Source organism: Janthinobacterium psychrotolerans, from assembly GCF_001677885.1.
GTDB classification, from domain to species: domain Bacteria; phylum Pseudomonadota; class Gammaproteobacteria; order Burkholderiales; family Burkholderiaceae_D; genus Janthinobacterium; species Janthinobacterium psychrotolerans.
Map to the genome: position 1 here is coordinate 285555 of NZ_LOCQ01000062.1, position 57155 is coordinate 342709.

Sequence of the window (57155 nt, forward strand, 5' to 3'; positions counted from 1 at the left end):
GTCTGCAGGACGACCCGCTGTTCAAGCTGGCGATGGAACTGGAAAAGATTGCACTGAACGACGAATACTTCGTGTCGCGCAAACTGTACCCGAACGTCGACTTCTACTCGGGCATCGTGCAGTCCGCACTGGGCATCCCGGTATCGCTGTTTACCGGTATCTTCGCCATGGCCCGTACGATCGGCTGGATCGCCCAATGGAACGAAATGATCGCCGATCCGGAACAGAAAATCGGCCGTCCGCGTCAATTGTTCGTCGGTTCGACCACCCGTGATGTGCCGCCGCTCGACAAGCGCGCATAAATTTGTCAGCATCACCGCCGGGCGCTCGAAGGCCCGGCAGAAAAGCGAGCTTGCTGCTCGCTTTTTTTTCGCCTGCCGCGCAACACGGCCAGGCTGCCAGCGGCGCAAAGCTTACATTTGCTTGCCAAATAAAATCCAAGCAATGGTTGTTGCGTTACAATACCGCGTGCTATTCTAAATGACGGTATGAAGAATGCTGGTGCAATAAACAAGCCCTTCCCCACAACTTGATGTGCAATCCGCTAACCGGTCAGGCCGTGTCGCGGAAGGTTAGACTAACCCGCTAATTCCTCGCGAAACGCGAAGAGAGGTGAGCAATATATGCAGCAATTAACGACCAACTCCTACCTGTTCGGTGGGAATGCTCCGTACGTGGAAGACCTGTACGAAGCGTATCTGAACAATCCCGGCTCGGTACCTGACAACTGGCGTGCCTACTTCGACGCGATGCAGCACGTGCCTGCCGTCGACGGCACCAACAAGCCCGACGTCGCCCACGCCTCCGTGGTCGCCTCGTTCGCCGAGCGCGCCAAGGCCGGTCCGATCCGCACTGTCACCGCTTCGTTCGACGCCGAAATGGGCCGCAAGCGCGTCGCCGCCACCCAGCTGATCGCCGCCTACCGCTACCTCGGTTCGCACTGGGCCAACCTGGACCCGCTGCAGCGCCAGGAACGTCCGATGATCCCGGAACTGGAACCGAGCTTCTACGGTTTCAACGATGCCGACATGGACACCGTGTTCAACATCAGCAATACCTATTTCGGCCCCGAGACCGCCACCCTGCGCGATCTGCTGAACTATCTGCGCGACACCTACACGCGCTCGATCGGCGCCGAATTCATGTACATCTCCGACCCGGCCGAAAAGCGCTGGCTGCAGGAGAAACTCGAATCGATCCGCTCCACCCCGAATTTCAGCGCAGAGAAAAAAGTCCACATCCTGGACCGCCTGACCGCGGCCGAAGGCCTGGAACGCTATCTGCACACCCGCTACGTCGGCCAGAAGCGCTTCTCGCTCGAAGGCGGCGAAACCTTTATCGCCTCGATGGATGAAACCATCCAGCGCGCCGGCGAAAAAGGCGTGCAGGAAATCGTCATCGGCATGGCCCACCGCGGCCGCCTGAACGTGCTGGTCAACACCCTGGGCAAGGCGCCGCAGGAACTGTTCGAAGAGTTCGAAGGCAAGCACGGCGACGACCTGCCGGCCGGCGACGTGAAATACCACCAGGGCTTCTCGTCCGACATCTCCACCGCAGGCGGCCCGGTCCACCTGTCGCTGGCGTTCAACCCGTCGCACCTTGAAATCGTCAACCCGGTGGTCGAAGGTTCGGTCAAGGCCCGCATGGACCGCCGCGGCGACGCGCAAGGCGCGCAAGTGCTGCCGATCCTGGTGCACGGCGACGCCGCTTTCGCCGGCCAGGGCGTGGTCATGGAAACGTTGAACCTGGCGCAAACGCGTGGCTACCACACCGGTGGCACCGTGCACATCGTCATCAACAACCAGATCGGTTTCACCACCTCCGATCCGCGCGACGCACGCTCGACCCTGTACTGCTCGGACGTCGTGAAAATGATCGAAGCGCCGGTACTGCACATCAATGCCGACGATCCTGAAGCCGTGGTGCTGGCGACGCAAATCGCGCTCGACTACCGCATGGAATTCAAGAAGGACATCGTCCTCGACATCATCTGCTACCGCAAGCTGGGCCACAACGAACAGGATACGCCTGCGCTGACCCAGCCGCTGATGTACAAGAAGATCGGCCAGCATCCGGGCACCCGCAAGCTGTACGCGGACAAGCTGGTGGCGCAGGGCGTGATTCCCGCCGATGGCGGCGACAAGATGGTGGCCGCTTTCCGCGACGCCATGGACGCCGGCAAGCACACGGTCGATCCGGTCATCTCGAACTTCAAGAACAAGTACGCGGTCGACTGGCTGCCGTTCCTGAACAAGAAATGGACCGACTCGGCCGACACCGCCGTGCCGATGACCGAACTGAAACGCCTGGCCGCGCGCATCACCACCGTGCCGGAAGACTTCAAGGTCCACTCGCTGGTTGAAAAAGTGCTGGGCGACCGCGGCACCATGGGCCGTGGCGAAATGAACCTGGACTGGGGCATGGGCGAACACCTGGCCTACGCTTCGCTGGTCTCGTCCGGCTACGCGATCCGCCTGACCGGCCAGGATGCCGGCCGCGGCACCTTCGTGCACCGCCACGCCGTGCTGCACGACCAGAACCGCGAGCGCTGGGATGCGGGTACCTACATTCCGCTGCAAAACGTGTCCGACAGCCAGGCGCCGTTCACCGTCATCGATTCGGTCCTGTCCGAAGAAGCCGTACTGGCCTTCGAATACGGCTACTCGACGGCCGAGCCGAACACGCTGACGATCTGGGAAGCCCAGTTCGGCGACTTCGCCAACGGCGCGCAAGTGGTGATCGACCAGTTCATCAGCTCCGGCGAAGTGAAATGGGGCCGCGCTTCGGGCCTGGTCATGATGCTGCCGCACGGTTACGAAGGCCAGGGTCCGGAGCACTCGTCGGCCCGTCCCGAGCGTTTCCTGCAGCTGTGCGCGGACAACAACATGCAAGTGGTGCAGCCGACCACCGCCGCCCAGATCTTCCACCTGTTGCGCCGCCAGATGGTGCGCCAGTTCCGCAAGCCTTTGGTCATCATGACGCCGAAGTCGCTGCTGCGCAACAAGGACGCCGGCTCGCCGCTGACCGACCTGGCCAAGGGCAGCTTCCAGACCGTGATCGGCGAAGTCGACGAGAAAATCGACGCCAAGAAGGTCAAGCGCGTGATCGCCTGCTCGGGCAAGGTCTACTACGACCTGGTCAACGCACGCAAGACGCGCGGCCAGCTTGATACGGCCATCGTGCGCCTGGAACAGCTGTATCCGTTCCCGCACAAGTCGTTCGCAGCCGAACTGAAAAAGTTCCCGAACCTGGTCGAAGTGGTATGGGCCCAGGACGAGCCGCAAAACCAGGGCGCCTGGTTCCAGATCCAGCACAACATCTTCGAAGGCCTGGAATCGGGTCAGCGCCTGGCGTACGCCGGCCGTCCCGCTTCGGCGTCGCCTGCTGTCGGTTACTATGACAAGCACTACGCCCAGCAAAAGGACCTGCTGGAAACGGCGTTCTCGAAGCTGAAGGGTTTTATCCTGACCAAGTAAGCGGTCGAGCATCGTCACGGAGCGCCGCCGCTGCCACGCAGCGGCGGCGCCGCAATAACAAAATAAACGGAGTTTTACATGGCACAAATCGAAGTCAAAGTACCCCAGTTGTCGGAATCGGTTGCGGAAGCGACCCTGTTGGCATGGCATAAAAAAGTCGGCGAGCCGGTCTCGCGCGACGAGAACATGATCGATATCGAAACCGATAAAGTGGTGCTGGAATTGCCGGCGCCAGCCGCTGGCGTGATCGTGCAAATCATCAAGGACAACGGCGCGACCGTGGTCGCCGGCGAAGTCATCGCCATCATCGATACCGATGGCACCGCCAAGGTGAGCCCGCTGGAAGTGTCGGCCATCCCTGCGCCAGCCCTGGCCGCCGCCGCACAGGAAACCGCGACCGCCTCCGCGCCTGCCGCCGCCACCAAGGGTGACGTGGCCATGCCGGCCGCCGCCAAGATCCTGTCCGAAAAAGGCCTGGCCGCTGGCGACGTCGCCGGTTCCGGCAAAGACGGCCGCGTGACCAAGGGCGACGCCCTGGCCGCTGCCGCCAAACCAGCCGCACCTGCTCCTGCCGCCGCCAAGCCGGCCCTGCAGCAAGTTGCCGCCCCTGCCGCCGCCAACCTGGGCGACCGTCCGGAAGAGCGCGTGCCGATGAGCCGCCTGCGCGCCCGTATCGCCGAGCGCCTGCTGCAATCGCAATCGACCAACGCCATCCTGACCACGTTCAATGAAGTGAACATGGCGCCAGTGATGGAACTGCGCAACAAGTACAAGGACAAGTTCGAGAAAGAGCACGGCGTCAAGCTGGGCTTCATGTCGTTCTTCGTCAAGGCCGCCGTCGCCGCCCTGAAAAAGTACCCGATCATCAACGCCTCGGTCGATGGCAATGACATCGTCTACCACGGCTACTTCGACATCGGTATCGCGGTCGGTTCGCCACGCGGCCTGGTGGTGCCTATCCTGCGCAATGCCGACCAGATGTCGATCGCCGACATCGAAAAGAAAATCGGCGAATTCGGCGCCAAGGCAAAAGAAGGCAAGCTGACCCTGGACGACCTGACCGGCGGCACCTTCTCGATCTCGAACGGCGGCACCTTCGGCTCGATGCTGTCGACCCCGATCATCAACCCGCCACAATCGGCCATCCTGGGCGTGCATGCGACCAAGGACCGTGCGGTCGTGGAAAACGGCCAGATCGTCGTGCGTCCAATGAACTATCTGGCCATGTCGTACGACCACCGCATCATCGACGGCCGCGAAGCCGTGCTGGGCCTGGTCGCCATGAAGGAAGCGCTGGAAGATCCGGCACGCCTGCTGCTGGACCTGTAATACCACGTTCGCCCCGGCGCAGCCGCCGGGGCAGTGCAGGCAGTACCGTTGTACCCGTGCCAGAAGACGCAGCTGGCTGATCTCAACTCAAAGAGGATTCCTTATGAACGTCTCTGAAGAAATCAAGCGTCTGCATGAGTTACACCTGGCGGGCGCATTAAGCGATGCTGAATTTGCGCAAGCCAAGGCCAAGCTATTGGGCGGCATCAAGATGGACCAGCCTGGCGCCAGCCATGGCGATGGTCCCGCGAATGACCTGGTACAAGAATTCAGCCGGCTGCGCCGCTCGCGCGGCGACCGCTGGCTGGGTGGCGTATGTGGCGGCCTGGGCCGCGCTTCCGGCATGGAAGCGTGGATCTGGCGCCTGGTCTTCGTGCTGTTTACACTGACCTTCGGCTTCGGCGTGGTGATTTACCTTCTATTGTGGATTTTCGTCCCGGACGAAGAGATTGGAATAACAAAACATGAGTACTAAACAATTTGACGTCGTCGTCATCGGCGCCGGTCCTGGCGGCTATATCGCCGCCATTCGCGCAGCGCAACTGGGCTTTAGCGTCGCCTGCGTCGACGAATGGTCGAACGCCAAGGGCGGCGCCGCGCCAGGCGGCACCTGCACCAACGTCGGCTGCATCCCGTCGAAAGCGCTGCTGCAATCGTCCGAGCATTTCGAACACGCGGGCCACAGCTTCGCCGAGCACGGCATCGATGTCGCCGGCCTGCAGCTGAATCTGGGCCAGATGTTGAAGCGCAAGGATAACGTCGTCAAGCAGAACAACGACGGCATCCTGTACCTGTTCAAGAAAAACAAGATCGCCTTCTTCCACGGCCGCGCATCGTTCGCCGGCGCCGCTGGCGCGGGCTATGACGTCAGCGTGGCTGGCGCCGCCAACGAAACCTTGAACGCCAAGCACGTCATCATCGCCACCGGTTCGAACGCACGCGAACTGCCGGGCGCGCCATTCGACGAGAAACTGATCCTGTCGAACACCGGCGCACTGGCGATCGACGCCGTACCGGCCAAGCTGGGCGTGATCGGCGCCGGCGTGATCGGCCTGGAAATGGGCAGCGTATGGCGCCGCCTGGGTTCCGACGTGACCATCCTCGAAGGCCTGCCTGTGTTGCTGGGCGCGGTTGACGAGCAGATCGCCAAGGAAGCGGGCAAGCTGTTTGCCAAGCAAGGTTTGAAGATCAGCCTGGGCTGCAAGATCGGCACCATCACGCCGGGCGCGGACAATGTCAGCGTCGACTATGTCGATGCCAAGGGTGTCGCTGTCACCGCCGTGTTCGACAAGCTGATCATCTCGATCGGCCGCACGCCAAACACCAACGGCCTGGCCGCCGACAAGGTCGGCCTGCAGCTGGACGAACGCGGCTTTATCGCCGTCGACGGCGACTGCAAGACCAATCTGCCGAATGTGTGGGCGGTGGGCGACGTGGTGCGCGGCCCGATGCTGGCGCACAAGGCCGAAGAAGAAGGCGTTGCCGTGGCCGAGCGTATCGCCGGCCAGCATGGCCACACCAACTTCAACACGATTCCATGGGTAATCTACACCTCGCCGGAAATCGCGTGGGTCGGCAAGACCGAACAGACCCTGAAGGCCGAAGGCATTGCCTACAAGGCCGGCAGCTTCCCGTTCCTGGCCAATGGCCGTGCGCGCGCGCTGGGCGATACGTCGGGCATGGTGAAATTCCTGGCCGATGCGACCACCGATGAAATCCTCGGCGTGCACATCGTCGGTCCGATGGCCTCCGAGCTCATTTCGGAAGCCGTGGTGGCGATGGAATTCAAGGCTTCGGCCGAAGACATCGCGCGCATCTGCCACGCCCACCCGTCCCTGTCGGAAGCGACCAAGGAAGCGGCGCTGGCCGTTGACAAGCGCACCTTGAACTTTTAATCGCAGTTAGCCATACAGGGGCGCTGGCGGCTGTTTTTGCCGCCAGCGCCCTTGCGCGTTGAATCGAGCCCCATGAACGTAGAAGAGTTTTACCAGAACGCGTTGCAGCAGCGCGATTTCAAGGCCGACGCGGCACAGCGCCGCGCCGTCGACCGCCTGCAACAGTGCTATGACGAATGGGTGGCCTACAAGGGCCAGCGTTCGAGCACGTTCAAGCGCCTGATCAACCGCCCATCCGTGCCGAAAGGCGTGTACATGTGGGGAGGGGTGGGGCGCGGCAAGTCCTTCCTGATGGACAGTTTTTATTCGGTGGTGCCGGTGGTGCGCAAAACGCGATTGCACTTCCATGAATTCATGCGCGGCGTGCACCAGCAGCTCGATGAATTGAAAGGCGTGGCCGACCCGCTCGACGAGGTCGCCAAACGGATCGCCAGGAAATACCGGCTGATCTGCTTCGACGAATTCCACGTCTCCGACATCGCCGACGCGATGATCCTGTACAACCTGCTGTCGGCCCTGTTCAATAACGGCGTGTCCTTCATCATGACGTCGAACTACGATCCCGACCTGCTGTATCCGGACGGCCTGCACCGCGACCGCATGCTGCCGACCATCGCGCTGCTGAAAGACAAACTCGACGTGATGAACGTCGACGCCGGCGTCGACTACCGCGGCCGCGCGCTGGAACAGGTCGACAGCTACTACACGCCGCTGGGCGCGGCCACCGACAAGGCCCTGCGCGACGCCTACACGCGCATCGCCGAGACGGCCGACGAAGACGCGCGCATCCGCATCGAAAGCCGCGAAATCCACTGCCTGCGCCGCGCCGGCGGCATTATCTGGTTCGATTTCGCCACCCTGTGCGGCGGACCACGCTCGCAAAATGATTACCTTGAAATCGCCAGCCGTTTTCATACAGTGATCTTGTCGGCGATACCGGCCATGTCGGCGGCGCAGTCGTCCGAGGCGCGCCGCTTCACCTGGCTGATCGACGTGTTCTACGACCAGAAGGTCAAGCTGATCATGTCGGCCGAAGTGCCGCCCGAGCAGCTCTACACGAATGGCATGCTGGCCAATGAGTTTCACCGCACCGTCTCGCGCATCGTCGAAATGCAATCGCGCGAATACATGGAAAAAGAACAGCGCGGCGCGGCCGACGCGATCGTTTGAGGCAAACACGATGAAGATGATGAACCAGATGATGGGTACGTGGAGCGCTGTGCTCGCTTGCGCGCTGCTGCTGTCGGCTTGCGCCGCGCCGAACAAGGCGGCCATGGACGAGGTCGGCATGCCGCAGGTGCCGCCGACCGTGACGGTGGCCGAGGCCGACGCCAAGCTCAAGCAGGTGGCCGCCGAAAGGGCCGCCGCCGAGAGCGCCTATGCGGCACGCGAACTGGTGTGCTATGAGCGCTTTTTTGTCACCAACTGCCTGGACAAGGCCAAGGAAACGCGTCGCCTGACCCTGGTGCGCCTGCGCGCCATCGAAGCCGAGGCCAGCCATTTCAAGCGTGCCGAATCGGTGCGCCTGCGCGACGCCGACCTGGCGCGCACGCAGCAGGATGCGAGCAAGGAACTGGCCGAACGCACCGAACGCGCGGCGGCCACGCCGAAGACCATGAAAGTGGTCACGCCCGAAGCGGCACCGGCCAAGCCGGCGGGCCCGACCCTGGCCGAGCGCCAGGCCCAGCATGACGCGGCCGTGAAACAGCAGGCGGCGCGCGACGCCGCCGAAGCGCCGCAGCGCGCCGCGCGTGAAGCCAGTTTTGCCCGAAAGCAGGCTGAAGCGGTAAAACGCCAGGAGCGCGTCGCCAGGCGCCTGGCCGAGCGCGAGAAGGCGGCTGCCGACAAGGCCGCGCGTGCCGCCGCTGACGCCGGCAAACCTCCGGCACCGATCGGCGAAAATTAAATTGGCTCTGGCCGGCCGCAAGGGCCGGCCCTGAAAGGGCGTGCCGTATCGCGCGCGGCAGGTTAAACTACGGCCTTGCCGGCGCTGCCGGCGCTCGTTTCCCCTACATTATCTGGAACGCAACACATGAGCGATGCACAGCATATACAGCGGCGCCTGATTGAACTGGACGTCGAACACCGCGACCTCGATGCCGTCATCGAGTTGCTGGTGCTCGATGGCCACCATGACGAGCTGCAGCTGCGGCGCCTGAAAAAGCGCAAACTGCAATTGAAAGACCATATCACCTTGCTGAAAATGCAGCTGGTGCCCGATGTGCCCGCCTGAGGGACGCCAGTAGCGTCCGGCCCAGTCCTTACTTAAGTTTATTTTGACCGATCACCAATTATTGCCTGTCAGCCAAGACGGCTTGCCGCCCGAGCCAGCCGAAATGGAAGCTGTCGAGCCGGGCAGGCACGACGCCGAGATCGAGCGCCTGTTTGGCGCCGGCGGCCCGCTGGGCCCGGCGGTGGGCAGCTACAAGCCGCGCCGCTCGCAAACCGAGATGGCCAAGGCCATCGCCAGCGCCATCGACAGCCAGACCACCCTGATCGCCGAAGCGGGCACGGGTACCGGCAAGACCTTTGCCTACCTGGTGCCGGCCCTGATGTGGGGCGGCAAGACGATCGTGTCCACTGGCACCAAGAACTTGCAGGATCAATTGTTCCTGCGCGATATTCCGACCGTGCGCGCCGCCTTGCAGGCGCCGGTTTCGGTGGCGCTGCTCAAGGGGCGCTCGAACTACGTCTGCCATTACCACCTGGAACGCACCTTGCAGAACGGCCGCATGACGTCGCGCGATGACGTCGGCCATTTGCGCGAAATCTCGCGCTTTATCAAAATGACCAGTTCCGGCGACAAGGCCGAGCTGGCCAAGGTGCCCGAGAACGCCATGATCTGGAACCTGGTCACCTCCACGCGCGACACCTGCATGGGCGCCGAATGCCAGTATTACCAGGATTGCTTCGTGATGAAGGCGCGCAAGGAGGCCCAGCAGGCCGACGTGGTGGTGGTCAACCATCACCTGTTCTTTGCCGACGTGGCGCTGAAAGACACGGGCGTGGCCGAATTGCTGCCGTCGGCAAACACGATTATTTTCGACGAGGCGCACCAGCTGCCCGATACCGCCACCCTGTTCTTCGGTAATACCGTGTCGACCTCGCAAATCCTCGAACTGTGCCGCGACGTGCTGGCCGAAGGCCTGGCCCATGCGCGCGGCATCGACTGGGCCAAGACCGTGACGGTGGTGGAAAAAGCCGCGCGCGACCTGCGGTTGACGTTCCCGCAAGATATCGTGCGCATGTCCTTGCCGCAAATTGCGCCGTCGAGCGACTTTTTCCCGGCGCTGGAAACACTCAAGGACGAACTTGACGGCATGGTTGCCGTGCTCGACACCCAGGCGGAGCGGGCCGAGACACTGGAGCAATGCCGCGTGCGCGGCGTGGAACTGGCGCAGCAGCTGAGCAGCTGGAAGTTCGATCCGAAAGCCAAGATTGCCGCCGGCGAAGAAGCCGTGTTCTGGGTCGAGGCGTTTTCCAGTTCCTTGCAGTTACATAAAACCCCGCTGTCGATCGCGCCGATTTTCAATAACCAGCGCGAAGGCACGCCGCGCAGCTGGATTTTTACCTCGGCCACCCTGGCCGTGAAAAATGACTTCAAGCATTTTTCCGAACAGATGGGGCTGACGGGCGAACCGTCGCACACCTGGCCGTCGCCGTTCGACTATGGCCAGCAGGGCTTGCTGTTCGTGCCGCAGAACCTGCCGCAACCGAACTCCCTCGGTTATACCGATGCGGTGATCGACTGCGCCTTGCCGATCATCGAGGCGGCCGGCGGCCGTACCTTCTTCCTGTGCACCACCTTGCGCGCGGTAAAACGGGCGGCCGAACGGCTGGCCGAGGAGTTCAAGCAGCGCGGCCTGAACTTCCCGCTGTTCGTGCAGGGCGAGCGCGGCCGCACCGAATTGCTGGACCAGTTTCGCGCGGCCGGCAACGGCGTGCTGATCGGCAGCCAGAGTTTCTGGGAAGGCGTCGACGTGCGCGGCGACGCCTTGTCGCTGGTGATCATCGACAAGCTGCCGTTCGCGCCGCCCGACGACCCGGTGCTGGCGGCGCGCATCGAGGTGATGGAAAAGCAGGGCAAGAACGGTTTCATGCACCATTCGCTGCCCGAGGCCATCATCAACCTGAAGCAGGGCGCCGGCCGGCTGATCCGCGACGAGGGCGACCGGGGCGTGCTGATGATCTGCGATCCGCGCCTCATTTCCAAGCCGTATGGCAAGCGGATCTGGCAAAGCCTGCCGCCGTTCAAGCGCACGCGCGATACGGCCGAAGTGATCGAGTTCTTCCGCAGCCTGCCGGCCAGCTCCTAGCCGCTTTCCTGGCCATATTCCTGGCCGGTGCGCCGCGCCGGTCAATTTCCCTTTCAATTCAATACCTTGGCGAATTGTCGCAAGGTTTGCCTGCGCGCCTGACATGCCAGAATCTGGCGCAAGCAAGCTTGTTTCTGGCATGAAAAGGAGGGCGCTGCCGCCGCGTCAAGGTTTGCGTGCGCGCAAATAGGGACGTGCTCAGCGGTTTACAGTGGGGTCATGCCTTCCGCGTTCGCCTTTGCGTCCAGCCGCGGTGAAGGCAATGCGATACCAGGGTAAGGGGAACAGGGGGGATGCCATGGATATCCGCTACGGCTGTTTCTTGAGCTATGCGCACGGAAATTTCGCTTTCATGAACAAGTTCAAGAATGATCTTGTGGAAGCCTTGTCGTGCTACCTGGAACCCCATCTCGACCGCGAAGACGCGCTGTTCATCGACAGCGAGCAGCTCGGTGGCGGCGATGACCTCGATCTGCGCGTGGCCCGCGCGATGTGCGAAAGCGTCTGCATGATCGTGCTGTACACGCCCAAATACGAAGCCCATGGCTACACGCGGCGCGAGTTCGCCGCCATGCAATTGATCGAGCAGGAGCGGCGCAGCTGGTATGAGCTGCCCAGCCACCTGATCATCCCCATCATCATGACGCAGCATACCGAGGGCTTGCCGGCGCAAATCGCCGGCCCCGGCTTCTATGTCGATTTTTCCGCCTACACGCTGGCCAGCGGCGACCTGAAATCGAATCCGCAGTTTCTGCCCGATATAAAAAAAATCGTGCAGCGCATCGCCCGGCATTATCAATTGCTCAAGCGCTCGACACCGCCGGGCCATGATTGCAGCCGCTTCGTCCTGCCGGAAATCCCGCCGCAGTGGCGGGCCGTGCCGCCCCCTCACTTCCCACGTTAAAGGTCCCCGCCATGGAATGCCCACGCCTGTCCCTGCCGCCTTTGAGCGCCCCTGGTGAAGTCGTCACCTTCTATTCCTACAAGGGCGGTACCGGCCGCACCATGGCCCTGTCGAATATCGCGGTGCTGCTGGCGCGCCGCGACAACGCCAGCGTGCCGGTGCTGATGCTGGACTGGGACATGGAAGCGCCCGGGCTGCACCATTATTTCGACCAGCACCAGGAGTGTCCGGGCGTGCTGGAGTTTTTCGAGGCCTGCCGCGAGCAGCTCGAACTGCTGGGCGCGACCGGCTTCGCCGCCGACGGCGAGCACGACTATGCGGCGCTGGCCGAACGGGTGCTCGACGCCATCGACTGGCAGCAATACGTGGTGCGGGTCGACCAGGGCAGTCCCCTGTACCTGATGCGCGCCGGGCGTTTCGACGCCAGCTACAGCGAACGGCTTGCGCAGATGCGCTGGGATCAGTTGTTCGACGCCTGCCCGGCGCTGTTTCGCTGCTTTGCCGATACGCTGGCGCGGCATTTCCGCTACGTGCTGGTCGATTCGCGCACCGGCCGCACCGACAGCGCCGGCATCTGCACTACCTTGCTACCGAGGAAACTGGTGGTGGTCTTCACGCCGAACCGGCAAAGCCTGGAGGGCGTCGATGCGCTGGTCACGCGCGCCATCGAATACCGGCGCAGCCATGAAGACGAGCAGCGCCCGCTGCTGGTGTATCCATTGCCGTCGCGCATAGAAATGGGCGACGGCGCGCAGCGCGCCGAATGGCGCCGCGGCGACAGCTACAAGGGCATCGCCGGCTACCAGCCGATGTTCGAACGGCTGCTGCGCACCTCGTACGGCTTGCCGCAGATCGCGCTCGACAGCTATTTCGATGAAGTGCAGTTGCAGCAGACCAAGACCTTTGCCTACGGCGAGCAGCTGGCCGTGCGCATCGACCAGGGCGGCGACCGCTTTTCGCTCACGCGTACCTTCGAAGCCTTCCTGCAGTGGCTGACGGGCGGCTATTTTCCGTGGCAATCGAGCCGCGAGATTGGCCTCCTGGCCGCCATCGACGAGGCACGCCGGGCGCTGCAGGTCGAACCTGGCCGCGCCGTGGCCTTGCCGCTGGCGCGCGACCTGGCCCGCCTCGGCGAGCTGTACCGCAAGGACGGCCGGCCGGAGCCGGCGCTCGACGCCTTCCGCCAGAGCGTCGAGATCCGCACCCGCATCCTCGGTGGCGAGCATATCGATACCCTCACCGGCAAGAGCGGCATGGCGCGGCTGCTGCGCCAGCTCGGCACGCTGGATGAAGCGCGCCAGCTCGAAGAAGACGTGGCCAGGGCGCGCGAGCGGCTGCAGGGCGCGGAACACGCCGACACCCTGGCCGCCAGGGCCTGCCTGGCGCAGACCATGGTGCGCCAGGGCGATTACGCGGCCGCGCTGGCGCTGCAGGATGCGGTACTGGCCAGCCAGCTGCGCCTGCTGGGCAGCGAACATCCGCGCACCCTGGGCGCGATGGCCTGCCGCGCCACCACCTTGCTGCACATGGGCAGCCTGGACGAGGCGCGCCAATTGCTGGACACCGTGGTGGCCGCGCGCACGCGCTTGTTTGGCGCCGAGCACGGCGACACCCTGCACAGCAAACTGGCGCTGGCCCAGGTGCTGGGGCGGCAGGGCGACCTGGAAGGCGCGCGCCAGCTGCTCGACGCCATACTGCAGGCGCAGGAGCGCAGCCTGGGCCTCGACCATCCGGTCACGCTGGCCACGCGCGACCGCCTGGCCGATATCGTGGCGGGCCTGGGCGACTGGGCCGGCGCGCGCCAGCTGCACGAGAACCAGGTGGCGGCGCGCGAGCGCACGCGCGGCCTCGATCATCCTGAAACGCTGATGAGCCAGCGTAAGCTGGCCGAAGCGCTGCTGCGCCGCGGCGAGCTCGAGGCGGCCCGCAACGTGCAGCAGCAGGTGCTTGAAGTGCATGCGCGCCTGCTGGGCGAGCATCATCTCGATACCTTGCACAGCCGCATGCAACTGGCCGGCACCATGCAGCAGCAGGCCAGCCTGGCCGACCATGGCGCGCCCGATACGGAGGAGCCGGAAACCCTGACCAGCATGATCGCCATGCTGCAGGGCATGATCGAGCGCGAGCAATACCGGCAGGCGGGCGAGCTGGCCGAGCACCTGAAGTCCTGTCTGTTGCGTCCCGGCGTGGCGGGCAATCTGCGCAAGCGCGGCATGGCCCAGCTCAAGCGCCTGTACAAGCAGCAGGGCGACCTCGATGCGCTGTTCGCGCTGCAGGAAGACGAGGTGCAGGCACTGGAAGGGGCCTTGTCGGAAGCGCGCATCGAGCAGCGCTGAGCTGCTGTTGCCTGGAATGCAAAGAAAATGCCGTATTGCATCGTCGCGCTTGCGCAGCGCAGGCCTTGCTTCGGGTAAAATTCCGGCATGAGAATTTTAATCAGTAATGACGATGGCTATCTTGCGCCGGGCCTGGCCGCCCTGGCCGATGCGCTGGCGCCAATTGCCGACATCGTGGTGGTGGCGCCCGACAGCAACCGTTCGGGTGCGTCCAACTCGCTGTCGCTGGACCGGCCGCTGTCGGTGAACAAGGCCGGCAATGGCTTTTATTATGTCAACGGCACGCCGACCGACTGCGTGCACGTGGCGCTGACCGGCATGATGTTCGAGCGCCCCGACCTGGTGGTGTCCGGCATTAACAACGGCCCCAACATGGGTGACGATACGCTCTATTCGGGCACCGTGGCGGCCGCCACCGAAGGCTATCTGTTCGGCATCCCGGCGATCGCGTTTTCACAGGCCGAGTATGGCTGGGTCAACCTCGATGCGGCCGCGCGCGTAGCCAGGGATATCGTCGAGCGGCGATTGGACGAACTGCAAAAACCGTATCTGCTCAATGTGAATATCCCCGCGCTTCCCTACGAACAGCTGCAAGGCATGGCGGCCACGCGCCTGGGCAAGCGCCATTCGGCCGAACCGGTGATCCGCGCGCTCGATCCGCGCGGACGCGAGATCTTCTGGATCGGCCCGGTGGGCGCCACCAGGGAAGCCGGTCCCGGCACCGATTTTCACGCCATCGCGCAGGGCCAGGTGTCGATCACGCCGCTGCAGATCGACCTGACCCATGTGGCGCAGCTCGACGCGCTGGCAAAAGGCCTGGCATGAGCGACAAGCCGCGCACCTTCCCTTTGTCGCTCGATGCGCTGGCCGGCAAACCGTCGCGCCAGGGCGGCGCCACCTCGCTGGCGCAGTCGCGCATCGTGCGCCCGCAAACGGCGACGCAGAATGCGGCGCAAAACGCCGGCCGCGGCGCGGCGCCCGTGTATGGCGCACCGGCCGGCCTCACGCCGTCGCGCGCCCAGGCAATTGCCAACGAACGTGCGCAGCCGGTCCCGGTGGCGGCGCCACGGCAGAACCCGCTGGTGTCGGACGCCGTGCGGCGCGCGATGGTGGCGCGGGTCGCCAGGCTGGGCGTCAAGGACCAGCTGGTGCTCGACGCCATGCAAGCCGTGCCGCGCCATCTGTTTGTCGATGAGGCTTTTGCCTCGCAGGCCTATATCGACGCGTCGCTGCCGATCGGCCACCAGCAGACCATTTCCCAGCCGTATATCGTGGCGCGCATGATCGAAGTGATGCGCAATGGCGGGGCGCTGCAGCGCGTGCTCGAGATCGGCACCGGCTGCGGCTATCAGGCCACCGTGCTGTCGCGCGTGGCGAAGGAAGTGTTTTCGATCGAACGCATCAAGCCGCTGCACGAACTGGCCAAGGCCAACTTGCGTCCGCTGCGCGTGGCGAACCTGCGCTTGCAGTACGGAGATGGTATGCTAGGCTTGCCGCAGGCGGCGCCCTTTGACGGGATCATCCTTGCCGCAGCCGGCCTGGAAGTGCCGCAAGCCCTGTTGGAGCAATTGACGATAGGCGGGCGCCTGGTGGCGCCGGTGGGCGACAAATTGCAGCATTTACAACTCATTACCCGGGTAGGAAAAATGGAATGGACCAGCGCAGCCCTGGAAGACTGCCATTTCGTGCCTCTGCGCCCGGGCACCATCTGATCCGAGGATCAGCCAGCAAGCAGGACAGACAACGACATGCGAATGATGAAACAAACCAAGGTACTCCTCAGCGGCATCACGCTGGCCATGCTGCTCAGCGCCTGCGGCACCACCGGCGTGCAGGCGCCCGTGGTCGAACGTCCGCAGGCCTCCGGCACTACGGCGGCCAGCGCGGCGCGCGACCGCGATCCCGCCATGTACACGGTCAGGCGCGGCGACACCCTGCTGCGTATCGCGCAGGAACACGGCCAGAACTTCCGCGATCTGGTGGTCTGGAATAACCTTGGCGACCCGAACGATATCAAGGTCGACCAGGTGCTGCGCGTGCTGCCGCCAACCGGCGACACGGGCGGCGCCCAGACTTCGGCCATCGTCATGCCGGCCGTCACCGAAGTGCGCCCTGCGGCGCCGGCGGTGCCGAAAAAGACCGGTCCGCGCGGCGAGAAGCGCCCGTATTCCGACGCCACCCTGGCCGAGCTGCGCAGCGATGCCGGCGTGGCCGAGGTCCCGCCAGCGGCCCCGCCAGCAGCGCCGCTGGCCGTGCCGGCCAAAGCCGCCGTGGCCACCAGCGGCACCGGTGCGCCGGCCGCCGCCGTGGTCGCCGCTGGCGAGGAAAAGCTCAGCTGGATGTGGCCTTCCGAAGGCAAGGTGATCGGCACCTTCGACGAAGGCAAGAACAAGGGCGTCGATATCGCCGGCAAGGCCGGCCAGCAGGTGGTGGCCGCCGGCGCAGGAAAAGTCATGTACGCTGGCAGCGGCATCCGTGGTTATGGTAATCTTGTTATCGTGAAGCACAGTAATAGTTTATTGTCGGCTTATGCGCATAACCGCAGCATCCTGGTCAAGGAAGGGCAGAGCGTCAACAAGGGCCAGGCCATCGCCGAAATGGGCGATTCCGATGCCGACCGCGTCAAGCTCCACTTTGAAATCCGCCAGCAGGGCAAGCCTGTCGATCCGTCCAAGTTCCTGCCTAACCGTTAGGTAAAGCAATGAAAAACGCGCCGCACGATCCGCATGATGATGAACCGGACCCGCACGACGAAGTGGTGGACGAGGTCATCACTGATGATGAAAGCGAGCTCGACAGCATCGATCCGGCCGAGGCCGGTGAAGCGGCGGTGGCCAGCGTGGCGGTCGACAGCGTCGACGAATTGAAAAAAGTGCTGGCGGCCGAGCTGTCGACCGATACCACCCAGCACTATCTGAACCAGATCGGCACGCGCCCGCTGCTGACGGCGGCCCAGGAAGTGCATTACGCCACCCTGGCCAAGCAGGGCAATTTCGAAGCGCGGCAAACCATGATCGAGCACAACTTGCGCCTGGTCGTGTCGATCGCCAAGCACTACATCAACCGCGGTGTGGTGCTGCTCGACATGATCGAGGAGGGCAATATCGGCCTGATGCGCGCCATCGACAAGTTCGAGCCCGAACGCGGTTTCCGTTTTTCCACCTACGCCACCTGGTGGATACGCCAGAGCATCGAGCGCGCCATCATGAACCAGGCGCGCACGGTGCGCCTGCCGGTGCACATGGTGCGCGAGCTGAACCAGATCCTGCGCGGCAAATACCACCTCGAAGCACAGCACCGCGACGGCAAGGATGCGTCGGCCGAAGACATCGCCCACCTGGTGGGGCGGCCGGTGGAAGAGGTGCAGGACATCCTGGCGCTGTCCGAACACGCCACCTCGCTCGACGCGCCGCTAGACAACGATCCGCAATCGTCGTTGATGGACATGCTGCCCGGCGCCACCGAAGATAGCCCAGACGCGCGCGCCGAACACCATGAAATGACGGTGCTGGTACGCGACTGGCTGGGCAAGTTGCCCGACAAGCAGCGCGTGGTGATCATGCGCCGCTTCGGCCTCGACAACGACGATCCGGCCACCCTGGAAACCCTGGCCGAGGAAATGGGCGTCACCCGCGAACGCGTGCGCCAGATCCAGCAGGAAGCGCTGATCAAGTTGAAGCGCGCCATGGCCGCGCGCGGCGTGGTGCGCGACTCCTTGCTCTAAGCTGGCCCGGCCCGGCTATCCTGGGCCGGCATCTGCTATCATACGCCCCGCTCGCGGCGCCTGACCTTTCCCCGTTCTCCTTCAAGTTCCAGCGCGGCCCTGCGTCCTGGCCCACTTTTACCTATTGATCGCTATGCAAGAAAATATCATCGAAATCAAATCGCTCGACATGGACGCGCGCGGCGTCGGCCATATCGGGAATGAAGACGGCTCGCCGGGCAAGGTCGTGTTTGTCGAAGGCGCCTTGCCCGGTGAACGGGTCAGCTTCGTGACGTTCAAGAAAAAGAAAAACTGGGAAGCGGCCCGCATGACGGTGCTGCACCGCGAGTCGTCGATGCGCGTGAAGCCGAAGTGCAAGCATTTCGATTACTGCGGCGGCTGCTCGATGCAGCACCTGGAGCCATCGGCCCAGGTCGCCATCAAGCAGCGCGTGCTGGAAGACAACCTGTGGCATATCGGCAAGGTGCGCGCCGAGAGCATCATGCGCCCCATGTATGGCCCGACCTGGGGCTACCGCTACCGCGCGCGCCTGTCGGTACGCCACGTGAAGAAAAAAGAGACGGTGCTGGTTGGCTTCCATGAAAAGAAATCGGCCTTTGTCGCCGATATCGACAGCTGCGAGATCCTGCCGCCGCATATATCAAACATGCTGTTGCCACTGCGCGGGCTGATCGGCTCGCTGTCGATCTTCGACCAGATGCCGCAGATCGAGCTGGCCATCGGCGAAGATGTCACGGCGATGGTGCTGCGCATCATGGCGCCGTTGACGCAGGACGATGAAACGAAACTGAAAGCCTTTGCCGACGAGTACGGCGTGCAGTGGTGGTTGCAGGTCAAGGGGCCGGAAACGGCCGTGCCGTTCTATCCGCTGGACCAGCAATTGCACTATCTGCTGCCCGAGTTCGGCGTCAGGATGCCGTTCAAGCCGGTCGATTTCACTCAGGTGAATCACCATATCAACCGCGTGCTGGTGTCGAAAGCGCTGCGCCTGCTGGAAGTGCAGCCGTCGGACCGCGTGGCCGACCTGTTCTGCGGTTTGGGTAACTTCACCTTGCCGCTGGCCACGCAGGGCAGCGAGGTGGTCGGCATCGAAGGCAGCACCACCCTGACCGAGCGCGCGCTGGAAAATGCGCTGGCCAATGGTCTGTCGGAAAAAACCTCGTTCTCGACGCGCAACCTGTTCGAAGTGACCACCGACGACCTGATCGCGCTGGGCAAGTTTGACCGTATCCTGATCGATCCGCCACGCGACGGCGCCATGGCCCTGTGCCAGGCGCTGGTCGGGCTGTCGCAAGTGCGCCCGGACATGCTGCCGAAACGTATCGTGTATGTGTCGTGCAGCCCGTCGACCCTGGCGCGCGACGCCGGCATCCTGGTGCTGGAAGCCGGTTACAGGCTTTCCAAGGCCGGCGTGGTCAATATGTTTCCGCATACCTCGCATGTGGAGTCGATGGCGGTGTTTGACCTGGTTGGGTAAAGCGTAAAACGGCGGGCCGGAGACGCGGGCCCGAGGAAATGCCGATGGCTGCGTTGCAGCTCCTTGCCGTACATGCGTACTGCCTGCGTCGCTGCGCCTTGCCCTCGACATTTTTCGGGTCCGCTTGGCCCGGAGAGCCGGTGCTGGTGCTGGTGGCCTTGGTGTGCTTTGCTGGTGTGCTTGTGTTGTGGGAAAAACGCCAGCATGCGTAGGTCGGATTAGGTGCAAAGCGCCGTAATCCGACAACACTAGAGGCGTAAAACAGACGTAAAAAAACCGGCCTAAGCCGGTTTTTTTATTGCTGCATCAATCTTAATCGCGGCTGCCGCCGGCCAAGCCCAGCAGGGACAGCAGGCTGGTGAAGATGTTATACACGTCCAGGTAGATGCGCAGGGTGGCCGAGATGTAGTTGGTCTCGCCGCCGTTGATGATCTGCTGCACGTCATACAGGATGTAGGCCGAGAAGATGGCAATCGCCACCATCGAGATCACGATCGACAGCGCCGACAGGCCCAGGAAGATGTTCGCCACCGACGCCAGGATCAGCACGATCACGCCGGCGAACAGCCATTTGCCCATTGCCGAAAAGTCGCGCTTCGACACCGTGGCAATCGTTGCCATCACGGCCAGGATGGTGGCTGTGCCGCCGAAAGCCGTCATGATCAGCATGCCGCCGTTCGCGTAGCCCAGGGTGCGCATCAGGATAGGCGTGAGCATCAGGCCCATGAAGAAGGTAAAGCCCAGCAGGACGGCGACACCGAGGCCCGAGTTCTTGGTTTTTTCAATCGCGTACATGAAGCCGAAGGCGATGGCCATGAAGATGATGAAGCCCATGCCGCCGGTCAGCATCGGCAGGTGCATCTGCACGCCGATGAAAGCGCCCAGCACGGTCGGTATCATGGACAGTGCGAGCAGCCAGTAAGTATTGCGCAAGACCTGGTGGCGTACTTGTTGCATGCCTCCCGACAGGTCAAAGGTGCGTTGCATGTTCTGATTCATAAAGCCTCCGTGTTGTCAAATCGATTTACTTCTTTGTGCAAGGATAGCATGGCGCCGCTTTTTTGCAAAAAAACCAGCTTAAGATTCCATTAAACGCATCTGGCTTGCAAGATCGTGATGGTGGTCCTGGGTGAGATGGGGTGTAGTATGGTAAAATCGAAGGTTGATTGAACTATCAATTATTGTTTTAAACCTTACTTTTTATTGGAGTTTTCACACATGGCAATCGAACGCACCCTGTCGATCATCAAACCAGACGCAGTTGCAAAAAACGTAATCGGCCAAATCTACAGCCGTTTCGAAAACGCTGGCCTGAAAATCGTTGCAGCCCGCATGACCCAACTGACGCGCGAACAAGCTGAAGGCTTCTATGCAGCGCACAAAGAGCGCGGCTTCTTCAAGGATCTGGTCGACTTCATGGTTTCGGGTCCAGTCATGATCCAGGCCCTGGAAGGCGAAAACGCCGTACTGGCCCACCGTGACCTGATGGGCGCAACGGATCCGAAAAAAGCGGAAAAAGGCACGATCCGCGCCGATTTCGCCGATTCGATCGATGCCAACGCCGTCCACGGTTCGGACGCTGTCGAAGCTGGTCAAGTGGAAATCGCTTACTTCTTCCCGGAACTGAAGGCCTAATCGCCTTGGATAACGTTATTTCCTGGCGTTATCTGTGAAATAACTTTATCACCCCTGTTCCCGCTGCGCTGGTTTGCTCTGCGCGCGGGGACGGATTTTTAGAATAGGCAACATCATGACGACGACTACCCTCACCAACTTGCTGGACCTCGATCCCGCGCAGCTGATCGCTTATTGCGCCGAGTTGGGAGAGAAACCGTTTCGTGCGAAACAACTGCAACGCTGGATACACCAGTTTGGCGCTTCCGACTTCGACGCCATGACCGATCTGGCCAAGTCGCTGCGCGATAAACTCGCCACGCGCGCCGAAGTGCGCGCCCCGGCCATCATCAGCGATCACACCTCCACCGACGGCACGCGCAAGTGGCTGGTCGACGTGGGCAATGGCAATGCGGTCGAAACCGTGTTCATCCCGGAAGAAAACCGCGGCACCCTGTGCATCTCGACCCAGGCCGGCTGCGCCGTCAACTGCCGTTTCTGCTCGACCGGCAAGCAGGGCTTCAACCGCAATCTGTCGGTCGGCGAGATCATCGGCCAGCTGTGGATGGCGGAATTCGAACTGCGCCGCACCAAGGGCATCGAGCCGGGGCCGAAAGGCGAGCGCCAGATCACCAACGTGGTGATGATGGGCATGGGCGAGCCGCTGCTCAATTTCGAGCCGACCGTCACCGCGCTCAAACTGATGCTCGACGATAACGCCTACGGCCTGTCGCGCCGCCGCGTCACCCTGTCGACCTCGGGCGTGGTGCCGATGATGGACAAGCTGTCGCAGGAAGTGCCGGTGGCGCTGGCCGTCTCGCTGCACGCCTCGAACGATATGCTGCGCGATGGCCTGATTCCTCTGAACAAGAAATACCCGTTGAAGGAGCTGATGGCGGCCTGCAAACGCTATCTGGAATTCGCCCCGCGCGACTTCATCACCTTCGAATACTGCATGCTCGACGGCGTCAACGACAGCGACGAGCACGCGCGCGAACTGCTGGCGCTGGTACAGGACCGCGAGTTCGGCGTGAACTGCAAGTTCAACCTGATTCCGTTCAATCCTTTCCCCGAGTCGGGTCTGTTCCGCTCGAAAAATCCGCGCATCAAGGCCTTTGCCCAGGTGCTGATGGATGGCGGCATCATCACCACCGTACGCAAGACGCGCGGCGACGATATCGATGCGGCCTGCGGCCAGCTGGCCGGCGAAGTCAAGGACCGCACGCGGGTGCAGGAGCGGATGGAAAAAATGACGGAATACCAGCAGAAGTTCGGCGCCAATTTCGGCAAGATCGTCGAGATCCGCTCCTGATGCGGGGAGGCATGGCTTACCCTCGCGCACTTGCCGTGGCGGTTGCCAGCCTGGCCGTGCTGCTGGCCGGCTGTGCTTCCATTGCGGACCAGGAGCGCTCCGCCGCCTCGCTGAGTGAGCGCGCGCACTTGCGCCTGCAACTGGCCAGCGCCTATTATGCGCAAGGCCAGTTTGGCGTGGCCCTGGAAGAGGCGCAGCAAGCGCTTACTCTGGCGCCAGGCGACGCCCAGGCGTATGGCATGCGTGGCTTGATCCTCGCGGCCATGCATCAGAGCGTGGCGGCCGAAAAAGATTTTCTTTACGCATTGCGCCTTGCGCCCCACAATCCCGAGTTGAGCAATAATTATGGCCAGTTCCTGTGCCAGAGCGGGCGTGCGGCGCAGTCGCTGGCGTATTTCGATGCCGCGCTGCAGGACGCCGCCTATGTGTCGCCGGAAAAGGCGCTGAACAATGGCGGTGCATGCAGCCTGGCCATGAAGGATCATGCGCGCGCGATTGCCTACTGGCTGCGCGCGGAGGGCATTGCGCCGGGGATGGCAAGCACTTACATCGGCCTGGCGCGTGCGTATTGCGAACAGCAGGACTACCGCCAGGCGGCGTTGTATCTGGAGCGCCTGGGCAAGGTAACGATTATGGAAAGCCAGACGGCCGATGTGCTGTGGCTAGCGATCAAGGTGCGGCATAAGCTCGGAGATGCGGGTGCGGAAGCTGGCCTGGTGGCGCAATTGCGCCGCCACCATTCCGGCTCGCCCGAATATGCTGCTTATCAAAGTGGGGCGTTTGATGAGTGAGACAGGGATACCAATGAATTCAGAGCGGGCAGAAATACCTCAGCAGCAGCCCCAGGGCAATCTTGCGTCGGCAGGCGCACAACTGAAGGCGCAGCGCGAAGCACTGGGCTGGCCGGTGGAGCAGGTGGCCGACCAGCTCAAGCTGGCGCCGCGCCAGGTGGTGGCGCTGGAAGAGGGCGATGTGGCGGCCTTGCCGAACCTGGCCGTGGTGCGCGGTTTCGTGCGCGCCTACGCCAAGGTCCTGAAAATGGATGCCGCGCCGCTGGTGGCGATGATCGAAGTGCATCCGCCCACGCCGGTGCAGGAGCACCAGGCGACGCCGGCGCGCCGCGATATCTCGGCCACGTTTTCCGAGTCGCGCTTCCCGTCGATGACGCAGCGCTCCTCGCATACCGGTCTGTGGATCGCCGGCGCCGTGGCGGTGGTGGTGGCCGCCGCCTTCGGCGCGTATAAAATGGGTTATGTGCCCGACACCCTGTTTGCCCGCGGCGACAAGGAGGCCGTGCACACCAGCCTGGCAGGGCCGGTGGAAACCACGCTGGTCAAGCCGGGCCAGGAGATCGCGCCCGTGCAGACGCCGTCGGTACCCCTGATTTCGGTGCCGCCGCCAGAAGGCGGCACCGGCAACGAGACACCGCCGCCGGCACCGGCCACGGTACTGGCCACTGCGCCAGCCGCCGTGCCGGCACCGGTGGTCGAAACGCCGGCGGCCGCGCCAGCCGTGGCCAGCGCCAATGCGCTGGTGCTCAATGTGACGCAGGATTCCTGGGTTGAAATTCGCCGCCCCGGCAGCACGCCGCTGATTTCGCGCCTGGTCAAGGCCGGCAGCACGGAGACCTTCGACATCACCGGGCCGGCCGTGCTGGTGGTGGGCAAACCCGAGATGGTGCAAGCGACCCTGCGCGGCGCCAAACTGGAACTGCCACGCATTGCGGGCGGCACGATTGCCCGCGTGAATATCAAATAACGGACAAGACTATTATATGGCTACCTCGAATACAGCGATCGGCTCCGGCCCGTCCGGCCGGCGCGACAGCCGCAAGGTGCTGGTCGCACACGGCCAGCGCCAGATCTGGGTGGGCGGCGACGCCCCCGTGGTGGTGCAGTCGATGACCAATACCGATACGGCCGACGCCATCGGCACCGCAATCCAGATCAAGGAACTGGCGCGTGCCGGCTCGGAACTGGTGCGCCTGACGGTCGACCGGCCGGAGGCGGCGATGGCGGTGCCGTATATCCGCGACCAGCTCGACAAAATGGGCATCGACGTGCCGCTGGTGGGCGACTTTCACTACAACGGCCATACCCTGCTCAACGACTATCCCGATTGCGCGCGCGCACTGTCGAAGTACCGCATCAATCCGGGCAACGTCGGCAAGGGCGCCAAGCGCGACACGCAATACGCGCAGATGATCGAAGCGGCCTGCCGCTACGACAAGCCGGTGCGCATCGGCGTGAACTGGGGCAGCCTGGACCAGGCGTTGTTGGCACGCATCATGGATGAAAACGCGGGCCGCGCCGAACCGTGGCCGGCCCAGGCCGTGATGTACGAAGCGCTGGTGACGTCGGCGATCGAAAACGCCGTGCGCGCCGAAGAACTGGGCCTGGCGCGCGACAAGATCATCCTGTCCTGTAAAGTGTCCGGCGTGCAGGACCTGATCGCCGTCTACCGCGAGCTGGCCAAACGCTGCGACTATCCGCTGCACCTGGGCCTGACCGAAGCGGGCATGGGCAGCAAGGGCATCGTCGCCTCGACGGCGGCCTTGTCGGTGCTGCTGCAAGAGGGCATCGGCGACACCATCCGCATTTCGCTCACGCCCGAGCCGGGCGGCGACCGCACGCGCGAGGTGATCGTCGGCCAGGAGATTTTGCAGACCATGGGCCTGCGCAAGTTCGCGCCGATGGTGATCGCCTGCCCCGGTTGCGGCCGCACCACCTCGACCACCTTCCAGGAACTGGCCGACAATATCCAGACCTATCTGCGCGAGCAGATGCCGGAATGGAAAAAACTGTATCCGGGCGTGGAAGCGATGAACGTGGCCGTGATGGGCTGCATCGTCAATGGCCCGGGCGAATCGAAGCACGCCAACATCGGCATCAGCCTGCCCGGCACCGGCGAGTCGCCGGCCGCGCCGGTATTTGTCGATGGCGAAAAAGTCGTCACCCTGCGTGGCGAGCGCATCGTCGAAGAATTCCAGGACATCGTCCTGAAGTATGTAAAAAGCCACTACGGCGCCACTGCCACGATTACGGCGTAGGTCGGATTAGCGCTACGCGCGTAATCCGACAACTTGGGTAAAGCAAAAAGTAAAGAAGAAGAACACCATGTCCGAAAATAAAAAAGCCGATAAAATCACCGCCGTCAAAGGCATGAACGACGTGCTGCCAGCCGACGCGCCGCTATGGGAGCTGTTTGAAAATACGGCCCAGTCGGTGCTGCAAAGCTATGGCTTCCAGCAGATCCGCACGCCGATCGTGGAAGAGACGAAATTGTTCGCGCGCGCCATCGGCGCCGTCACCGATATCGTTGAAAAAGAGATGTACTCGTTTACCGATTCGATGAACGGCGACAACCTGACCCTGCGCCCGGAAGGCACGGCCGGCGTGGTGCGCGCCGTGGTCGAGCACAACCTGGTCTACGAAGGCCCGAAACGCCTGTGGTACAAGGGCCAGATGTTCCGCCACGAGCGCCCGCAGAAGGGCCGCTACCGCCAGTTCCACCAGTTCGGCGTGGAAGCGATCGGTTTTACGGGCCCGGACATCGACGCCGAGCTGATCATGATGTCGCGCCGCCTGTGGGATGACCTGGGCCTGGAAGGCATCCGCCTGGAACTGAACTCGATCGGCGACGCCGCCGAGCGCCTGCGCCACCGCGCCGACCTGATCGTCTACCTGGAAAGCCACAGCGAGCTGCTCGACGAAGAAGCCAAGCGCCGCCTGCACAGCAATCCGCTGCGCATTCTCGACACCAAGAATCCCGCCATGCAGGAACTGGTCAATGGCGCGCCCAAGCTGCTGGACTACCTGGGCGAGGAATCGCTGGCCCACTTCCACGGCCTGCAAAAGATTTTGAACCACAACAATATTCCGTTTACCATCAATCCGCGCCTGGTGCGCGGCCTTGATTACTACAACCGCTCGGTGTTCGAGTGGGTCAGCGACAAGCTGGGCGCGCAAGGCACGGTGTGCGCGGGCGGGCGCTATGACGGCATGGTTGAAATGTTCGGCGGCAAGTCGACACCGGCCGTCGGTTTCGGCATGGGCGTCGAGCGCCTGGTGCTGCTGATGAAAGACGCGGCCGAGCCGGAGCAGCCAGCCCAGTGCGATGTCTACCTGGTGCACCAGGGCGAGCAGGCCGGCCTGCAGGCCTTTGTTCTGGCCGAGCGCATCCGCGACGCCGGCCTGGACGTGGTGCTGCACTGCGCGGCCAGCAATGGCGGCGGCAGCTTCAAGACGCAGATGAAAAAGGCCGACGCCAGCGGCGCATCGTTTGCCGTGATCCTCGGCGACGATGAAGTGGCCAACCACGTGGCCACCGTCAAGGCCCTGCGCGACGCCGAAGGCGCGGCGCAGCAGAGCACGGTGCCGTTCGACGATGTCGTCGATTATGTGGTCGACCAGATCATCGGCGACCATGATTGCGGTCATGACCACGGCCCTGGCGGCCATGTGCATCACCATCATTGATATACGTTGCCACGGCGATGTGGCAACATGGCGTACCCCTCGATCCACTACTCATTACACTGACGACTCATGGCATACGATCACGAAGAGCAAGAACAACTGGCATCCCTCTCGGCATGGTGGAAGCGCTACGGCAACCTGACCTCCTGGGTCCTGATCGTGGCGCTGGCCGGCTACAGCGGCTGGGCTGGCTGGCAGTACTACCAGCGCACGCAATCGGCGCAGGCAGGCCAGCTGTACGATGAGCTGCAGGGCGCCATCGCCGCCAAGGACGCGGCCAAGATCCAGCGCGCCGCGGCCGACATGCAGTCGCGCTTCGGTGGCACGTCGTACGCGCAGATGAGCGGCTTGGCCGCGGCCAAGGCGGCGTTCGACGCGAACGACATGAAAACCGCCAAGGCCCAGCTGGCCTGGGTAGCCGAGCATGGCAGCGAAGAATACAAGGTGATCGCCAAGCTGCGCCTGGCTGGCGTGCTGCTCGACGAAAAAGCCTACGATGAAGCGCTGAAAGCCCTGTCGGGCGCCAGCGTGCCGCAATTTGCCGGCGCCGTGGCCGACCGCAAGGGCGATATCCTGGTGGCGCAGAACAAGCTGGCCGAGGCGCGTACCGCCTACCTGGCCGCGTTCGGCGCGACCGACAAGAACAACCCGGGCCGCCAGCTGATCCAGGTGAAACTGGAAGCGATCGGCGGCAGCGTGCCGGAAGAGAAGGCCAAGGCCGCAGCAGCGGCTGCCTGATAGTCCTTACAAGTACAAGAAAAAGGTTGGATAACATTTATGCGTCTCACTGAAAAGCTGGTAGCGGCAAGCCTGTTGGTCTTGATGGCGGGTTGCTCGTCATGGAACCCTTTTGCCAAGAAGGATCCGAAAACCGAGCCGGCCAAGCTGGTCGAGTTAAAATCGAGCATGGCCGTGCGCGAAGCATGGAAATACTCGATCGGCAAGTCGGGCGTGTATGCATTCACTCCGGCCCTGTCCGGCAGCAGCCTGTATGTGGTCAACGCCGATGGCGCGCTGGCCCGCCTCGATGCGGCCACCGGCCGTGAAACCTGGCGCATCAAGAGCGGCACCGACATCACGTCGAGCCCCGGCACCGACGGCAACGTGGTGGCGGTCGGCGGCGTGAAGGGTGCCGTGATGGCGTTTGACGCCGACGGCAAGGAACTGTGGAAGGCCCAGGCGTCGAGCGAAGTGCTGACGGCGCCGGTGGTTGGCGACGGCGTGGTAGTGGTGCGCAGCGTCGATAACCGCATTCTCGGTTTCGACGCCAGGACCGGCGAGCGCAAATGGGTAGTGCAGCGCAACACCCCGTCACTGACCTTGCGCAATGCGCCGGGCATGGTGATGGGCGGCGCCAGCGTGTATGTCGCCCAGCCGGGCGGCAAGCTGCTGGCGCTGACGGCGGCCACCGGCGTGGTACGCTGGGAAACCGCGGTCAGCGAAGCGCGCGGCGCCACCGAACTCGAACGCGTGTCCGACATCGCCGGCACGCCGGTGGTGTTCGAAGGGGAAGTGTGCACCGTCACGTACCAGGGCAAGGCCGGTTGTTTCGACGCCGCCACCGGCGTGCCGCGCTGGACCAAGCCGGTCTCGTCCGATGTGGGCGTGGCGGTCGACCAGCGTTTCGTGTTTACCGCCGATGACCAGGGCACCGTGCTGGCGTTTGCCCGCGAAGGCGGGCAGGGCGCCTGGAAGAACGAGGCGCTGGCGCGCCGCCGCCTGTCCACGCCGGCCTCGTACGGCCGCAGCGTGGCCGTTGGCGACTATCAAGGTTACATCCACTTCCTGTCACGGGAAGATGGCGCATTAATAGGTCGGGTCAGCACCGACGGCAGCCCGATCATCTCGGTTCCTGTCGTTGCAGGTTCGAATTTGATTTTTCAAACCCAATCAGGGACAGTGACCGCTCTCGCGGTCGAGTAATACAAATGAAGCCGGTAATTGCACTAGTAGGTCGACCCAATGTTGGGAAATCGACTTTATTCAATCGTCTGACCCGCTCGCGCGATGCGCTGGTGGCGGATTTGCCTGGGTTGACGCGCGATCGTCACTATGGCGAAGGCCGTGTCGGCGAACGTCCCTTCCTGGTCATCGATACGGGTGGTTTCGAACCCGTCGCCAAGGAAGGCATCATGCACCAGATGGCCCTGCAGACCAAGCAGGCCGTGGCCGAGGCCGACGTGGTGGTGTTCATCGTGGACGGCCGTCAGGGCCTGACGCCGCATGACAAGACCATCGTCGACTTCCTGCGCAAGAGCGGCCGCCCGGTCCTGCTGGTGGTCAACAAGAGCGAAGGCATGCGCTATACGGCCGTGGTGTCCGAATTCTATGAACTGGGCATGGGCGATCCGTATGCGATCTCGTCGGCGCACGGCGACGGCGTCAACGACCTGGTCGAAGTGATGCTGGACCTGGCGTTCGCGCAGCGTCCGGAAGAGCCGGAAGAACTCGAAAAAACCGACCGCGGCATCAAGATCGCCCTGGTCGGCCGTCCGAACGTGGGCAAGTCGACCCTGATCAACACCTTGCTGGGCGAAGAGCGCGTGATCGCCTTCGACATGCCGGGCACGACGCGCGACTCGATCGAAATTCCGTTCGAGCGCGACGGCCAGCAATACACGCTGATCGACACGGCCGGCATCCGCCGCCGCGGCAAGGTGTTTGAAGCGATCGAGAAATTCTCGGTGGTCAAGACGCTGCAGTCGATTTCGGAAGCCAACGTGGTGGTGCTGATGCTCGACGCGCAGCAGGATATCTCGGAACAGGACGCCCATATCGCCGGCTTTATCCTGGAATCGGGCCGCGCGCTGGTGGTGGCCGTCAACAAATGGGACGGCCTGCAATCGCATGAACGCGACGAGATCAAGATCGATATCGACCGCAAGCTCGATTTCCTGTCGTTCGCGCAGATGCATTTCATTTCGGCGCTGAAGGGCACCAACATCGGCCCGCTGATGAAGTCGCTCAACGCGGCGTACGCGGCCGCCATGTGCGACCTGTCGACGCCGAAGCTGACGCGCGCCCTGATCGAAGCGGTGGAAAAGCAGGAACCGCGCCGCAAGGGCTCGATCCGTCCGAAGCTGCGCTACGCTCACCAGGGCGGCATGAACCCGCCGGTCATCGTGATCCACGGCAATGCGCTTGACGCCGTCGGCGATCCGTACAAACGCTATCTGGAAAAACATTTCCGCGATACCTTTGCGCTGGTCGGCACGCCATTGCGCATCGAACTGCGTACCGGGAAAAATCCGTTTGCGCGCACGCCAAGCAAATAAATCGGCTGTCAATTAAGCTTTGATTAAGGCGCCGCGGTAATAATGCGGCGCCGACAGCAAATAATATTGCCATTCCTGAGCATTAACGCCAAAATAATAAAGTGTTAATGCGCCATGCGCGACAGCGATCGCGAAAACAGGTTACAGTAGCTATGACGCATCTTTCTCTGTGAGACGGGTGTGAGAGCACTTGAAATCAAGCGAGTCGCCTCCAATTCTTACACAACAACATAAACAAACGGAGCTGTTATGAGCAACAAAGGGCAACTGTTACAAGACCCATTCCTCAATGCATTACGCAAAGAGCATGTTCCTGTCTCGATCTACCTGGTCAATGGCATTAAATTGCAGGGCCATATCGAATCGTTCGATCAATATGTCGTATTGCTGCGCAATACAGTGACACAGATGGTATACAAGCATGCCATCTCGACCGTGGTGCCGGCCCGTGCCGTCAATCTCAATATTGAATCCGAAGCGGAGTAAAGCGTTGAGCTTGACGGCCCCGCGCCTCTCACCTTCCATCGCCTGCATCCGTGCCAGCGGCGCTGATGCATCCGCATCGGCGTTCGCGACAACCTGTCTGTTGCCATCATGCGCGCGGCACTAGTCGGAGTCGACTTCGGTCACAGCGACTTTGCCGCCAGCATGGAGGAATTGATGCTGTTGTCGCGCTCGGCTGGCGTCGACCCGATTTCCACCATCACGGCCAAGCGTTCAAGTCCCGATTCCGCCTATTTCGTCGGTAGCGGCAAAGCCGACGAGATCGGCGACGCCGTCGTCAACGATGGCCTGGAAATCGTCATCTTCAATCACGCCCTGTCGCCCGCTCAGCAGCGCAATCTGGAAAAGCGCCTGAATGTGCGCGTGCTCGACCGTACCAGCCTGATCCTCGACATCTTTGCGCAGCGCGCGCAGAGCCACGAGGGCAAGCTGCAAGTCGAGCTGGCCCAGCTGCAGCACCTGGCCACGCGCCTGATCCGCGGCTGGACCCACCTTGAGCGGCAAAAGGGCGGTATCGGCCTGCGCGGCCCTGGCGAAACGCAGCTCGAGACCGACCGCCGATTGATCGGCGACCGTGTCAAGGCATTGCGCGCAAGGCTGGAAAAACTGCACAAGCAGCGCGAAACGCAGCGCCGCGCGCGTGGCCGCAATCACACGTTTTCAGTCTCGCTGGTCGGCTATACCAATGCCGGCAAGTCGACCCTGTTCAACGCCGTGACCAAGGCCGGCGTGTACGTGGCCGACCAGTTGTTCGCCACGCTCGACACCACCTCGCGCCGCGTCTATCTGGGCCAGGAAGTGGGCAATGTGGTCATTTCGGACACCGTGGGTTTTGTCCGCGAATTGCCGCACCAGCTGGTGGCGGCCTTTCGCGCCACCCTGGAAGAAACCATCCATGCCGATCTGCTGCTGCACGTCGTCGACGCTTCGTCGCCGGTGCGCATGGAGCAGATCGAGCAGGTCAACCTGGTCTTGCAAGAGATCGGCGCCGATCATATTCCGCAAATCCTCGTGTGGAACAAGATCGACGCGGCCGGGTTGGAGCCTTCCGTCGAGCGCGATGAAAATGGCGTGCTCAGCCGCGTATTTGTCAGCGCACACAAGGGCAGCGGGCTCGACCTGTTGCGCGAGGCCATCGTCGAGATGGCCAGGAGCGCACCGCGTTCGGCCCACCTCTATCAGTACGATGCAGCACAGGACAGCCAGTTGATCGACGAGCAAGACGAGCAAGACGATCACGCTGGCCAGCACGATGGCGCCGCCCGGGACCAGGCCGAAGAAACTGGCCCGGACGATGGTAATTCCACCCACTCCAAAGTCGGAACACGATAGTTATGCTTGTCTCCCTACTCAAAAAAACAGGCTTGAAGTTGTCCCTGAATGACCCCCGCTGGGGCAATCGCAAGGACGACGGCAAGAAAGCCCAAGAAGGCAAAAAGCCTGGCGAAGGTCCGCCGGACCTCGATCAGCTGTGGCGCGATTTCAATCAGCGCCTGAATGCCTTTTTTGGCCAGAAAAACCGTCCCGACAACGGCGGCAACAACAATGGCAACAACGGCGGTGGCGGTCCGCGTCCGGACATGAAGGGCGCCGGCATTACCGCCGGCGTGGTCGGCGTGATCGCCGTCTTCATCTGGCTCGCCAGCGGCGCCTTTATCGTGCAAGAGGGCCAGAACGGCGTCGTCATGACGTTCGGCAAATACACGCGCACCACGCCGGCCGGTTTCAACTGGCGCTGGCCGTATCCGTTCCAGACCGATGAAACCGTCAATGTGTCGCAGGTGCGTACCGTCGAAGTGGGTTACCGCCAGTCGTTGCGCACCAAGCAGGCCGACGAGTCGCTGATGCTGACCGACGACGAGAACATCATCGACATCCAGTTCGCGGTGCAATACACGCTGAAAGGTCCGGTCGACTGGCTGTTCCAGAACCGCGACCAGGAAGATACCTTGCGCCAGGTGGCCGAAACTTCGATCCGTGAAGTGGTTGGCCGCAGCAAGATGGATTTCGTGCTGTACGAAGGCCGTGAAAAGGTCGCGTATGAAACCCAGACCCTGATGCAGCAGATCGTTGACCGCTACAAGCTCGGCGCCCTGATCACCAACGTGACGATGCAGGCGGTGCAGCCGCCGGAGCAGGTGCAGGCCGCGTTCGACGATGCGGTGAAAGCCGGCCAGGACCGCGAACGCCAGAAGAATGAAGGCCAGGCCTACGCCAACGACGTGATTCCGAAAGCGCGCGGCGCCGCCTTCCGCCTGATGGAAGAAGCCGAAGCGTACAGCGCCATGGTGACCGAGAACGCCGCCGGTAACGCCTCGCGTTTCAAGCAGGTGCTGGTCGAGTACCAGAAGGCGCCTGCCGTCACGCGTGACCGCATGTACCTGGAAACCATGCAGCATGTGTTCAGCAGCGCCAGCAAGGTGATGATCGACGCGAAAAGCGGCAGCAACCTGCTGTACCTGCCACTGGACAAGCTGATCGCCCAGACGGCCGCGACCGACGCCAGCGCCGCTGCCGCCCGTGCCGCCGCCCCTGCCACCACCACTGTTTTGCCACAGGAAGCCATGCCGACAGTCGAAGTCAATACGCGCCGCTCTTCGCGTGAACGGGAGAGCCGCTGATGAACCGTATCGTAGCCGCCCTGATCGCGGGCTTTATCGCGATCATGCTGTTGTCCTCGACCGTGTTCGTGGTCGACCAGCGCAAGTATGCCGTCGTCTTCGCCCTCGGTGAAGTCAAGGAAGTGATACGCGAACCGGGCTTGTACTTCAAGCTGCCGCCGCCATTCCAGAACGTGCTGTACCTGGACAAGCGCATCCTGACCCTCGATACGCCGGAGCCGGAGCGCTTCATCACGGCCGAGAAGAAGAACATCCTGGTCGACGCCTATGTCAAATGGCGCATCGGCGACCCGCTGCTGTATTTCCGCAGCTTCGGCGGCGATGAAAATCCGGCCCGCAACCGCATGTCGCAAATCGTCAAGGCCGCCCTGAACGACGAAATCACCAAGCGTACGGTGCGCGAAGTGATCTCGGGCCAGCGGGGCAAGGTGATGGAAGCGATCCTGGCCAAGGTATCGGTCGAAGCGAAGGCGATCGGCGTCGAGATCATCGACGTGCGCCTGAAACGCGTCGACTACGTCGAGCAGATCAACAACTCGGTGTACGAACGCATGAAGTCCGAACGCGTGCGCGTGGCCAATGAGCTGCGTTCGACCGGTTCGGCCGATTCCGAGAAGATTCGCGCCGACGCCGACAAGCAGCGCACCGTGATCCTGGCCGAAGCCTACCGCGAAGCCGAGAAGCTGCGCGGCGAAGGCGATGCCAAGGCCTCGCAGATCTACGCCGAAGCGTTTGGCCGCAATCCCGAGTTCTACAAGTTCTACCGCAGCCTCGAAGCCTACCGCGCCACGTTCAAGGACAAGGGCGATGTGATGGTGGTCGATCCGAGTTCGGAGTTCTTCAAGTACTTCAAGGGCAATGGCTCGGCCGGTGCGGCCGGCGCCGCCAAAAAGTAATCCAGGGGCAGCACTTCAGGCGGGGCCGGCAGCGATGCCGGCCCCGTTTTTTTATGGCCGCTTGTGCGTTGCCGGCACGATAAAAGGGCACTTTTTTTGCCCCAGGTTATCACCGCGGCGACAACTTATCCCTAAAGCCACACTTTTTCGCGTAAAATATCAGGTTCGGCCTCTTGCCTGGCGCGCCCGCCGCTGCCTCGCCTGATGCATTTTTCAACTTTCTCCCGTATCTCGCTCCCTCATGCCGAATTGGCTTTTGCCCGAAAATATTGCCGATGTCTTGCCGTCGGAAGCGCGCAAGATCGAAGAGCTGCGCCGCCTCATGCTGGATAATTTCCGTCTGTACGGATATGAACTGGTGATGCCGCCGCTGCTCGAGTACCTGGAGTCGCTGATGACCGGCGCCGGCAAGGATACCGATCTGCGCACCTTCAAGCTGGTCGACCAGCTGTCGGGCCGCATGCTCGGCCTGCGCGCCGACATGACCACGCAAGTGGCCCGCATCGACGCCCACCTGCTCAACCGCGCCACCGTCACCCGCCTGTGCTACGCCGGCAGCGTGCTGCATACCCGTCCGTCTGGACTGCATGCGACGCGCGAGCCGCTGCAGATCGGCGCCGAAATCTACGGCCACGCCGGCCTGGAAGCGGATGCCGAAATCCAGGAACTGGCGCTCGCTTCGCTGGCGCTGGCCGGTTTCGACGCGGTGCGCCTCGATTTGTCGCACGTCGGCCTGTTGCGCGCTATCATTGAGCAAGACCCGGCCGCCGGCCGTGACGAAGCTGCCCTGTACAGCTTGCTGCGCGCGAAAGATGCGCCAGGCTTGCGCGCCCTGACCGCCTCCTACGGCGCCGTCACGCGCGAGGCGCTGCTGGCCTTGCCGAACCTGTATGGCGACATCGACGTGCTGGCGCGTGCGCGCGAAGTATTGCCGGCGCTGCCGGGGGTACAAAAGGCGCTGGCCGAACTGGCCGCGCTGGCAGGCTCCGCCCTGGGCCGCGCCGAAGTGGCGATCGACCTGGCCGACCTGCGCGGTTACCAATATGAAAGTGGCGCGATGTTTGCGCTGTATGTACCTGGCTTGCCGAACGCGGTTGCGCGCGGCGGCCGTTATGACCACGTCGGCGAAGCGTTCGGCCGGGCTCGTCCCGCGACCGGCTTCTCGCTCGATTTGCGCGAACTGGCGCGCCTGTTGCCGACCGCGGAGCGTAAACACTCGATCCGCGCGCCGTGGGGCAGCGCGCCGGAATTGAAGGAAAAAATCGCCGAGTTGCGCAAGGCGGGCGAGGTCGTGATCCAGAGTTTGCCGGGTCACAGTAATGAACAAGACGAGTTCGAGTGCGATCGCGTGCTGGTACTTGCCGATAATGGTAGTAGCTGGATTCTTAAAAACTTAGGTTGAGTGATGTCAAACAAAATTATGGCAAAGAACGTCGTTGTCATCGGCACCCAATGGGGCGATGAAGGTAAAGGCAAGATCGTCGACTGGTTGACCGATCACGCCCAGGGTGTGGTGCGCTTCCAGGGCGGCCACAATGCAGGCCACACGCTGGTCATCGGCGGCGTCAAGACCGCGCTGCAACTGATCCCTTCGGGCATCATGCGTCCAGGCGTGGCCTGCTACATCGGTAACGGCGTGGTGGTGTCGGTGCCGGACGTGCTGCGCGAAATCGACAAGCTGGAAAAAGTCGGCGTCGAAGTCGCCTCGCGCCTGAAAGTGTCCGATGCCGCGCCCGTGATCCTGCCTTACCACACCGCGATCGACCTGGCCCGCGAAGCCAAGCGTGGCGATGCCAAGATCGGCACCACCGGCAAGGGCATCGGCCCGGCCTACGAAGACAAGGTGGCGCGCCGTGCGATCCGTATCGCCGACCTGTTGAACGAGAAGCGCTTTGCCGAAAAGCTGGCCGAAAACCTCGACTACCATAACTTCGTGCTGGAAAACTACCTGAAGGCGCCGAAAGTCGACTATCAGAAAACCCTCGACGACGCGCTGGCCTACGTGCCGCGCCTGCGTCCGATGGTCACCGACGTGTCGAGCGCGCTGTACGCGGCGCACAAGGCCGGCGCCAATCTGCTGTTCGAAGGCGCGCAGGGTTCCCTGCTCGACGTCGACCACGGCACCTATCCCTTCGTCACCTCGTCGAACTGCGTGGCCGGCAATGCCGCGGCCGGTTCCGGTGTCGGTCCTGGCATGCTGCACTACATCATGGGCATCACCAAGGCCTACACGACGCGCGTCGGCTCCGGCCCGTTCCCGTCGGAACTGCCAACCGACGCCGGCGTCGGCCACCACCTGGCGCAAGTGGGCCATGAATTCGGCACCGTGACGGGCCGCGCCCGCCGCTGCGGCTGGTTCGACGCCGCCTTGCTGCGCCGCTCGGTGCAGATCAATGGCGTGTCGGGCATGTGTCTGACCAAGCTCGATGTGCTCGACGGCATCGACACCCTGAAGCTGTGCACCGGCTACACCATCGATGGCGTGTCAGTCGACATCTTCCCGTCGGGCGCCGAAGAAGCGGCGCGCTGCGTGCCGGTGTACGAAGAGATGCCAGGCTGGACCGAAAGCACCGTCGGCGCCAAGTCGATGGAAGCGCTGCCGGCCACCGCGCGCGCCTACATCAAGCGCATCGAAGAGCTGGTCGGCGTACCGGTCGACATGGTCTCGACCGGTCCTGACCGGGAAGAAACGATCGTCCTGCGCCACCCGTTCCAATAAAACGCGTCGCACACAATCCGCCGCAAGGCGGATTTTTTTAAGCACAGCATAAAGACCGAACCATCATGACTACACCACAAAGCAACGACCAGCACCTGTGGGTGAACTGGGAACAATACCACCGCCTGATCGAGCGCCTGGCGCTCAAGGTCCATGAATCGGGCTGGAAGTTCGACCAGGTGCTGTGCCTGGCGCGCGGCGGCGTGCGCCCCGGCGACGTGTTCTCGCGCATTTTCGACCTGCCGCTGGCGATCCTGTCGACCAGCTCCTACCGCGAAGACAAGGGCACCACCCAGGGCGACCTCGATATCGCCAAATACATGACCATGACCAAGGGTCCGCTGGCCGGCCGCATCCTGCTGGTTGATGATTTGGCCGATTCGGGCGTGACGCTCGACAAAGTCACGCGCCATCTGAAAGACAATTTCCCTGGCGTGACCGAAGTCAAATCGGCCGTGATCTGGCTGAAAGGCTGCTCGGTCGTGCGTCCTGACTACTACATCGAAGAACTGCCGCACAACCCATGGATACACCAGCCGTTCGAAGAGTACGACGGCCTGCGTCCGCATCAGCTGGCGGCGTGGATCAAGAAGGGCGAAGCGGGCAAGTAATCGCCCTTTCGTGTAGCAGAAAAAAAGACGATCGTGTATCGTCTTTTTTTTCGGCCAAAGGAATTGCGCATGACCATCCTGCACACGGCGCGGCTGCGCCTCGAACCCGTCACCGAAGCCCATTACGAGGCCATGCACGCCATGAACTCCGATGTTGAAGTGATGACTTACCTTAACGCCGGCCAGCCTGAGACGGAAGAACACACGCGCGCGGCCGTCGCCCGCATCATGGGCCGCTGGCGCGAATGGGGCTACTCGTGGTGGGCGCTGGTGCGCACGGATGACGAGGTGATGGTGGGCCTGGCCTGCCTGCAGCATCTCGATGGCGACAAGACGCGCCCGCACGAAATCGGCTGGCGCCTGGCGCGCGCCGGCTGGGGCAAGGGCTATGCCAGCGAGGCCGCTGCCGCCATCGTCGCGCATGCCTTCGATGTGGTGCAAGCGCCGTTCGTGGTCGCCGTCGCCCATCCCGATAACGCCGCCTCGATCAAGGTCATGACGCGCCTGGGCATGCGCTACACGGGCATGGAAAAACACTACGACGACGATTGCGTCGTGTACCGCCTGGAGCGGCCATGAACGCATCATCGTTGAAGCCGCTGAACCTGGGCTGCGCCTACGGCGTGCGGTTTTCGCCCGACGGCGCGCGCCTGGCCGTGCTGGGCAATGACCTGACCCTGTGGGATGTGGCGGCGCGCCAGAAGCTGTGGCGTGGCAAGCCGGTACCGCATTGTTCGGCGATGGCGTTTTCGCCCGACGGCAGCCGGCTGGCCGTGAAAAGCACCACCGGCCTGATGGCGGTGCTCGACGCCGCGACCGGCGACGTGATCGTCAACTTTCGCAACAAGAAGGACGGCGAAGGCAGCGGCCCGGCCTGGTCGCCCTGCGGCCAGTACATCGTCGATGGCAGCTGGGACGGCCGCCTGCAGGTGCGCGCGGCGGCCACCGGCGAGCTCGTGTTTGCGCAGGACCATCCTGGCGAAATGCTGCGCAGCGCTTATGCCATCGATGCCATCGATGGTGCAAAGCGCCTGCTGGTACTGCATGGCGTCAAATCCGTCGAAGACGGCCAGGTGCAGCCGCCCGACTACGTCACCGCATGGGACTGGCCCTTGCAGGCCGGGGCGGGGCGCACCGTGCTGTTGCTGCCGGCGCTGCAAACGGTCGCCGCCTCGCCCGGCGGCCAGCAGCTGGCCGCGCTGCACCGCGCCGATGGCGCCGACCAGCTATCGGTGTTTGCGCTGGCCGACGGCAAGCTGCTGGCCACTACGACGGTCGAGCAGGGCGGCGGCATCGCCAAACTGACCTGGCTGCCCGACGGCCGCCACCTGGCGCGCATCGGCAAGGGCAAGCTGCAGTTCTACGGCTGGCCCGGCCTGGCGCTGGCGCGGGAATTGGCGTTTACCTATCCTTGTGCCGTGGCGTTCCTGCCGCAGTCGCCACTGGCCGCCATCGGCTCGTGGGAAAAAGGCGCGCTGATCGAATTGAACCTGAACCAGGAACCACAATGATTACCTGCTACCTGCGCTATATCATCGACCCGTATAAATTGAAGCAATTCGAAGCCTACGGCAAGCTGTGGATCCCGCTCGTCGAGCGCTTCGGCGGCCAGCACCACGGCTATTTTTTGCCCTCCGAGGGTGCCAGCAACGTGGCGCTGGCCATGTTCTCCTTCCCCAGCCTGGCGCTGTACGAACAGTACCGCACCGACTCGCTGCGGGACGCAGAATGCCAGGCGGCGTTTCGCTACGCCGAAGAGACGCGCTGCATCGTCAGCTACGAGCGCAGTTTTTTCCGGCCCGTGTTTGGCTGACCGGCTGTCTGCGTGCTAGAACCGTATCGGACAAGGCGCCGCCGTGCCGCCGCCAAAGCCGGCATGGCCTGACCTGGCGCTGAGGTTGAGCGTCATATTGCCCTTGTCGGGCATATAGATGCAGTACTCGCCGGTAGCCGTGATGACGCGGTAGATGCGTTGCGGGTCGTTCGGTGCGCTCCACAGTTCGATGCGGGCCGCTTCATGCCACTTCGGCTTGACCGCCGCGTGCGCCTCGGCAAAGCCTTTCGCCAGGCGTGTCTGCGGCGTATCGGGCGGCGCCGTGAATTCCTGCGGATGTTCGCCGCGCAGCTGGCGGTCGATGGCGCCGGCCGCTTGCAGGGCCCGTTGCGCGAGCGGAACGGCCTCCGGCATGGGCGCTGCCGGCGCCGGTTCGGATGGCGGGGCATCTTCTGGCGCGCTCGCTGGCGGGGTTTGCAGCGGGCTGGCGGTGGGCTTCGGCCGGCTCGCCGGCGGCTTGGCCGGTGCGGGCGATGCCTGTCTCGGCGGCGGCTGCGGCACGCTGGCAAGCTGGCGTGGCTGCAGCAGCTGTATCCATGCTCTTTGGTCCTGCCGCACGCTGCGCTGCACCGGCAGCATGACGGACCACAACAAGGCCAGGTGCAAGAGCGCCACGGCGGTGATGGCCCAGCCTGGACGGCGCTGCTGGAAAACAAGGGGGTGTGCCAGGGCGGTGCTCATCTGTTCATGTTTCCCACTGGTAAGGTCACGCCAGTATGCAAATTTGCAACAGCACTGTAAACAGCTTTCGCATGGTATGCAGCCGGCGCACCCCGAGGTACCGGGAAACGCACCCGGACGCTGATTTTGTTAAGCTGTGCTCCCGGCCCCCAGGTCCACACGACAGCAATTGCATGAGCGACGACATCCATTTTTACGAACCCGCGCACGGCCATGGCCTGCCGCACGATCCCTTCAACGCCATCGTCGGGCCGCGCCCGATCGGCTGGATTGCCACGCGCAGCAATGCGGGCGCGCTCAACCTGGCACCCTACAGTTTTTTCAATGCCTTCAATTACACGCCGCCGCTGATCGGTTTTTCCAGCATCGGCCGCAAGGACACGTTGCGCAATATCGAAGAGAACGGCGAGTTCGTGTGGAACCTGGCCACGCGGCCGCTGGCCGAGGCCATGAACATCAGCTGCGCGGCGGCGCCGCCCGAGGTCGACGAATTCGCGCTGGCCGGCCTGACGCCTGTCGCCTCGCGCATGGTCCAGGTGCCGCGCGTGGGCGAAAGCCCGGTGGCCTTCGAATGCCGGCGCACGCAGATCATCGAGCTGCAGGGTCTCAATGGCGACGGCGTCGGCAGCTGGCTGGTGCTGGGCGAGGTGGTGGGCGTGCATGTCGCGCGCCATCTGCTGGTCGACGGCGTGTACGACACGGCGGGGGCCGCGCCGATATTGCGCGCGGGCGGCCCGGCCGATTATTTTGAAATCACGGCCGACAGCCGGTTCCAGATGCGCCGGCCGGCCTGGCCCTGATGCTGGCCAGGCCCGGCTCGTTCAGGCCACCACCGGATGGCGCTCGCTGACGATGCCGCGATAGATCAGCCATGTGGCCAGCAGGCTGATGGCGCCGGCGCCGGCCATCCAGTAGCCTGGCGCGGCCTTGTCGCCGGTGCTTTCGATCAGCAGGGTCGACACCAGCGGCGTCATGCCGCCGAACAGCGCGGTGGCCAGGCTGTAGGCCAGCGAAAAGCCGGTCGTGCGCACGCTGGCCGGGATGATTTCCGTCAGCGCCACGATGGTGGCGCCGTTGTAGCTGCCGTACAGGAAGGATAGCCACAGCTCGACCATCAGCATATGGTCGAAGCTGGGGTGGCTGACCAGCCAGGACAGCGACGGATACGCGGTCAGCATGGTCAGCGCCGCGCATGCCGCCATGATGGGCCAGCGGCCGATGCGGTCGGACAGCGCGCCCATCACCGGCAGCCAGATAAAGTTCGACAGGCCGATGCACAGCGTGACGAGCAGGCTTTCCTCGGTGCTCAGTTTGAGCACGCTCTTGCCGAAGGTCGGCGTGTAGACCGTGATCAGGTAGAACGCCACCGTGGTCAGCACGATCAGCATCGCGCCGGTGACCACCAGCGGCCAGTTCAGGCTGATGGTCTTGAGCATCTGGCGGAAGGTCGGATGCGACTTGCGCGCCAGGTAGGCCTCGGTTTCCTGCAGCGAGCTGCGGATATAGAACACCACCGGGATGATCGAGCAGCCGATGAAGAACGGAATGCGCCAGCCCCAGTCGGCGATAAAGGCCGCGCTCAGGGTCTGGTTCAGGAAGTAGCCCAGCGCGGCCGAGAAGATCACGGCCACCTGCTGGCTGGCCGACTGCCAGCTGACATAAAAACCCTTGTTGCCCGGTGTCGCCATCTCGGACAGGTAGACCGACACGCCGCCCAGCTCGACGCCAGCCGAGAAGCCTTGCAGCAGGCGCCCGATCAGCACCAGGAAGGGCGCGAGCAGGCCGATGGTGGCGTAGCCGGGCACGAAGGCGATCAGCGCCGTGCCGGAAGCCATGATGGCCAGGGTCAGCACCAGGCCCTTGCGCCGGCCGATGCGGTCGATGTAGCTGCCGAGCAGGATGGCGCCCAGCGGACGCATGAAAAAGCCCGCGCCGAAGGTGGCGAAGGTCATCATGAGCCCGGCGAATTCGCTGGTGGCGGGGAAGAACGCCCTGGAAATATACGTCGCGTAAAAGCCGAACAGGAAAAAATCGTACATTTCGATGAAGTTCCCGCTCGTCACCCGGATGACGGTGCCGATGCGCGACGGCGCGCGCTGTGTTTCTTTGGGCGCGACCGACGCGATGTCGGGCGTGGCGGTGGAGGGAAGTGCCATGGTTTACCTGATGATCAATGATGAAGGGACGTCGTTGAAGCCTATCCCGGTAGTGAGCGCATTCATCTGCCGGGACAGGATCTTAGTGCGCAGTTGCGGACGTTGCGGTGCTGGCCGCCGCTGCCGGCAGCAGGCCGGTGGCCTCGATCGTGCCGGCGTTGGCCGGTGCGGCAAGGAAGCGCAACAGGGCGCGGCCCGCTTCCGGCTGGCTGGCGTCACGCACCAGCGCCGCCGAAAACTCGGTCATCAGCTGTACATCCGCCGGCAGCAGGCCGACGATATCGATGCCTTCGACCGGCATCAGTTCGCTGCGCTGCTGGCAGCCGAAATCGGCCTGGCCGTGGGCGATGATTTCACCGACCGGCGTGGCGGGAATCTTGGCGGCCTTGCCCTGCATCTGCGGCGCGATCTGCAGTTTGTTCATCAGCTGCGTCTCGATATACACGCCGCTGGCGCTGTCCGAATAGGCCACCTTGTCCGCCTTCAAAAAGGCGTTGCGCAGGCCCTCGGTGGTGCTGATGTCCGGCTTGGGCGCGCCGTGGCGCACCGCGCAGGCGATCGGCGAATTGGCCAGCACGACCTTGCTGCCGGGGACCAGGCGGCCTTCCTGCATCAGCTTGTCGAGCGCCTCGCCGACCATGATGACGACGTCGATCTGTTCGCCGCGCGCCAGCCGCGCGGGAATGGCATTTTTGGTGGCGCCCATCGACGGTCCCCATTCGGACAGCAGATGGTCGCCGCTGGCGCGCTCGTAGGCGGGCGCCAGGTTCTTGTAGGCCTGGGCGAAGCCGCCCGAGCTGACCACGCGGATATCGGCCGCGTGCGCCGCGCCGGCGCCGAGCAACAGCACGGCGGCCAGCAGTGGACGGGATTTTTGCAGCAGAGTAGGGTGAGACATGGTAGTGCTCCTGTCGTTAAAATTTGTGCATGAGGCCGAGCGTCAGGCCCAGGCCGTGGCGGTCGTTGGCGCGGCCGGCGGTGACACCGGCGGCATCACCTTGCCACAAGGTGTAGTCTGATTCGAGGTACAGGATAGAGCGTGGCGAGAGCGACTGTTCAAGGTAGGCAAAGGCGCGCTGGAAGCCGTCGTCGACCTGGCCGGTGGCGGTTCGCCAGACCTTGTAGTACGCGGTCGTGAACAGTAGCCCGGGCGCCAGTTGGCGGCTCACGCCGGCCGACGCCACGCGCTGCTGCACCGATTGCGCGACACCGGTGTCGGCGCGGTTGACGCCGAGATTGGCCTTGAACTGCCAGGCGTCGACCTTGTAGGCGGCACCGATGGTGGCAGCGTCGAGGCTGCGGTTGTCGCGATTATGAAAACGCATCAGCGCGCCCGATACGGCCAGCCCCGCCTGTTGATAGCTCAGGGCGCCGCCCCAGGTCGACAAGGCCGACGTGCCGCCCGCCACCTCGCCGAAGGAATACGCGGCGCGCGCCACCACCGGCCCGAGCGTGGTGCTGTATTTCAGCATGTTGTCGAGCCGGTAGAAGTTGTCGGCATAGCCGCTGCTGCCGTATTGCTGGCCGAAAGAGTGCCGGCCGAAGGCGGTATTGCTCAGCCCCGTGATATTGACGTTCGGGTTGAACGAGGCGTAGCGGACGCCGAGCGGGTCGACCGGCGCGATGGCGTCGGAGATCAGCGTCGCCTGGCGCCCCAGGTACACCGAACCGAGTGGCGACTTGAGGCCGACCCAGGCCTGGCGGTCGAACAGCTTGTCCGACTTGGCCGCGCTGCCCGTATCCAGGTTGATGCCGCCTTCGAGGCGGAACAGCGCCTGCCAGCCGCCGCCGAGGTCTTCCTGGCCGCGCACGCCCCAGCGGCTGGTGTTGTTGACGCCGCTGCTGACAGCGGACGTGGCGCCACCCGCCGTGGGGGCGTTGTTGGCGCTCAAGCCGTTGCCATAGCGGACGCCGGCATCGGCGATGCCATAGAAAACCGCGCTGCTCTGCGCCAGGCAGGTGCCGCTGGTGGCCAGCAACAGCGCAAACGTACAATGATGTCGCATTATGTCTCCTTGTTTGGATCAGGCCTTCTTGGCGAGGCTCATCAGCAAGGTCCCATCATCGTTGAAGTGGCATAATTTGATAATTGCAATTTTTCCAGGAATTAATGCATGCAGCGCATCAATTACGATCTCCACGATCTGCAGGCCTTTGTCGCCGTGGCCGAGCGCAACAGCTTTCGCCAGGCGGCCGCCGATCTTTTCATTTCGCAGCCGGCGCTGAGCCGCCGCATCGACAAACTGGAAGATGCGCTGGGAGTCAGGCTGTTCGAACGCACTACGCGGCGCGTGCAGCTGACCAATGTCGGGCAGGTGTTCCTGGTCAATGTGCGCGACGCGCTCAACGGCCTCGAGGACGCCGTGCTGGGGGTGGCCGACCTGGCCGCGCACCGCACCGGCACCGTGACGTTCGCCTGTGTGCCCTCGGCCGTCTGGCATTTCCTGCCCGACGTGCTCAAGCGCTTCAGCACGCAGTTTCCGAAAATTCGCGTGCGCGTGCATGACGAAAGCGCGCAGGATGTGCTCAACCTGGTGCTGGCCGGCGAGGCCGACTTCGGCATCTGTTTTACGGGTGCTGAAAACCCGGAGATCCATTTCCAGCCCATCTATGTGGAAAGCTATGTGCTGGCGATGCGCCACGACCATCCGCTGGCCAGGCGCAAGCAGTTGCGCTGGAAGGATACCGTCGATGAACGCTATATCGCGGTGGCCAAGTCGAGCGGCAACCGCAGCGTGCTCGACGCCGCGCTGTCGGGCGTGGAAAAGCACCCGTGGATCTCGTGCGAGATCAACCACGTGGCGGGCGTGCTGGCGCTGGTGGAGTCGGGCCTGGGCGTGGCGGCGGTGCCGGCGCTGTCGATCCTGCCGGAACGGCAAAGCATGGTGGTCGGCGTGCCGCTGGTCAACCCTGCCGTGAAACGCACGCTGGGCCTGATCAGCAAGCACCAGCACGCGATGCCGCCGGCCTCGCGCACCCTGTTCGAGATGCTGAGCGCGAGCGTCGCGACAGCGAAGCCGATGCATTGATAATAATATCAGAATATCAATTCATATTTCTGATAGCCTGCCGCTGACTCGACATCGGAGATGCTAACTTGCGGGATTTGCAACAAGCATCAAGCATGATTGATGATTATTTCTGAAATGAAACCAAGTCGATTATCATGTAGATAATAATTTTAAAAAAGATATCGTCATGCATCCTTTCCATTCGTGCTTTGTTACCCGGCAGTGGTGCAAACTGACCCTATGTGCCTTGCTTGCGGCCTTGGTCGTTCCCTCTGCCGCCGACGAGTTACTGATGATGAGCACACAACTCGATCAGTTGGACCGGGCGGAACTACTTGATTTGCTTGACAAGGCTGAGCTCTGTGTCACTGCACATGACTTCTCTTGCGCAGAGCTTAATTTGGGGAAGGCCAGGATATTTGCCAAGTCAGGGAAAAATCAGACTGACTGGGCGCGTGTCAATGGTCGGCTGGTCAGCACCAGGACCGAGGTAGAGCTGGCGCGGCAAAAGGCGGAAGAGGAGGCGGCGAGTGCACGACGTCTCGTCGCAAGAGAGAGTGAGCGGCGTGAAGCCGAAAGGCTCGCGCAGATGGAGGCCGACAGTGCTGGAGCGCAGCCCAACTATGCTGCGGTTATCAGCGGCACCTTCGGTGCAACTATACATAATTTCAATAAATTCAATGCTCAGATGAATGCGCAGCAACAGGCGGTATTTCGCCAGGCGAGTGAGGCTCGTGCACGTCAGGCTGAGGCACAGCGCAATCAACAGCGTGCAGCGGCAGAGCGGCAACACCGCCTGGACGGTGAACGGAACCGTTTGGCCGATGAGCGTATTTCCCGCGAGCGGCGCAAGGAAGATGCTGTTGCTGCCGAGAAGACGCGTGGTGATCAGTTGCTTGCCAAAGCCAATGCCGACAGCGAGCGTGCCCAACGCGTTGTAAGCGAGCAGGAGGAACGCCGGAGAGCATTGCTTGCCGAACAGGTAGCGCAGCGCGAGCGAGAACAACGGGCGGAAGAAACCCGGCAACGCAATGAGCGTGCCAAAGCTGATCGTTTGGCTCTGCAGTTGGCCGAAAAAGCGGCGCATGAGAAAGAACTGGCGGACTTCCATGCTGCCATGGCCAAGGGGATCCGGCTGGTCGCCATCAATTGTTTTGGTGAGCATTCCGCCACAGGCACTGCGCCGAATCTCAAGGAGCCCCGAGGTGGTGCCTGTATTGATGTCAACTATGAAGCCACTTGTCCGGACAACCGGCAACCGATACGCGGAGTGGCCAAGACCTTTGTCGGCATGGCTGCTGGTTGTTTTGGCGACACCTATAAATTTCCGACAAAACCCGGTTGTGATATCAAGGATGTTCGTGTCAGGGTAATGTCAGTGCAGGGCTGTTCATGACCTCTGTTTTCAACATGACTTCTCCACTTTGTCAGCCTGTCATGAGCGATGTGGAAGTCCACTTATGAAAAATTGGGGCTTGATATGAGATTGGCTGGTTTCGCTGCCGTAATGGGAGCCGGGGCATTTTTCTCCATGGGGTTTCTGCTTGCTGGTGATGTGCGCGCTGTCCCACAGAACCCGGTGCCCAATTCGTCGCTGCGCATCAGTTGCGAGGAAGACAGTGTAGGTGCCGAGGTTTATGTTAACGGAAAATTTCGTGGTGAGTGTCCGGTCGATCTGCGGGTGCTTGCTGGCCAACTGCTGGTGCGCGTATCCCAATCGGCAGATTCCGAACATGAGCGTGTGTTCGAGCAGACTGTGCGAATGGGCGAGGATAGTTCCAAGCGTATAGACGTGGTATTGTCCGAGCCGAGACTGACGGCTGCGGCCCAGCGAGCTGAACAGGCACGTATTAGTGCCGAGGAAGCAAGACAGGCAAAACTGATCGAGAAACGCCGCCGCATCATCGAAGATAATTTGGCTCGTATGCATCAGGCCGCAGCCGGTGGTGATGCCGCCGCGATGCTGGCTTTATCCGAATTCCATGCGGCTAGCACAGGCGGTGCGCCAGATTTGGCGAAGGCGCATGAGTGGCTGGTCAAAGCTGCCAATTCTGGCGATCCTCGTGCAATGGGGCGCTTGGGTGAACGCTACGAAAATGGTCAGCAGGTTAGCGCTGATATGGCGCAGGCACTGGCGTGGTACCGCAAGGGAGCTGATGCCGGCGATCCAGTTGCCCAAGCTGGGTTAGGCGCGATGTATAACAATGGCACCGGCGTCGCCGTTGACAAGGAGCAGGCGCGTACTTGGTGGGAGCCGGCGAGTGCCGCAGGAAATGCCCGCGCGATGAATGGTATGGGTACTCTGTTTTACTTCGGGAATGGGGGCGTGACGAAAAATCATGTGATCGCCTTGGAATGGTACGAGAAAGCTGCCGCCCTGGGCAGTGCGCGCGCTATTGCCACCCTTGCTGACTTGTATGGCGAAATTGGTGAGCCCGGAACGTATCAACCAGAGCGCGCTTTTGCGCTGGCGCAGAAGGGTGCTGAACTAGGCACTCCACGCACGATGACCACGCTGGGCTTCTATTATTCGACAGGCGTCGGTACATCGCAAAACCAGGCGCTTGCCTTGAAGTGGACGCACAAGGCTGCTGAATTGGGTAACGGTGAAGCCATGAATAACATTGGCTACTATTACTACAGAGGACGGGGCGTGCCGAAAAATATCCAGACTGCTCTGTCCTGGTATCGTCGTGCTGCCGCAGCCGGCAGTTATTCAGGGGCAAAAAGTTTGGCCATTATGGTCTACGATGGCGAGGCCACCCCGGCCGACCGAAACTTGGCCATACTCTCGCTACGCAAGATACAAGATTATGAACCAGCGAAAATCTGGCTCAAGCGACTTGGCGCAGACTAACTACGCCTAACAAAACCGTAGCGGGCGGAAGGTAGTTGTGGTTGAGAAGCGCAACTGTACGGAGGTACAGTGAGCATCGCAGACCGCAAATGCCGACGCGCAGTAGGTTTTGATAGGCGCTCTAAAGCTCGGTAACGCTGGAGCGTGACATTGAGGCAATGAAATGGCTTTCGCCATTTCCCATGGATATGGGTAACTCATTTCTGCATGAGCGGGTTAGGCCCCAGGGTAGGCGCCTGCGCGCCGCCGTCGCTGCGCTTCGTTGACGCGCGTTACCTTGATCAAGTGGTCTTGGGTACGAACCGGGAAGCGGCCGTGTACGCCGCCAAGGGACTCGAAAAGAAATACACCTTCAAACTCGATATATCCCCCAAGGAGACCCGCATGCCCCGCTTCGCCGCCAATCTGACCATGATGTTCAATGAAGTGCCGTTTCCACAGCGCTTCGCCGCCGCCGCCAGGGCCGGCTTCCAGGGTGTCGAATTCCTGTTCCCGTATGAATATCCGGCGCGGGACGTGGCGCTCTGGCTGCGCGAGCACGGCCTGCAGAACGTGCTGTTCAACCTGCCGCCCGGCGCCTGGGCTGCGGGGGAGCGCGGCCTCGCTTCACTGCCGGGGCGCGAAGCCGAGTTTCGCACGGGCGTCGCGCAGGCCATCGAGTATGCGCTGGCGCTGGGCACCCCGCGCCTGCACATGATGGCGGGACTGGTGCCCGCTGGCGCCGACCTGGCGCTGCACCGCGCCACCTACCTGGCCAATCTGCAATACGCCGCCAGCGCCGCCGGCGCGCATGGCATCGAGATCATGATCGAACCGATCAATGGCCGCGACATGCCCGGCTACTTTCTCGTCGCGCAAGAGCAGGCGCATGCCTTGCGCGTGGAATCGGGCGCGCCCAACGTCAAGGTGCAGATGGATTTCTACCATGCGCAGATCGTCGAGGGCGATATCGCCATGACGTTCAGGAAGCACTTCGATGGCATCGGCCACGTGCAGATCGCCAGCGTCCCGGCGCGCAATGAACCGGACGACGGCGAAGTCAGTTACCCGTATCTGTACCGGCTGCTCGACGAGCTGGGCTACCAGGGCTGGATCGGCTGCGAATACCGTCCGCGTGGGCGTACCGAGGATGGGTTGGGGTGGCTTGCCGCCTTCAACAGCAAAGCGGCTACATCGGGGACCTGATGCTCTGTTCCTGGCTGCGCAACTGCGAGCGGCGATAGTCGAGCGGCGTGCTGCCCACCAGCGCCACGAACTTGCGGCTGAAATGGGCCTGGTCGAAAAAGCCCAGCTCCTGGGCCAGGCTGGCCAGGTCCGGGCGATCTGGCTGGGCCAGCCGCCAGATCGCCTCCTGCAGCCGGTAGCGCTGGATCACCCATTTCGGCGTCACGCCGACATAGTCGGCGAACAGGCGCTGCAGGCGGCGTTCGCTGATCTCCATGGCGGCACACAGTTGCCCGACGCTGACCGGGCCGTACGGCGCCGCCGCAGCGGCGGCCAGCCTGCCGGCCAGCAGCGCCGCCGCATCGATTTGCGGCAGCACCGCCAGCAGCAGCGATTGCGCCTGCGCCACCATGGCGCCATCGTCCATCTGCCCCAATACCAGCGCCTCCGCCTCGCGGGCCGGCACGCCCAGCAGCGCATCGGCGGCGATCGTCGCATCGGTAAAGGACGACAGCGGCTGCTTGATGAACGGGCGCAGGCCGCCCGGCGCAAACCGCACGCCCAGTACCTTGCCCGCACCTGCCAACGGCCTGTCGAAGGCGCCGCGCACCACGCCATGGATGGCGGTACTGCCCGCATCGAAAACCAGGTGCGCATTCGGATACGGCAGCACGCGCTGGGTTTCGGGCGCGCGGTCCCGCAGGTCCCACTCCACTACCCAGCAATATTCGACGAACGGCGCCAGCGCGGCATCGACCGGATAGGTGGCCAGCCGCAGCCGGCGCGCCGTGGCGCGCGGATCGACGATGCCCTTCGGTGCGTGTTTGAGCTCTGTCAGCAAATTGGCGGTGCTGTCGGATTTATCCAAGATTGTTCTCTCGTGCGGCGCTACGCTGGCGTTGTCGTTCTGAAGAAAAGGAGAGTCATGACATCGCACCGCGCCGTTCGCCATTTGGTCGGGCTGTTGTTGGCCGCAGCTTGTTACTGTCAATCGGCGGCGCCGGCCATCGCGGCGCCGTTCATGGAAAGGGATCATCGCATGAGTACACGTGTTTCGGGAAGTTTCAGCATCACCATGACGCCGGTGGGTACGCCGCAACGGTCGGGTCGCACGGCGCTGGGAAGGATGCTGCTGGAGAAAGTCTACACGGGCGAACTGGCGGCCACCGCCAGCGGCGAGATGCAGAGCGCCGTCACCGATACCAAGGGCGCCGCCGCATATGTGGCGATCGAGGCCATCACGGGCGTGCTGCAGGGCAAACAGGGCAGTTTCGTGGTGCAGCATGCCGGCACCATGGCCGATGGCAAACAGCAGCTGTCCATCATGATCGTGCCGCATTCCGGCACCGGGCAACTGGAAGGCATCCGCGGCACGATGGCCATCCGTATCGAGGCCGGCCAGCATTTTTATGATCTCGATTATTCCTTGCCGGACGCCGAATAAGCGCATGGCGAACACGGCAATTGTTATGATATTGGTGGTGCTGACACCGGCCATGCAGGCAGTTCAAAAGAACGATTTATAAACATACCGACAAGGGGCGAGCATGATGCGATGGGTGCCGGGAATAGTGGTTCTGCTGTTGAGCTTGTCGGCCCATGCCGCCACCGGTGGCGAACAGGAGATCACCCTGGCGGTGCCGGGCGGCATGCTGCACGGCACTTTGTCGCTGCCGGTGGTGGAGGGCAGGGTGCCGGTGGTGCTGCTGCACGCCGGTTCCGGCCCGACCGACCGCGATGGCAACAGCGCCATGCTGCCGGGACACAACGACTCCCTGCGCATGGTGGCCGATGCGCTGGCGCATGCGGGCATCGCCTCGCTGCGCTACGACAAGCGCGGCGTCGGTGCGAGCAGCCTGGCCGGCGTGCGCGAGGCCGATCTGCGCCTGGACCAGTATATCGATGACGCCAGCGCCTGGCTGCGCCAGCTGCGCGCCGATGCGCGCTTTGACAAGGTGGTGATGGCCGGCCACAGCGAAGGCGCGCTGATCGCGATGGTGGCGTGCCGGCAGGCGCAGGCCGACGCCTGTGTGTTGATGGCCGCTGCGGGCAGCGCGCTGGACGATATTCTGCGCGCGCAGCTCAAGCCGCGCCTGCCGGCCCACCTGTATGCGCAAAACGAGCGTATTTTGCTGGCGCTCAAGCGCGGCGAGCAGGTGGCCGACGTGCCGCCGGCCTTGCTGGCGCTGTATCGGCCGTCGGTGCAGCCGTATCTGATTTCTTCGCTGAAAGTCGACCCGCGCGCGGCGGTGGCCGCCTTGCGCATGCCGGTATTGATCGTGCAGGGGACGACCGATCTGCAGGTCTCGGTGGCGGACGCCAGGGCCTTGTCGGCCGTGGCGCCGGCTGCCCGGCTGGTGATCGTGCCGGGCATGAACCATGTGCTGAAAATGGCCGGCGGCGACCTGGCGCAGCAACTGCCGTCCTACAGCGATCCGGCGCTGCCGCTGGCGCCCGTGCTGGTCGAGGCCTTGACGGCGTTCGTGCGGACGCCATAGACGCCCGGCTTATTTGCCCAGGATCGAGGTCACATTGTCGGTGCCTGGCGCGCCGAACAGCTGCTGCTTGAGGATGTGCAGCTGGTCGCGCACCTGCGCCGCTTTTTCGAACTCCAGGTTCTTGGCGTGGTCGACCATCAGTTTTTCCAGGCGCTTGATTTCCTTGCTGACCTGTTTCTCGCTCATCGCTTCGAACTTGGCCGTTTCCTGCGCCACCTGCAGGTTTTCGCGCGCTTCCTGCGGGCTGTAGACGCCGTCGATCATTTCGCGGATCGATTTTTTCACGCCGATCGGGATGATGTTGTTGGCGGTGTTGAAGGCGATCTGCTTGGCGCGGCGCCGTTCCGTCTCGTCGATGGCGCGGCGCATGGAATCGGTGATGCGGTCGCCGTACAAAATGGCGGTGCCGTTCAGGTTGCGCGCGGCGCGGCCGATGGTCTGGATCAGGCTGCGCTCGGACCGCAAGAAGCCTTCCTTGTCGGCGTCGAGGATCGCCACCAGCGACACTTCGGGCAAGTCCAGGCCTTCGCGCAGCAAGTTGATGCCGACCAGCACGTCAAACGTGCCCAGGCGCAGGTCGCGCAAAATCTCCACGCGCTCCACGGTTTCGATATCGCTGTGCAGGTAGCGCACCTTGATGCCATGGTCGCCCAGGTATTCGGTCAGCTGCTCGGACATGCGCTTGGTGAGCGTGGTGACCAGCACCCGCTCGTCCTTCTTGATGCGCTCGACGATTTCCGACATCAGGTCGTCGACCTGGCTGCTGGCTGGGCGCACGATGATCTGCGGGTCGACCAGGCCGGTCGGGCGCACCACCTGTTCCACCACCTGGTCGGAATGCTGCCTTTCGTACTCGGCCGGCGTGGCCGACACGAAAATCGTCTGGCGCATCTTCTGTTCGAATTCCTCGAATTTCAAGGGCCGGTTGTCGAGCGCCGACGGCAGGCGGAAGCCGTAGTCGACCAGATTGGTCTTGCGCGAACGGTCGCCGTTGTACATGGCGCTCAGCTGGCCCGTCAGCACATGCGACTCGTCGAGGAACATGATGGCGTCGGGCGGCAGGTAATCGACCAGGGTCGGCGGCGGCTGGCCGGGCAGCGCGCCGCTCAAATGGCGCGAGTAGTTCTCGATGCCTTTCGTAAATCCGATCTCGGCCATCATTTCCAGGTCGAAACGCGTGCGCTGTTCCAGGCGCTGCTCTTCGATCAGCTTGTTTTCCTTGCGGAAGAATTCGAGGCGGTCGCGCAGCTCTTCCTTGATGGTTTCGACGGCGCGCAGCACGGTCGAGCGCGGCGTGACGTAGTGCGAACCCGGGTAGACCGTAAAGCGCGGAATCTTCTGGCGCACGCGGCCCGTCAGCGGGTCGAACAGCTGGATCGATTCGATCTCGTCGTCGAACATTTCCAGGCGCACCGCCAGTTCGGCGTGCTCGGCCGGGAAGATGTCGATGGTGTCGCCGCGCACGCGGAAGGTGCCGCGGCCAAAGTCGACTTCGTTACGCGTGTATTGCATCTGGATCAGGCGCGCGATCACGTCGCGCTGGCTCACTTTGTCCTTGACGCGCAAGGTCAGAATCATCTGGTGGTATTCGTTCGGATTGCCGATACCGTAGATGGCCGAGACGGTGGCGACGATCACCACGTCGCGCCGTTCCATCAGCGACTTGGTGCACGACAGGCGCATCTGCTCGATATGTTCGTTGATCGAGGAATCTTTCTCGATGAACAGGTCGCGCTGCGGCACGTACGCTTCAGGCTGATAGTAATCGTAGTAGCTGACGAAGTATTCGACCGCGTTTTGCGGGAAGAAATCGCGAAATTCGCTGTACAGCTGCGCGGCCAGGGTCTTGTTCGGCGCAAAGATGATGGCGGGACGGCCCATGCGCGCGATCACGTTGGCCATGGTATAGGTCTTGCCCGAACCGGTCACGCCGAGCAGGGTCTGGAAGGCCAGGCCGTCGCCTATGCCTTCGGCCAATTGCGCGATGGCGGTCGGCTGGTCGCCGGCCGGCAGGAAGGGCTGGTGCAGCTTGAAGGGCGAGTCGGGAAAGGTAACGACGGTCGGTTCGCTGTCGTTGACATTGGATAAATCGGGCATGTGAATCAGACCTTTGTTAGAATAGACCTCTGCTGGCGGCCCCGAAGCAGTATTAACGTTATTTGGGCGCTGTCAACAACTCCGCTGTGAACCTGCTTCCAATCGAATCCAATCTTATCATGACGAACCCAACTGTTTCTGCCAGTCTGTTTAGCGCCATCGAGATGGCCCCACGTGACCCGATTCTGGGTATCACCGAAGCATTTAACGCGGATCAGAATCCCGCTAAAATCAATCTCGGTGTCGGCGTTTATTATGACGACAACGGCAAAGTGCCTCTGTTAGCTTGCGTACGCAAAGCCGAAGCGATCCTGATCGAACAGGCCGCGCCACGCACCTATTTGCCGATCGAAGGCCTTGCGGCTTACGACAAAGCGGTACAAGAACTGGTATTTGGGGCCGACAGTGCCGTGATTCAAGAGCGCCGTGCCGTCACCGTGCAAGCCATCGGTGGTACGGGCGCGCTGAAGATCGGCGCCGACTTCCTGCAGCGTTTCGCACCCGGTGCCCAGGTCTATATCAGTGACCCGAGCTGGGAAAACCACCGCGCGCTGTTTGAAAGCGCCGGTTTTGTAGTCAACAACTACACTTATTACGACGCCGCCACCCATGGCGTCAATTTCGAAGGCATGCTGGCCAGCCTGAACAACATGCCGGCCGGCTCCATCGTGGTGCTGCACGCCTGCTGCCACAACCCGACTGGCGCCGACCTGACTGTCGCCCAGTGGGACCAGATCATTGCCGTAGTGACCTCGCGCGGCCTGGTGCCGTTCCTCGACATGGCCTACCAGGGCTTCGCCAACGGCATCGCCGAAGACGGCGCCGTGGTACTGCGTTTTGCCAAGGCCGGCGGCCCGCTGCTGGTGTCGAACTCGTTCTCGAAGTCGTTCTCGCTGTATGGCGAGCGCGTCGGCGCCCTGAGCGTGGTGGCGTCGAGCGCCGAAGAGGCGACGCGTCTGCTGTCGCAACTCAAACGCGTGGTGCGCACCAACTACTCGAACCCGCCAGTGCACGGCGGCAAGGTGGTCGCCACCGTGCTGTCGACCCCGGAACTGCGCCAGCTGTGGGAAGAAGAGCTGGCCGGCATGCGCGTGCGCATCCGCGAAATGCGCGACGCCTTCGTTGAAAAACTGAAGGCCAAGGCGCCAGGCCACGACTTCGAATTCGTGCGCCAGCAAATCGGCATGTTCTCGTACTCCGGCCTGACCAAAGAGCAGGTGGCATCGCTGCGCGAGCAGTCGATCTACGCCGTCGACACCGGTCGTATCTGCGTGGCAGCATTGAATTCGCGCAATATCGACATCGTGATTGACGCGATTGCCAAAGTACTTTAAGATCTTGCTTCTTCGGCGCTGCTTGCAAGAGCGGCACCGAAGGCAGTAGAAAGTTGCAGAAGCCGTATTGAATAAGCCTTGCAAATACGAAATAAGCGACATATAATATTGCCTCTTTTCCCTGATAGCTCAGTTGGTAGAGCGACGGACTGTTAATCCGCAGGTCCCTGGTTCGAGTCCAGGTCGGGGAGCCAGAATTTGAAAGCCACGTTGAAAAACGTGGCTTTTTCATTTTCAGCGCCACTTTTCACGCCAAGCATCGTTTGCAGCCCTCAACCCGCTGTGCCGATTTGCGCTATCCTGCTTCTGAACGTTACCAGAAGGATCGCCACCATGACCTGCACCGCCGCCTTGCGCCATATCGTCCTGTGCGAATTCAACAGCGACATTACACAAGCCAAACACGCCGAGCTCGTGTACGAGTTTTCCCTGATGAAACACAGCGTGCCCGGCGTGCTGCAGTTCGAGTGGGGCGAGAACATCAGCCCCGAGGGCCTTGACGACGGCTACAGCGACTGTTTTACATTGACTTTCGACGGCGCCGCCGCGCGCGACGTCTACCTGACCCATCCGGCCCACCTGGCGTTTGTCGAACTGCTGAAACCCTGGCTGGCGCGGGTGCTGGTGTTTGATTATTTTCCGCAGGAAGTGCCTGGCTGAGCCTTTGATAAAATTTTCTTGCGAGAATCTGGACAGTTGAAAAATCGCTGTATATAATGCGGCCTCTTTTCCCTGATAGCTCAGTTGGTAGAGCGACGGACTGTTAATCCGCAGGTCCCTGGTTCGAGTCCAGGTCGGGGAGCCAGAATTCGGAAGGCCTTGTGTGCAAGCACAAGGCCTTTTTGCATTGGTGCTCTTTGCATCGCCAGCGCCGCTCCCGTGCGGCACGGGTTTATTCTGCTGGCAAGCCATTACGGTATAATGACGACAGGGTGATCATGCAAACAGGCATGACAGGACATGCGCTGGTCGGGCCGCCACGCACCACACTTGCGTCCGCCGCCCATGCCCTTGTTCCCCCTTGCCTTTCCCCGCTCTCTCCTTCGATACACGCGCCGCCATGCTGCGCCCTTGGCCGTGCCGTTTCTGGTCGACACCTCCTGACGCCTGCCGTCACGAGCATTCCATACGTCCTCCCTCACCACCAGACAACGGCGACCCCATCCAGCAGGACAGGATGCCGACTACACCATGCGCATCGAAAAAAAACTGTCCCATACTTTCAATGAATTCATGCAGTCAGGAAAAGCCGGCGGCATTCTCCTGATCCTCTGCACCGTTGTGTCGCTGGCGCTGGCCAACTCGGCGCTGGGCGCGGATTATCTGGGCTTCTGGCACCGCTACGTGGCCGGCCTGAGCATCGAACACTGGGTCAATGACGCGCTGATGGCGATCTTCTTCCTGCTGATCGGCCTGGAACTCAAGCGCGAGCTGTACAACGGCGAATTGTCCGACCTGCGCCGCGCCATGCTGCCCATCCTGGCGGCGGCCGGCGGCATTGCCGTGCCGGCGCTGATACACCTGGGGTTCAACGGCGGCACGCCGACCCAGGCCGGCATCGGTATTCCGATGGCTACCGATATCGCCTTCGCGCTAGGCGTGCTGAGCCTGCTCGGCAAGCGGGTGCCGGCCTCGCTGAAGGTCTTCCTGGCGGCGCTGGCCGTGATGGACGACCTGGGCGCCATCATCGTCATCGCCGTGTTCTACACGAGCCAGCTGTCCTTCGCTTACCTGTGCGCGGCGCTGGGCGTGTTTGCGGTGCTGTTGCTGATGCAGCGCGTGCTGCGCGTGATGGCGCTGTGGCCCTATCTGCTGGGTGGCGCGCTGATGTGGTTCTTCATGCTGCAGTCGGGCGTGCACGCGACGATAGCCGGCGTGCTGCTGGCCTTTGCGATTCCCGATTCGGCCGTCGAGGACGACGCCGCGTCGCCTTCGCACCGGCTCGAACATGTATTGCACCAGCCGGTGGCCTTTTTGATCCTGCCGATTTTTGCGCTGGCCAATACCGGCATCGTGATCGGCGCCGGCTGGGCGGC

At 62.6% G+C, this 57155-nt stretch carries 52 protein-coding genes and 2 tRNA genes (2 of these 54 cut by a window edge); 47 read left to right on the plus strand and 7 right to left on the minus strand.

Annotation, left to right across the window (positions count from 1 at the left end):
• The 16 genes from gltA to rlmD form a co-directional block, all read left to right on the plus strand.
• On the plus strand, positions 1 to 302 hold the 3' portion of the coding sequence (gene gltA / locus ASR47_RS25260) for a citrate synthase (RefSeq protein ID WP_065310547.1). It extends 1003 nt beyond the left edge of the window; 302 of the gene's 1305 nt are visible here — the last part of the coding sequence; its start codon lies off the left edge, out of view; its stop codon occupies positions 300 to 302.
• A gap of 321 nt (positions 303 to 623) precedes the next feature.
• Positions 624 to 3476 carry a 2-oxoglutarate dehydrogenase E1 component gene (locus ASR47_RS25265; RefSeq protein WP_065310548.1) on the plus strand — a complete coding sequence of 951 codons (2853 nt, stop codon included), beginning with the start codon at positions 624 to 626 and terminating at the stop codon, positions 3474 to 3476.
• 78 nt (positions 3477 to 3554) lie between these two features.
• Entirely contained in the window at positions 3555 to 4805 is a 1251-nt protein-coding gene (gene odhB / locus ASR47_RS25270; RefSeq protein WP_065310549.1) for a 2-oxoglutarate dehydrogenase complex dihydrolipoyllysine-residue succinyltransferase, read from the plus strand.
• 103 nt (positions 4806 to 4908) lie between these two features.
• Positions 4909 to 5280, plus strand: a complete 372-nt coding sequence (locus tag ASR47_RS25275) for a PspC domain-containing protein (RefSeq protein WP_065310550.1) — start codon at positions 4909 to 4911, stop codon at positions 5278 to 5280.
• Positions 5270 to 6700 carry a dihydrolipoyl dehydrogenase gene (lpdA, locus tag ASR47_RS25280; protein ID WP_065310551.1) on the plus strand — a complete coding sequence of 477 codons (1431 nt, stop codon included), beginning with the start codon at positions 5270 to 5272 and terminating at the stop codon, positions 6698 to 6700. Before ASR47_RS25275 ends, lpdA begins: the two co-directional genes overlap by 11 nt.
• A 72-nt stretch (positions 6701 to 6772) precedes the next feature.
• The gene (zapE, locus tag ASR47_RS25285; protein ID WP_065310552.1) at positions 6773 to 7870 is read left to right on the plus strand and encodes a cell division protein ZapE; all 1098 of its coding nucleotides are present in this window, start codon (positions 6773 to 6775) and stop codon (positions 7868 to 7870) included.
• Positions 7871 to 7880: 10 nt separating this feature from the next.
• Positions 7881 to 8606: a hypothetical protein gene (locus ASR47_RS25290; protein WP_065310553.1), complete on the plus strand. Its 726-nt coding sequence runs from the start codon at positions 7881 to 7883 to the stop codon at positions 8604 to 8606.
• A 126-nt stretch (positions 8607 to 8732) separates the two neighbouring features.
• Positions 8733 to 8933 carry a YdcH family protein gene (locus ASR47_RS25295; RefSeq protein WP_065310554.1) on the plus strand — a complete coding sequence of 67 codons (201 nt, stop codon included), beginning with the start codon at positions 8733 to 8735 and terminating at the stop codon, positions 8931 to 8933.
• A 103-nt stretch (positions 8934 to 9036) separates the two neighbouring features.
• Positions 9037 to 11016, plus strand: a complete 1980-nt coding sequence (gene yoaA, locus ASR47_RS25300) for a DNA repair helicase YoaA (protein ID WP_065310555.1) — start codon at positions 9037 to 9039, stop codon at positions 11014 to 11016.
• Positions 11017 to 11314: 298 nt separating this feature from the next.
• On the plus strand, positions 11315 to 11920 hold the full coding sequence (locus ASR47_RS25305; RefSeq protein ID WP_065310556.1) for a toll/interleukin-1 receptor domain-containing protein: 606 nt from the start codon (positions 11315 to 11317) through the stop codon (positions 11918 to 11920).
• Positions 11921 to 11931: 11 nt separating this feature from the next.
• A complete protein-coding gene (locus ASR47_RS25310; RefSeq protein WP_171899035.1) occupies positions 11932 to 14256 on the plus strand; it encodes a tetratricopeptide repeat protein in 2325 nt (774 codons plus the stop codon).
• Positions 14257 to 14343: 87 nt separating this feature from the next.
• Entirely contained in the window at positions 14344 to 15081 is a 738-nt protein-coding gene (gene surE / locus ASR47_RS25315) for a 5'/3'-nucleotidase SurE (protein WP_065310557.1), read from the plus strand.
• Positions 15078 to 15968 (plus strand): protein-L-isoaspartate(D-aspartate) O-methyltransferase, encoded by an 891-nt coding sequence (locus tag ASR47_RS25320; protein WP_065310558.1) that lies wholly within the window; start codon positions 15078 to 15080, stop codon positions 15966 to 15968. The genes surE and ASR47_RS25320 overlap by 4 nt, the downstream gene beginning before the upstream one ends.
• A 42-nt stretch (positions 15969 to 16010) precedes the next feature.
• Entirely contained in the window at positions 16011 to 16949 is a 939-nt protein-coding gene (locus ASR47_RS25325; RefSeq protein ID WP_065310559.1) for a peptidoglycan DD-metalloendopeptidase family protein, read from the plus strand.
• A gap of 8 nt (positions 16950 to 16957) precedes the next feature.
• A complete protein-coding gene (rpoS, locus tag ASR47_RS25330) occupies positions 16958 to 17980 on the plus strand; it encodes an RNA polymerase sigma factor RpoS (RefSeq protein WP_065310560.1) in 1023 nt (340 codons plus the stop codon).
• A gap of 133 nt (positions 17981 to 18113) precedes the next feature.
• Positions 18114 to 19457 carry a 23S rRNA (uracil(1939)-C(5))-methyltransferase RlmD gene (gene rlmD, locus ASR47_RS25335; protein WP_065310561.1) on the plus strand — a complete coding sequence of 448 codons (1344 nt, stop codon included), beginning with the start codon at positions 18114 to 18116 and terminating at the stop codon, positions 19455 to 19457.
• 312 nt (positions 19458 to 19769) lie between these two features.
• Here rlmD and ASR47_RS25340 read toward each other — a convergent pair whose 3' ends face one another.
• Positions 19770 to 20456 carry a Bax inhibitor-1/YccA family protein gene (locus ASR47_RS25340; RefSeq protein ID WP_065310562.1) on the minus strand — a complete coding sequence of 229 codons (687 nt, stop codon included), beginning with the start codon at positions 20454 to 20456 and terminating at the stop codon, positions 19770 to 19772.
• Positions 20457 to 20675: 219 nt separating this feature from the next.
• Here ASR47_RS25340 and ndk point away from each other — a divergent pair, with 219 nt between their 5' ends.
• The 19 genes from ndk (at position 20676) to ASR47_RS25435 (ending at position 39300) form a co-directional block, all read left to right on the plus strand.
• Positions 20676 to 21092, plus strand: coding sequence for a nucleoside-diphosphate kinase (ndk, locus tag ASR47_RS25345; protein WP_065310563.1), 417 nt, complete (start codon positions 20676 to 20678; stop codon positions 21090 to 21092).
• Between the two features lie 115 nt (positions 21093 to 21207).
• Positions 21208 to 22383, plus strand: coding sequence for a dual-specificity RNA methyltransferase RlmN (rlmN, locus tag ASR47_RS25350; RefSeq protein ID WP_065310564.1), 1176 nt, complete (start codon positions 21208 to 21210; stop codon positions 22381 to 22383).
• Positions 22384 to 22394: 11 nt separating this feature from the next.
• Positions 22395 to 23174, plus strand: coding sequence for a type IV pilus biogenesis/stability protein PilW (gene pilW, locus ASR47_RS25355; RefSeq protein ID WP_065310565.1), 780 nt, complete (start codon positions 22395 to 22397; stop codon positions 23172 to 23174).
• 13 nt (positions 23175 to 23187) lie between these two features.
• Positions 23188 to 24141, plus strand: coding sequence for a helix-turn-helix domain-containing protein (locus ASR47_RS25360; RefSeq protein ID WP_065310566.1), 954 nt, complete (start codon positions 23188 to 23190; stop codon positions 24139 to 24141).
• A 16-nt stretch (positions 24142 to 24157) separates the two neighbouring features.
• Positions 24158 to 25432 carry a flavodoxin-dependent (E)-4-hydroxy-3-methylbut-2-enyl-diphosphate synthase gene (gene ispG / locus ASR47_RS25365; protein WP_065310567.1) on the plus strand — a complete coding sequence of 425 codons (1275 nt, stop codon included), beginning with the start codon at positions 24158 to 24160 and terminating at the stop codon, positions 25430 to 25432.
• A 67-nt stretch (positions 25433 to 25499) separates the two neighbouring features.
• Entirely contained in the window at positions 25500 to 26861 is a 1362-nt protein-coding gene (gene hisS / locus ASR47_RS25370) for a histidine--tRNA ligase (RefSeq protein ID WP_065310568.1), read from the plus strand.
• Positions 26862 to 26930: 69 nt separating this feature from the next.
• Complete coding sequence (locus tag ASR47_RS25375; protein WP_065310569.1) at positions 26931 to 27599, plus strand: tetratricopeptide repeat protein; 669 nt, start codon at positions 26931 to 26933, stop codon at positions 27597 to 27599.
• 39 nt (positions 27600 to 27638) lie between these two features.
• A complete protein-coding gene (gene bamB, locus ASR47_RS25380) occupies positions 27639 to 28784 on the plus strand; it encodes an outer membrane protein assembly factor BamB (RefSeq protein ID WP_065310570.1) in 1146 nt (381 codons plus the stop codon).
• Between the two features lie 5 nt (positions 28785 to 28789).
• On the plus strand, positions 28790 to 30136 hold the full coding sequence (der, locus tag ASR47_RS25385; RefSeq protein WP_065310571.1) for a ribosome biogenesis GTPase Der: 1347 nt from the start codon (positions 28790 to 28792) through the stop codon (positions 30134 to 30136).
• 249 nt (positions 30137 to 30385) lie between these two features.
• Complete coding sequence (gene hfq / locus ASR47_RS25390; RefSeq protein ID WP_008450615.1) at positions 30386 to 30622, plus strand: RNA chaperone Hfq; 237 nt, start codon at positions 30386 to 30388, stop codon at positions 30620 to 30622.
• 108 nt (positions 30623 to 30730) lie between these two features.
• Positions 30731 to 31972: a GTPase HflX gene (gene hflX, locus ASR47_RS25395; protein ID WP_065310572.1), complete on the plus strand. Its 1242-nt coding sequence runs from the start codon at positions 30731 to 30733 to the stop codon at positions 31970 to 31972.
• A 2-nt stretch (positions 31973 to 31974) separates the two neighbouring features.
• Positions 31975 to 33261, plus strand: coding sequence for an FtsH protease activity modulator HflK (gene hflK, locus ASR47_RS25400; protein ID WP_065310573.1), 1287 nt, complete (start codon positions 31975 to 31977; stop codon positions 33259 to 33261).
• Positions 33261 to 34157 (plus strand): protease modulator HflC, encoded by an 897-nt coding sequence (hflC, locus tag ASR47_RS25405; RefSeq protein ID WP_065310574.1) that lies wholly within the window; start codon positions 33261 to 33263, stop codon positions 34155 to 34157. The genes hflK and hflC overlap by 1 nt, the downstream gene beginning before the upstream one ends.
• A 241-nt stretch (positions 34158 to 34398) precedes the next feature.
• Positions 34399 to 35559: an ATP phosphoribosyltransferase regulatory subunit gene (locus ASR47_RS25410; protein ID WP_065310575.1), complete on the plus strand. Its 1161-nt coding sequence runs from the start codon at positions 34399 to 34401 to the stop codon at positions 35557 to 35559.
• 3 nt (positions 35560 to 35562) lie between these two features.
• A complete protein-coding gene (locus ASR47_RS25415) occupies positions 35563 to 36876 on the plus strand; it encodes an adenylosuccinate synthase (protein ID WP_065310576.1) in 1314 nt (437 codons plus the stop codon).
• A gap of 65 nt (positions 36877 to 36941) precedes the next feature.
• Complete coding sequence (locus tag ASR47_RS25420; protein ID WP_065310577.1) at positions 36942 to 37487, plus strand: phosphoribosyltransferase; 546 nt, start codon at positions 36942 to 36944, stop codon at positions 37485 to 37487.
• A gap of 69 nt (positions 37488 to 37556) precedes the next feature.
• Positions 37557 to 38066 carry a GNAT family N-acetyltransferase gene (locus tag ASR47_RS25425; RefSeq protein ID WP_065310578.1) on the plus strand — a complete coding sequence of 170 codons (510 nt, stop codon included), beginning with the start codon at positions 37557 to 37559 and terminating at the stop codon, positions 38064 to 38066.
• The gene (locus ASR47_RS25430; RefSeq protein ID WP_065310579.1) at positions 38063 to 38998 is read left to right on the plus strand and encodes a WD40 repeat domain-containing protein; all 936 of its coding nucleotides are present in this window, start codon (positions 38063 to 38065) and stop codon (positions 38996 to 38998) included. Before ASR47_RS25425 ends, ASR47_RS25430 begins: the two co-directional genes overlap by 4 nt.
• Positions 38995 to 39300 carry an NIPSNAP family protein gene (locus ASR47_RS25435; RefSeq protein WP_065310580.1) on the plus strand — a complete coding sequence of 102 codons (306 nt, stop codon included), beginning with the start codon at positions 38995 to 38997 and terminating at the stop codon, positions 39298 to 39300. The genes ASR47_RS25430 and ASR47_RS25435 overlap by 4 nt, the downstream gene beginning before the upstream one ends.
• A 15-nt stretch (positions 39301 to 39315) precedes the next feature.
• Here the strand turns inward: ASR47_RS25435 and ASR47_RS25440 are convergent, their stop codons facing one another.
• A complete protein-coding gene (locus ASR47_RS25440) occupies positions 39316 to 40002 on the minus strand; it encodes a hypothetical protein (RefSeq protein WP_065310581.1) in 687 nt (228 codons plus the stop codon).
• 173 nt (positions 40003 to 40175) lie between these two features.
• Here ASR47_RS25440 and ASR47_RS25445 point away from each other — a divergent pair, with 173 nt between their 5' ends.
• Positions 40176 to 40802, plus strand: a complete 627-nt coding sequence (locus tag ASR47_RS25445; protein ID WP_065310582.1) for a flavin reductase family protein — start codon at positions 40176 to 40178, stop codon at positions 40800 to 40802.
• A 21-nt stretch (positions 40803 to 40823) separates the two neighbouring features.
• Here the strand turns inward: ASR47_RS25445 and tcuC are convergent, their stop codons facing one another.
• From tcuC to ASR47_RS25460, 3 genes are all read right to left on the minus strand, one after another.
• Positions 40824 to 42158, minus strand: coding sequence for an MFS transporter (gene tcuC, locus ASR47_RS25450; RefSeq protein WP_082989169.1), 1335 nt, complete (start codon positions 42156 to 42158; stop codon positions 40824 to 40826).
• A gap of 82 nt (positions 42159 to 42240) precedes the next feature.
• Positions 42241 to 43056 carry a substrate-binding domain-containing protein gene (locus ASR47_RS25455; RefSeq protein ID WP_065310583.1) on the minus strand — a complete coding sequence of 272 codons (816 nt, stop codon included), beginning with the start codon at positions 43054 to 43056 and terminating at the stop codon, positions 42241 to 42243.
• 16 nt (positions 43057 to 43072) lie between these two features.
• Complete coding sequence (locus ASR47_RS25460) at positions 43073 to 44164, minus strand: porin (RefSeq protein WP_065310584.1); 1092 nt, start codon at positions 44162 to 44164, stop codon at positions 43073 to 43075.
• A 108-nt stretch (positions 44165 to 44272) separates the two neighbouring features.
• Between ASR47_RS25460 and ASR47_RS25465 the strand changes: the two genes are divergently transcribed.
• The 4 genes from ASR47_RS25465 to otnI all read left to right on the plus strand — a co-directional run bounded on the left by ASR47_RS25465 (position 44273) and on the right by otnI (position 49211).
• Positions 44273 to 45187: a LysR family transcriptional regulator gene (locus ASR47_RS25465; RefSeq protein WP_065310585.1), complete on the plus strand. Its 915-nt coding sequence runs from the start codon at positions 44273 to 44275 to the stop codon at positions 45185 to 45187.
• 169 nt (positions 45188 to 45356) lie between these two features.
• Complete coding sequence (locus tag ASR47_RS27255; RefSeq protein ID WP_150127967.1) at positions 45357 to 46565, plus strand: coiled-coil domain-containing protein; 1209 nt, start codon at positions 45357 to 45359, stop codon at positions 46563 to 46565.
• Positions 46566 to 46613: 48 nt separating this feature from the next.
• On the plus strand, positions 46614 to 48026 hold the full coding sequence (locus tag ASR47_RS25475) for a tetratricopeptide repeat protein (protein ID WP_065310587.1): 1413 nt from the start codon (positions 46614 to 46616) through the stop codon (positions 48024 to 48026).
• Between the two features lie 384 nt (positions 48027 to 48410).
• Positions 48411 to 49211: a 2-oxo-tetronate isomerase gene (gene otnI, locus ASR47_RS25480; protein WP_065310733.1), complete on the plus strand. Its 801-nt coding sequence runs from the start codon at positions 48411 to 48413 to the stop codon at positions 49209 to 49211.
• Here otnI and ASR47_RS25485 read toward each other — a convergent pair.
• A complete protein-coding gene (locus tag ASR47_RS25485; RefSeq protein WP_245714466.1) occupies positions 49195 to 50058 on the minus strand; it encodes an AraC family transcriptional regulator in 864 nt (287 codons plus the stop codon). The two genes, otnI and ASR47_RS25485, sit on opposite strands and share 17 nt — an antisense overlap.
• Positions 50059 to 50229: 171 nt before the next feature.
• Here ASR47_RS25485 and ASR47_RS25490 point away from each other — a divergent pair, with 171 nt between their 5' ends.
• Positions 50230 to 50634 carry a DUF3224 domain-containing protein gene (locus ASR47_RS25490; protein ID WP_065310588.1) on the plus strand — a complete coding sequence of 135 codons (405 nt, stop codon included), beginning with the start codon at positions 50230 to 50232 and terminating at the stop codon, positions 50632 to 50634.
• Positions 50635 to 50737: 103 nt separating this feature from the next.
• On the plus strand, positions 50738 to 51688 hold the full coding sequence (locus ASR47_RS25495) for an alpha/beta hydrolase (RefSeq protein WP_245714467.1): 951 nt from the start codon (positions 50738 to 50740) through the stop codon (positions 51686 to 51688).
• 9 nt (positions 51689 to 51697) lie between these two features.
• On the opposite strand, the gene uvrB is transcribed toward ASR47_RS25495, so the two are convergent.
• Positions 51698 to 53785: an excinuclease ABC subunit UvrB gene (gene uvrB, locus ASR47_RS25500; RefSeq protein ID WP_065310589.1), complete on the minus strand. Its 2088-nt coding sequence runs from the start codon at positions 53783 to 53785 to the stop codon at positions 51698 to 51700.
• A 119-nt stretch (positions 53786 to 53904) separates the two neighbouring features.
• Between uvrB and ASR47_RS25505 the strand changes: the two genes are divergently transcribed.
• The 5 genes from ASR47_RS25505 to nhaA form a co-directional block, all read left to right on the plus strand.
• The gene (locus ASR47_RS25505) at positions 53905 to 55119 is read left to right on the plus strand and encodes an amino acid aminotransferase (RefSeq protein ID WP_171899036.1); all 1215 of its coding nucleotides are present in this window, start codon (positions 53905 to 53907) and stop codon (positions 55117 to 55119) included.
• Positions 55120 to 55237: 118 nt separating this feature from the next.
• Positions 55238 to 55313: transfer RNA gene (locus ASR47_RS25510), tRNA-Asn, on the plus strand.
• Positions 55314 to 55452: 139 nt separating this feature from the next.
• A complete protein-coding gene (locus ASR47_RS25515; protein ID WP_082989170.1) occupies positions 55453 to 55779 on the plus strand; it encodes a Dabb family protein in 327 nt (108 codons plus the stop codon).
• Between the two features lie 69 nt (positions 55780 to 55848).
• Positions 55849 to 55924: transfer RNA gene (locus tag ASR47_RS25520), tRNA-Asn, on the plus strand.
• A 386-nt stretch (positions 55925 to 56310) separates the two neighbouring features.
• A protein-coding gene (gene nhaA, locus ASR47_RS25525) for a Na+/H+ antiporter NhaA (RefSeq protein WP_065310591.1) crosses the window boundary here: on the plus strand, positions 56311 to 57155 show its 5' portion. 367 nt of this gene lie beyond the right edge of the window; only the first 845 of its 1212 coding nucleotides appear in the window; it begins with the start codon at positions 56311 to 56313; the stop codon falls past the right edge of the window.

Excerpts from the sequence above, each read along its gene's own strand:
- ASR47_RS25265 (WP_065310548.1), top strand. The coding sequence starts at position 624 with ATGCAGCAATTAACGACCAACTCCTACCTGTTCGGTGGGAATGCTCCG.
- odhB (WP_065310549.1), top strand. The coding sequence starts at position 3,555 with ATGGCACAAATCGAAGTCAAAGTACCCCAGTTGTCGGAATCGGTTGCG.
- ASR47_RS25275 (WP_065310550.1), top strand. The coding sequence starts at position 4,909 with ATGAACGTCTCTGAAGAAATCAAGCGTCTGCATGAGTTACACCTGGCG.
- lpdA (WP_065310551.1), top strand. The coding sequence starts at position 5,270 with ATGAGTACTAAACAATTTGACGTCGTCGTCATCGGCGCCGGTCCTGGC.
- zapE (WP_065310552.1), top strand. The coding sequence starts at position 6,773 with ATGAACGTAGAAGAGTTTTACCAGAACGCGTTGCAGCAGCGCGATTTC.
- ASR47_RS25290 (WP_065310553.1), top strand. The coding sequence starts at position 7,881 with ATGAAGATGATGAACCAGATGATGGGTACGTGGAGCGCTGTGCTCGCT.
- ASR47_RS25295 (WP_065310554.1), top strand. The coding sequence starts at position 8,733 with ATGAGCGATGCACAGCATATACAGCGGCGCCTGATTGAACTGGACGTC.
- yoaA (WP_065310555.1), top strand. The coding sequence starts at position 9,037 with ATGGAAGCTGTCGAGCCGGGCAGGCACGACGCCGAGATCGAGCGCCTG.
- ASR47_RS25305 (WP_065310556.1), top strand. The coding sequence starts at position 11,315 with ATGGATATCCGCTACGGCTGTTTCTTGAGCTATGCGCACGGAAATTTC.
- ASR47_RS25310 (WP_171899035.1), top strand. The coding sequence starts at position 11,932 with ATGGAATGCCCACGCCTGTCCCTGCCGCCTTTGAGCGCCCCTGGTGAA.
- surE (WP_065310557.1), top strand. The coding sequence starts at position 14,344 with ATGAGAATTTTAATCAGTAATGACGATGGCTATCTTGCGCCGGGCCTG.
- ASR47_RS25320 (WP_065310558.1), top strand. The coding sequence starts at position 15,078 with ATGAGCGACAAGCCGCGCACCTTCCCTTTGTCGCTCGATGCGCTGGCC.
- ASR47_RS25325 (WP_065310559.1), top strand. The coding sequence starts at position 16,011 with ATGATGAAACAAACCAAGGTACTCCTCAGCGGCATCACGCTGGCCATG.
- rpoS (WP_065310560.1), top strand. The coding sequence starts at position 16,958 with ATGAAAAACGCGCCGCACGATCCGCATGATGATGAACCGGACCCGCAC.
- rlmD (WP_065310561.1), top strand. The coding sequence starts at position 18,114 with ATGCAAGAAAATATCATCGAAATCAAATCGCTCGACATGGACGCGCGC.
- ASR47_RS25340 (WP_065310562.1), bottom strand. The coding sequence starts at position 20,456 with ATGAATCAGAACATGCAACGCACCTTTGACCTGTCGGGAGGCATGCAA.
- ndk (WP_065310563.1), top strand. The coding sequence starts at position 20,676 with ATGGCAATCGAACGCACCCTGTCGATCATCAAACCAGACGCAGTTGCA.
- rlmN (WP_065310564.1), top strand. The coding sequence starts at position 21,208 with ATGACGACGACTACCCTCACCAACTTGCTGGACCTCGATCCCGCGCAG.
- pilW (WP_065310565.1), top strand. The coding sequence starts at position 22,395 with ATGGCTTACCCTCGCGCACTTGCCGTGGCGGTTGCCAGCCTGGCCGTG.
- ASR47_RS25360 (WP_065310566.1), top strand. The coding sequence starts at position 23,188 with ATGAATTCAGAGCGGGCAGAAATACCTCAGCAGCAGCCCCAGGGCAAT.
- ispG (WP_065310567.1), top strand. The coding sequence starts at position 24,158 with ATGGCTACCTCGAATACAGCGATCGGCTCCGGCCCGTCCGGCCGGCGC.
- hisS (WP_065310568.1), top strand. The coding sequence starts at position 25,500 with ATGTCCGAAAATAAAAAAGCCGATAAAATCACCGCCGTCAAAGGCATG.
- ASR47_RS25375 (WP_065310569.1), top strand. The coding sequence starts at position 26,931 with ATGGCATACGATCACGAAGAGCAAGAACAACTGGCATCCCTCTCGGCA.
- bamB (WP_065310570.1), top strand. The coding sequence starts at position 27,639 with ATGCGTCTCACTGAAAAGCTGGTAGCGGCAAGCCTGTTGGTCTTGATG.
- der (WP_065310571.1), top strand. The coding sequence starts at position 28,790 with ATGAAGCCGGTAATTGCACTAGTAGGTCGACCCAATGTTGGGAAATCG.
- hfq (WP_008450615.1), top strand. The coding sequence starts at position 30,386 with ATGAGCAACAAAGGGCAACTGTTACAAGACCCATTCCTCAATGCATTA.
- hflX (WP_065310572.1), top strand. The coding sequence starts at position 30,731 with ATGCGCGCGGCACTAGTCGGAGTCGACTTCGGTCACAGCGACTTTGCC.
- hflK (WP_065310573.1), top strand. The coding sequence starts at position 31,975 with ATGCTTGTCTCCCTACTCAAAAAAACAGGCTTGAAGTTGTCCCTGAAT.
- hflC (WP_065310574.1), top strand. The coding sequence starts at position 33,261 with ATGAACCGTATCGTAGCCGCCCTGATCGCGGGCTTTATCGCGATCATG.
- ASR47_RS25410 (WP_065310575.1), top strand. The coding sequence starts at position 34,399 with ATGCCGAATTGGCTTTTGCCCGAAAATATTGCCGATGTCTTGCCGTCG.
- ASR47_RS25415 (WP_065310576.1), top strand. The coding sequence starts at position 35,563 with ATGTCAAACAAAATTATGGCAAAGAACGTCGTTGTCATCGGCACCCAA.
- ASR47_RS25420 (WP_065310577.1), top strand. The coding sequence starts at position 36,942 with ATGACTACACCACAAAGCAACGACCAGCACCTGTGGGTGAACTGGGAA.
- ASR47_RS25425 (WP_065310578.1), top strand. The coding sequence starts at position 37,557 with ATGACCATCCTGCACACGGCGCGGCTGCGCCTCGAACCCGTCACCGAA.
- ASR47_RS25430 (WP_065310579.1), top strand. The coding sequence starts at position 38,063 with ATGAACGCATCATCGTTGAAGCCGCTGAACCTGGGCTGCGCCTACGGC.
- ASR47_RS25435 (WP_065310580.1), top strand. The coding sequence starts at position 38,995 with ATGATTACCTGCTACCTGCGCTATATCATCGACCCGTATAAATTGAAG.
- ASR47_RS25440 (WP_065310581.1), bottom strand. The coding sequence starts at position 40,002 with ATGAGCACCGCCCTGGCACACCCCCTTGTTTTCCAGCAGCGCCGTCCA.
- ASR47_RS25445 (WP_065310582.1), top strand. The coding sequence starts at position 40,176 with ATGAGCGACGACATCCATTTTTACGAACCCGCGCACGGCCATGGCCTG.
- tcuC (WP_082989169.1), bottom strand. The coding sequence starts at position 42,158 with ATGGCACTTCCCTCCACCGCCACGCCCGACATCGCGTCGGTCGCGCCC.
- ASR47_RS25455 (WP_065310583.1), bottom strand. The coding sequence starts at position 43,056 with ATGTCTCACCCTACTCTGCTGCAAAAATCCCGTCCACTGCTGGCCGCC.
- ASR47_RS25460 (WP_065310584.1), bottom strand. The coding sequence starts at position 44,164 with ATGCGACATCATTGTACGTTTGCGCTGTTGCTGGCCACCAGCGGCACC.
- ASR47_RS25465 (WP_065310585.1), top strand. The coding sequence starts at position 44,273 with ATGCAGCGCATCAATTACGATCTCCACGATCTGCAGGCCTTTGTCGCC.
- ASR47_RS27255 (WP_150127967.1), top strand. The coding sequence starts at position 45,357 with ATGCATCCTTTCCATTCGTGCTTTGTTACCCGGCAGTGGTGCAAACTG.
- ASR47_RS25475 (WP_065310587.1), top strand. The coding sequence starts at position 46,614 with ATGTGGAAGTCCACTTATGAAAAATTGGGGCTTGATATGAGATTGGCT.
- otnI (WP_065310733.1), top strand. The coding sequence starts at position 48,411 with ATGCCCCGCTTCGCCGCCAATCTGACCATGATGTTCAATGAAGTGCCG.
- ASR47_RS25490 (WP_065310588.1), top strand. The coding sequence starts at position 50,230 with ATGAGTACACGTGTTTCGGGAAGTTTCAGCATCACCATGACGCCGGTG.
- ASR47_RS25495 (WP_245714467.1), top strand. The coding sequence starts at position 50,738 with ATGATGCGATGGGTGCCGGGAATAGTGGTTCTGCTGTTGAGCTTGTCG.
- uvrB (WP_065310589.1), bottom strand. The coding sequence starts at position 53,785 with ATGCCCGATTTATCCAATGTCAACGACAGCGAACCGACCGTCGTTACC.
- ASR47_RS25505 (WP_171899036.1), top strand. The coding sequence starts at position 53,905 with ATGACGAACCCAACTGTTTCTGCCAGTCTGTTTAGCGCCATCGAGATG.
- ASR47_RS25515 (WP_082989170.1), top strand. The coding sequence starts at position 55,453 with ATGACCTGCACCGCCGCCTTGCGCCATATCGTCCTGTGCGAATTCAAC.